Below are 57,533 nucleotides of genomic sequence, written 5' to 3'. Positions count from 1 at the left end.
CACCGGCAACTCGGCCGCCAAAGACCCCAGCTTCACCCAGGCCAACGAGGTCTTTAAGTACTTTGCCAACGCCAACGACCAGATCACCCTGCAGTACGTCAACATGGTGCGCGACCCCAACTTCCAGTCGCAGTTCAGCGACCTGACCTTGCAGCAAAACGACGTGTTGGTGGTCAGCGGCGACCGGAAGATGCAGATCAGCTCGGTGGACCTGTTCAACACCCAGGTGGTGGCCAACAGCTACCTGCGGATCCTCTCCTCCAAGGCGGAGAACGCCCTGGCCTCGGCCATCCTGGTGGTCACCTCCGAAAACACCACCAAGGTCTCGCTGCTCACCGGGCACAACGAGTACGACGCCACCAGCGTCACCGAACTGCTGGGGCAGAACAACTACACGGTGAAGAGCCAGAACATCGGCACCGAGTCCATCGACCCCGAGGCCGACGCGGTCATCATCTACGGCCCCTCCACCGACTACTCGCCGGAGGAGATCGAAAAGCTGGACGCCTTTTTGCAAAACGGCGGGCAGTACGGCAAGACCGCCTTCTACTTTGCCGCCAACGACCAGCCCGAACTGCCCAACCTGGAGGCCTTTTTGGAGGAGTGGGGTATCATCGTCGAGCCGGGCGTGGCCTTTGAAAACGGCAGCAACTTCATCATTCAGGACCAGTTCAATGCCGTCAACGTCCTCAACAGCGACTCGGTCTACACCGAGAACTGCCTCAACAAGGGCAAGGTGCCCTATATCCCCTACTGCCGGCCCCTGACCGCCGCTTTCAAAAACAGCGGCAGCCGCTCCACCACCATGCTGATCCGGATGTCTGCCGACTCGGGGATCATCCCGCCGGACGCGGACAAGAACGCCTCGATCACCGACTTTGTCACCGGCTACGTGCCCATCATGCTGCTGGGCCAGAACAAAGTCGAGGTGGGCGGCGAGCAGAAGACCTCCAACGTGGTGGTCTGCGGCAGCGTCTACTACGGCGCCAGCGAAATCATCCAGAACTCGGCCTTTGCCAACGCCGACTTCCTGGTGGAGTTGACCGGCACCCTCACCGGGCGGGACAGCCAGGTCATCATCGCCCCCAAGGACATGGCGGCCAAATACCTGGACATCGCCTCGGACGGGGCCAGCTTCATGCGCATCCTCTTCATCGGGGTGCTGCCGGTCGGCTGCCTGGCGGTGGGCGCCTTTGTCTTCCTTCGCAGGAGGCACCTGTAAATGAACAAACGCCAAAAGAAAACCCTGCTGATCCTGGGCGGGGTGGTGCTGCTGGCGGCGGTGCTGGTGTGCGCCCTGCTCCTCTGGCCCAAAGAGGGCGACGAGGAGGGGAGCAAGATCACCATCCCCTTGAGCCAGCGCACCGCCGACCAGGTGCAGAAGATCACGGTGGAAAACGAGCTGGGCAGCTACACCTTTGAGCGCACCGGCACCGAGGAGTGGACCGTTCCCCTGCTGCGGGACAGCGGGGTGCCCATCGACCGGACCGACCTGACCAACTGCGCCCGCTATGCGGCCGAGCTCTCGGCCGAGACCCTGGTGGCCGAGGACCTGGAAAAGGCCGCCGAGTTCGGGCTGGACGATCCCACTGCCTTTGCCACCATCGAATACACCGACGGCGGCAAGCTGGAGTTGGAGTTCGGCGATCCCTACACCGGGAACAACGGCTACTACTTCAAACTCAAAGGGGAAAACACCATCTACGGCATCAGCCTGGCGCCGGTCTCCTTTTTGACCGGGTCGGTCCTGGACTTTGCCGACCTCTACCTCTCCCCCTTTGACGACACCTCCAGCGACAACGTCACCAGCTTCCGCTTCACCAACAAAAACGGTGCCTTTGCGGTGGACAACATCGGCGACCAGAACGTCATCGACGGCTACGGCACCTACTACAAGTACCAGATGACCTCGCCGGTCACCGCCTACGTGGACCCGGAGTACTTTCACGAGACCTTTGCCGACTTGATGCGGATCCAGGCCTCTTCGGCCAAAATCCTGAACCCCACCGAAGGGCAGCTGGCCGACGCCGGGCTGGACGTCCCCATCTCCACCATCGAACTGGGGGAGGGCGAGGACTTCACCCGCATCCTCATCGGCAAGAAGGACGGCGACGGCTACTACGCCGTGAAAGAGGGCATCCCGGTGATCTACCGGATAGCCGACTACGTGGTCACCTGGCTGGACTGCACCCCCTATCAGATGTCCACCAAGGCCCTCTGCGCCCCGTCCATGGATCAGGTGTCGGCGGTGGAGGTCGCCTTTGACGGGGAGAACTATCGCTTTGACATTGCCGATGCGGCCCAGAACAAAGCCTCCTATGGGGGAAAAGAGCTGAACGCCGCCTCCTTTAAGGACGCCTATAAGCTCTTTTGCAGCCTGCGCAGCGAGTACACCGCCGACGCGCCCGACCGCATCGGCGAGACAGAGGTGCAGATCACCTTCCACCTGAAAGACGGCAGCACCCGCCGGGTGGAGCTGTGCAGCTATGAAAACCGGCGCCTGGCGGTGCGGGTGGACGGCAGCGCCCAGTACGCGGTCCGCAAGGCCGCCGGCGACGCCATGAAAAACGGGGTCAAGGCCCTGATCGCCGGCGAGGCGGTCACCGCCGCTTACTAGAGACCCCCTTCCGGCGACCCCGCCGGAGTATATTCCCCACAAGCCCTGACAAAGGGGCGGCCGCTGTTCGGCATTCTGCCGCCGGCCGTCCCTTTTTTGCGGGCTGCGGGGCAGAGAGCCAGAGAGAAGGGACGGGAGAAGATGGACATCAACCAGAGATTGGGCGCCGAGCTGTCGGTGGCCCCCAAACAGGTGGAGGCGGCTGTCAAGCTCATCGACGACGGCAACACCATCCCCTTTATCGCCCGCTACCGCAAGGAGCAGACCGGGAACCTGGACGACCAACTGCTGCGCCAGTTGGCCGAGCGGCTGCACTACCTGCGGGGGCTGGAGGAGCGCAAGGGGGAGGTGCTGGCCTCCATCGAAAAGGCGGGGGCCCTCACCGGGGAACTGCGCCGGGCGGTGGAGGGGGCCAACACCCTCACCGAGTTGGAGGACCTCTACCGCCCCTACCGGCCCAAGCGGAGGACCCGCGCGTCGATGGCCAAGGAGCGGGGGCTCGCCCCCCTGGCGGATACCCTGCGCAGCGGGAAGCGGCCAGACGGCCGACCCGGCGGCCCCGCCCTGGACGAGGCGCGGGCCTACTGCACCGGGGAGGAGGGGCTCGCCACCCCCGAAGAGGTCCTGCAGGGGGCCATGGACATCCTGGCAGAGGAGATTTCGGACGACCCGACCATCCGCCGCCGGCTGCGGCAGTTTTTCACCGCGGCGGCCGCCCTCTGCTGCGAGGGGAAGGAGGGCTGCGCCGAGAGCGTCTACAAAAACTACCTGTCCTACCGGGAGCCGGTGCGCGCGGTGGCGGGGCACCGGGTGCTGGCCATCGACCGGGGCGAGAAAGAGGGGTTTTTGAAGGTCTCGCTGGACTTCGACCGGGACAGGGCCCTGGCCATCGCCCAGAGCAAATACCCCGAGGAGCGCCACCCCTACGGCGAGCTTCTCCGCCGGGCCGGGGAGGACGCCTTTGACCGGCTGATCCTGCCCTCCGCCTTTAGGGAGCTGCGGGCCGCCCTCACCGAGACGGCCTGCCAGGGGGCCATCCGGGTCTTTGGGGCCAACCTGAAACAGCTGCTGATGCAGCCCCCGGTGCGGGGCAAAGTGGTGCTGGGGTTGGACCCGGCCTACCGCACCGGCTGCAAGATCGCGGTGGTGGACGCCACCGGCAAGGTGCTGGAGACAGCGGTGGTCTACCCCACCCCGCCCCAGAAAAAGGTGGCCGAGGCGGCCCGCACCCTGCTGGGCCTCATCCGCCGCTACGGGGTGGAGGTCATCTCCATCGGCAACGGCACCGCCTCCAAGGAGTCAGAACTCTTTGTGGCCGACCTGATCCGGGAGAACGGGCTGGATGTCTCCTACGCGGTGGTGAGCGAGGCGGGGGCCTCGGTCTACTCGGCCTCCCCCCTGGCGGCAAAGGAGTTCCCCCAGTTCGACGTCTCCCTGCGCAGCGCTGTCTCCATCGCCCGGCGGCTGCAGGACCCGCTGGCTGAGCTGGTGAAGATCGACCCCGAGTCCATCGGCGTGGGGCAGTACCAGCACGACATGCCCAAAAAGGAGCTGCGCCAGGCCCTGGAAGGGGTGGTGGAGGACTGTGTCAACACCGTGGGGGTGGATCTGAACACCGCCTCCCCCTCCCTGCTGGCACAGGTGTCAGGCATTTCGGCCGCTGTGGCCCAGAACATCGTCGCCCGGCGAGAGGAGCTGGGCCCCTTTGCCGAACGGCGGGACCTGCTGGCGGTGCCCAAACTGGGGCCCAAGGCCTACAAGCAGGCGGCGGGATTTCTGCGCATCCCCGGCGGCAAAAACCCGCTGGACCAGACCGCCGTCCACCCGGAGAGCTACCCCGCCGCCAAGAAGCTGCTGGCCCTCTGCGGCTACAAACCGGCCCACCTGGCAGGCGGCGGTCTGGAGGGTCTGGGGGAAAAGCTGGCTACCTTTTCGGAGGAGGCGCTGGAGGCGGCCACCGGCGCCGGGTCCTACACCCTAAAAGACATTGCCCAGGAGCTGCAAAAGCCGGGGCGGGACCCCCGGGACGAGCTGCCCCAGCCGGTCTTGCACCAAGATCTGATGGACATCAAAGACCTGAAGCCGGGGATGAAACTCACCGGCACGGTGCGCAACATCGTCGATTTTGGCGCCTTTGTGGACATTGGGGTCCACCAGGACGGGCTGGTGCACATCTCCCGCCTCTCCAAGCGGTTTGTCAAACACCCGCTGGACGTGGTGAAGGTGGGGGACGTGGTCACCGTTTGGGTGCTGGAAGTGGACACCGGCCGAGGGCGGATCTCCCTGACCATGTTGGAACCCTGACGGCAGGGGTCGAAAATTCACCCAAAGCGCTTGACAGGCGGCGCAAACTCCCGTTTAATGGGGGTAGAGAGATTTAGGGCAGGCAGAGGCCCCCTCTGTCATCACCTGAAGAGAGTCTATTCTTTTTAGGAGGAACAGCCAATGGAAACCAACAAGAGACTGATGCAGGACCCCGACTGGTGGCGCAGCGCCACCGTCTACCAGATCTATCCCCGCAGCTTCTTCGACTCGGACGGAGACGGCGAGGGCGATCTGGCGGGCATCTCCCAAAAACTCGATTACATCAAGAGCCTGGGGGTGGACGTGGTCTGGTCCTGCCCCTACTTTGTGAGCCCTAAGGCGGACAACGGCTACGACGTGGCCGACTACCGGGCCATCGACCCGGCCTTTGGCACCATGGAGCAGTGGCAGGAGATGGTGGACGGCATCCACGCCCGGGGGATGCGCTTTGTGATGGACTTTGTGGGCAACCACACCAGCGACGAGCACCCCTGGTTCGAGGCGGCCCGCCAGTCCAAGGACAGCCCCTACCACGACTACTACATCTTTAGGGAGGGGAAAAATGGGGCCGAGCCCTCCAACTGGGCCTCGGTCTTCGGCGGCAGCATCTGGGAGTACAACCAGCCCACCGGCGAGTACTACCTGCACACCTTTGCCGTCAAGCAGCCTGACCTCAACTGGGAGAACCCCAAAGTGGTGGACGAGGTGGTGGACATCCTCAAGTTCTGGGTGGACAGAGGGGTGGACGGCTTTCGGCTGGACGCCATCAACTACCTCTACAAGGAGCCGGATTTCCCCGACGTGGAGCCGATGTCCGGCAGCAAGTACGGCTTTGCCAACCAGCACTACGCCAACAAGCCCCGGGTCAACGAGCACTTCCGCGACCTGAACGAGCGGGTGTTCGGCAAGTACGGGATGATGACGGTGGCCGAGGTGGCCTACGTGGACATGGAGACCGCCCGCCAGTACTGCGGACCCGACCGGCGGGAACTGAACATGCTCTACCTCTTCGACCTGCTCAACATCGACCAGGAGGGCTTTGACAAGTTCTCCCCCAAGCCGCTGGACCTGCCCCTCTTTAAAAAGACGGCGCTGGAGTGGCAGCAGGGGCTGCACGGCCAGGGCTGGCAGGCCCTCTTCATGGACAACCACGACCAGCCCCGGGCCGTCTCCCGCTTTGGGGACGACGGGGTCTACTGGAAGGAATCGGCCAAGATGCTGGCCAACTGCTTCTACATGATGCAGGGCACCCCCTACATCTTCCAGGGCGACGAGATCGGGATGACCAACGTCCACTACGACAGCGTGGAGAAGTTCCGGGACGTGGAGGTCTTCAACACCTACGAGGAGCGCAAGGCCGCCGGCGAGAGCGACGAGGCCCTGCTGAAGGTCTTCTGCGACCGGGCGCGGGACAACGGCCGCACCCCCATGCAGTGGGACGACAGCGAGAACGCCGGCTTCACCGCCGGCACCCCCTGGATCGAGGTCAACGACAACTACCGCAAAATCAACGTGGCCAGCCAGGAGGGGGACCCGGACTCGATCCTCAACTTCTACCGGGAGCTGATCGCCAAGCGCAAACAGTGGGACGTGATCGCCTACGGGGACATGGAGCTCTACCACCCCGACTGCGATAAGACCTTCGGCTACATCCGCCGGTTTGAGAACCAGGCCCTCTTCTGCCTCTCCAACTTCACCGGGGAGGAGATCGAGTTTCACCTGCCGGAGGAGTTCTTGAGCGATCGCACCTCGGTGCTGCTGCAAAACTACCCTGGGCTGGTGATCGCCCCGGTCATCACCCTGCGCCCCTATGAGTCCTTTACCCTGGTAAAAGAGGACTAAGCCCCTTTTCCGAACACAAAAAAGCCCTCCTTCCGCCGCGGCGGGAGGGGGGCTTTTTCTCTTTTACATGGGGTGGGCGGGGGGAAGGCCCTCCAGCCCCACCGCCAGGTCGGACTGCCCGGCCTGGATGGCGTTGTAGATGCTGCGCAGCTCCTCCAGTATCTCGGTGTGGGAGAACTCCTTGCGGTGCACCATGTTGATCTTGCGGGCCATGCTGGCGTTCTCGATGGGGACCACCGCCAGCCGGCCGCTGCGCTCCTCCTCGACACAGGCGCTGTGGCCGATGACCGAGACCCCCAGGTTGAGGGCCACCAGCTCTTTGATGGTGGCAACGTTGTCGATTTGGATGATGACGTTGAAGTTTTGGATGCTCTCGAAGTGGCCCTGAAGATAGCTCTCGAAGAGGCGGCGGGTGCCGGCGCTCTGGGAGCGGAGGATGAACTTCTCGCTTTTGAGCTCTTCCAGGCCGACGCTGCTGCGCTGGGCAAACCGGTGCTGGGGGGAGACCACCAGGCAGAGGTAGTCGGTGTCCAGCAGCACCGACACAAAGGAGGGGCCGTAGATGTCCCCCTCGATGATGGCGATGTCGGCGGCAAAGGTGTGCAGCATATTATCAATTGTATTTATGGTGTCGGTAATGATATTAATGTGCATGTTGGGGTGGCGGTTGCAGTAGGTGGCAATGACCTGGGGCAACAGATTCTCCCCCACGGTGGGGGTGATGGCGATAGTCAGGTGTTTGATGTTTTTGCGGCTGTCTTTGAGCGCCTGGTCGGCTGCGGCGGAGACAGCCCAGGCGCGGCGGGCGTATTTCTCCAAAATCAGCCCTTCCGGTGTCAAAACTAGCTTTTTTTTGTTTTTGTAGAAGATTTGAATGCCGTATTTCTGTTCCAACATCTGAATGTGATGGCTGACGGCCGGCTGGGTCAGGGCCAGCTTTTTGGCAGCAGCGGTGTAGCTGCCCTCGTCGATGACCCGCAGCAGGGTGATGATTTTGGTGTCGAGCACGGCGGATGTCCCCCTCTCTCTGGCGATCGAGCGATCTATTATCAATTGTATTTATATGACCTACACAAAATATAATTTGATATTATCACACTTCCGACATATAATCAACGTACAGAGATGAATTGTAAAATTCATGTAAAGTTTTTGTCTTCTGGGGCCCTGTGCTGGGGCCGATGAACAGACCGGGCCGCTGTGCCCGGTCTGCCCTGCTTTATTCGCCGCCTCTCTGGCGCCTTTTATACAACCCCACCTCAACCCTCTTATAAAAGGAGATGTGTCCCATGCTGGAAAACCTGCTGCAAACCAATCCCGCCGCCGCCATCGTGCTGACCTTGGCGGTCATCCTCTTTGCCGGCTTCGCCTTTACCCGGCTCACCAAGCGGTTGCACCTGCCCAACGTCACCGGCTACATTCTGGCCGGCGTGCTGCTGGGCCCCTACGTGCTGGGGGTGGTGCCCGCCGAGATGGTCACCCGGATGGACTTTGTCACCGACGTGGCCCTGTCCTTTATCGCCTTTGACGTGGGGCGCTACTTCAAGCTCGCCGCCCTGAAAAAGAGCGGCGCCCAGGTGCTCATCGTCACCGTCTTTGAATCCCTGATCGCCGGGGTGGTCATCACCCTGACCATGATCTTCCTCTTCCACCTGTCCATCCCCTTCTCCCTGCTGCTGGGGGCCATCGGCTGTGCCACGGCGCCGGCCTCCACCATCATGACCATCAAGCAGTACAAGGCCAAGGGCGAGTTCGTCAACATGATTTTGCAGGTGGTGGCCCTGGACGACGCAGTGGCCCTCATCGCCTTCAGCATCTGCGCGGCCCTGGCCCAGAACATGGAGGGGGGCAGCCTGGACTGGTCGGTGCTGATCCTGCCGGTGATCTTCAACCTGGTGGCCATCGCCATGGGCTCCCTCAGCGGCTTTATCCTCAACATCTTCATCAGCGATCGGCGCTCCAACTACCACCGGCTGGTGCTGGTGACCGGGTTTATCCTGGGGCTCTCCGGCCTCTGCATGCTGCTGGGGGTCTCTCCCCTGCTGACCTGCATGGCCATGGGGATGGTCTACGTCAACGTCAGCCACAGCAAAAAGCTCTTTAAGCAGGTCGGCGGTTTTACCCCGCCCATCCTGCTGATGTTCTTCGTCCTCTCCGGGCTGCGGCTCAACGTGCCCTCCCTGGCCACCGCCGGGGTGATCGGGGTGGTCTACTTCTTTGTCCGCATCTTCGGCAAGTACCTGGGCGCCTGGCTGGGCGCCAAGATCGGCCGCTCTTCCGACGACATCCGCAAATACCTGGGGCTGGCCCTGGTGCCCCAGGCGGGGGTCTCCATCGGCCTGGCCGTCCTCGGTCAGCGGATGCTGCCGCCCGACATGGGCACTATGCTCTCCACCATCATCCTCTCCTCCGGGGTGATGTACGAGATGGTGGGTCCGGCCTGCGCCAAGCTCTCGCTGCACCTGAGCCACTCCATCCCCGAGGGGGAGACCCCGCTGGAAGAGGGAGCGCCTGCGCCCGCCAGTCCCTGGGCCCAGCGCCGGGCCGCCCGGCTGCAAAAGCGGGCCCAGCGGGCAGAGGCCGCCCGGCTGCGGGCGGAGGAAAAGGCCGCCGCCCTGCGGCTGAAGGCCCAGCTCCAGTGGGAGGCCGCCCACCTGGGAGAGGAGCCGCTGCCCCTGGCCAACACGCCCGAAACGCCGCTTGTCCCCCTGCCGCCCGCCGGCAAGGAGAAGGAGAAGAAAAAGGCCAAGGGCAAAACCCCCGCCCACGCCTAAAGGGGCGGGGCTCCCCTCTCGGCATTCCCGCGTTTGCAGCGGTCAGCGCCACAGCCCACCCGCCGCCAAAAACAGACCTCCCCCAAACAGGGGGCCAAAAGTCCCGCCACAAGGCAGACTTTTGGCCCCCTGTTTTTTGTCATTCACCGATAAAGGGGCTCTCCCCTTTAGTGCCTTGTCCTGGCGCTCTCCTCTGCGGCGATCAAAAATGGGACAGCTCCAAAGAGGCCTCCGCGCAGCAGGGCGTTGCGACGGGAAAGCACCGCGGCAGGGCGCACCGTCGCGCCCACAAGCAGCGTTTCACTGCCCCTGCAAGTTTTTTGAATCGGCGCGCAGAGGCGGACTTCCTCTATCGCTCCCGCCGGAGGACCGCAGTGACGGTCGTCCCCCTACCCTCGGCGCTCTGGATGTCCACCCGGCCGCCGTAGAGGGCGCAGATGTGCTTGACGATGGCCAGCCCCAGGCCAGTCCCCCCCACCTTTTTGTTTCGGTCCTTCTCCACCCGGTAAAATCGCTCGAACACCCGGCTCAGGTGGGCGGCGGGGATGCCGACACCGGTGTCCTCCACGGCGATCTGCACCTCTTCGGGCAGGGCGGTGAGCAGCACCCGCACCGAGCCACCGGGGCGGTTGTACTTGACGGCATTGTCGCAGAGGTTGCCGATCAGGTCCTCCATGTCCTTTTTGGAGCCCCAGAGCCGCAGGTCGTCGCCCCGACTGGCCATTTCCAGGGAAATGCCCTGCCGGTCGGCCACCGGCTGCAGCCGCTCCATCACCTCGCCGGCCACCGCCTCCAGGTCCACCAGTTCGTTGCGGGGCACCTCCCCCTCCTCGTAGCGGGAGATTTTGAGGATGTCGCCGATGAGCTCGGCCATCCGCCCGGTCTCCTTTTCGATGTTGTGGAGATAGCGCTGGCGGGTCTCCTCCTCGGTGACCATCCCGCTCTGCAGCAGCTGGGCAAACCCGCCGATGGAGGTGATGGGGGTCTTGAGCTCGTGGGAGGCGTTTTGGAAGAACTCGCTGCGCATCTGCTGGCGGCGGCGCTCCTCGGTCACGTCCCGCAGCACCACAATGGCGCCCTGTCCCCCCTCGATCCAGTCGGCCTGTACCGGGAGGACGCTGCAAAGCAGGGCCTTTTCCCCCTCTCGGTCGTCCAGGTCAAAGGCAGAGCCGAGGGATTCGGGCCCCTCCACCGCCGCCAACACCGCGTCGATGAGGGCCTTGTTGGTGGTCAGGTGGGAGATGGTCTGCCCCGCCACCCGGCCCGGCGGCACCTGCAAAAAGGCGGCCGCCGCCCGGTTGACGGTGATGACCCGGGTGTCTTTGTCCAGGGCCAGCAGCCCCTCCTGCACATTGTCCAGCAAAAAGAGGGTCTTCTGCCGCTCCCCCCGCAGGTCTTTCAGGGTGTGGTCGATGTTCTCCGAAAGGGTGTTGATGCTGACCACCAGGGAGGCCAGCTCGTCGCAGTCGGGCAGGGGGAGGCGGCTGTAATCGCCGTTGTCGATGTTTTGCAGCCCCTCCACGATCTCCTCCACCGGGCGGGCGATCTTCTTGGCCACCACCTTGGCCCCCAGGGCGGAGAAGAGGACGGCGGCGAGGATGCTGATGACCGCCGCCGGGAGGATGCTGACAAAGGCCTGGTTAAGGCTTCTCACCCGCACCGAGGCGCGGTAGATATAGCCGTTGTCCGCCTGGACCGCCACATAGCGCAAACGGCCCTTCAGGGTGTCCGACCAGCGCTCGGAGACGCCGACGCCGCTCTTCTTGGCCTCGGCGATCTCCTCGCGGTCGCCGTGGTTTTCCATGGTGGCCGGGTCCTCGTGGGAGTCCCCCACCACCCGGCCGCTCTGGTCGACAATGGTCAGCCGGGCGCCGTCGTAGTTGCTGGAAAAGGTCCTCGCCGCCCGGTTGAAGTCCTCGGTGGAGGTCTGCCCCTGGGCGTTTTCGGAGAGCGCCCGCAGTCCGCTGACTACCGAGGCCACCTGCTCGTCCTTTCTCTCCCGCTGCAAAATCGCCACCGACACCGCTGAGCAGAGGAGGATGGCCACCGTGCAGAGGAGGAGGGTCTTGCGAAAGATCTCTTTTTTCATCGGCTTTCCTCTCCCTCTCGCCGTCTCTCTCGATTGCAGGTCCTATTCGGCAATGAACTTGTAGCCCACCGAGCGGACCGTCTTGATGTACTTGGGGTTTTCCGCCGTGTCCCCCAGCTTTTGGCGCAGGGAGCGGATGTGCATGTCCAGGGTGCGGGTCTCGCCGATGTAGTCATATCCCCAGACCCGGTTGAGGATCTCCTCCCGGGGGAGGGCGATGCCGGCGTTTTTCATCAGCAGGGCCAGGAGTTTGAACTCCTTGTTGGTGAGTTCCACCTCCCGCTCGCCCTGGCGCACCTCCACCCGGCCGGTGTCCAGCCGCAGGTCCGCCGCGCAGAGCACCTCTGGCCCCTCTTGGGGCCCGCCGCTGCGGCGGAGGACGGCCTTTACCCGGGAGGAGAGCTCGAGGATGCCAAAGGGCTTGGTGATGTAGTCGTCGGCCCCCAGATCCAGCCCCCGCACCTTGTCGATCTCGGCGTCCTTGGCGGTCACCAAAATCACCGGCACCCGGGCGGTGAGGCCGTGCTCCCGCAGCTCCTTCAGGGTCTCCAGCCCGTCTTTGACCGGCATCATGATGTCGAGGATGACCAGGTCGGGGATGGTCCCCTCCCGCTGGATCTGGTTTAAAAGGGCCTCGCCGTCGGGAAACTCAAAGGCGTCAAAGCCAAAGCTCTCCAGGGTGCACCGGATCAGTTCGCGAATGCCGCCGTCGTCCTCCGCAATGTAGATGCGCTGTTTCAAAATCAGGCCTCTCCTTTCCCCTTCGCACCCGTAGCCGGGCGCGCTACCTCTCTTCGTTTAGCTCCTCGGACTGGTGAACGCCGGTGACCAGGTACTCGACCCACTCGCAGACGTTGACCGCGTGGTCACCGATGCGCTCCATATATTTGGCCACCATCAGCACGTCGATGGCCTGGTCGGCCGCCTCGCCGGCGGCGCCGCTGCGCAACAGCTCGATGAGCTCGTCCTTCACCCGGCCGAAGAGGGCGTCCATCTCGTCGTCCCGCCGGATGGTGGCCTGGGCGGCGGCCAGGTCCTGGCGGACAAAGGCGGAGATGCTGCTCTCCACCATCTCCCGGGCCACCCGCTCCATGGCGGGGATGTGCCCCACCATCCCAATCAGCTCCTGACCGGTAAAGCGGTGGCTCAAGTTGGCGATGTCGGCCGCCTGGTCGGCGATCCGCTCCAGGTCGGTGATCATCTTGAGGGCCGCAAAGACGCTGCGAAAGTCCCGCGCCACTGGCTGCTGGCGCATCAGCAGCCGCAGACAGGTCCGCTCGATCTGTTGCTCCATGTCGTCGATGGCCTTGTCGCCGGCCACCACCCGCTCCGCCAGGTCGCCGTCTCGCTCCATGAGGGCGCGGATCCCCTCCTCGATGGCCTTCTGTACCATCCCGCCCATCTGCACCAGATCCAGGTGCAGGGCTTCCAGCTGTCTGTCAAAATTGCTTCGCGTCGTCAATCTGGGCTCTCCTCCTTCTCAGTATACCGAAACGGGCGTTCCACCGCAATCGCTGCGGCCACTTTTTGGGGCGCGGCCATCATCCAAAGCGGCCGGTGATGTACTCCTCGGTTTTTTTGTCCCGCGGCATGGAAAAAATCTGCTCGGTCTCGCCGTACTCCACCATCTCCCCCAGCAGGAAAAAGGCGGTGCGGTCGGAGATGCGGCTGGCCTGCTGCATGTTGTGGGTGACGATCACCACCGTATACCGCTCTTTGAGGCTGCTCATCAGCTCCTCGATCTTCATGGTGGAGATGGGGTCGAGGGCCGAGGTGGGCTCATCCATCAGCAGGATGTCGGGCTGCACCGCCAGGGCGCGGGCGATGCACAGCCGCTGCTGCTGCCCGCCCGAGAGCCCCATGGCCGACTTTTTGACCCGGTCCTTCACCTCGTCCCAGAGGGCCGCCCCCCGCAGGCTCTCCTCCACAATGGCGTCGAGCTGGCGGCGGCCCTTGATCCCGTGGCAGCGGGGGCCGTAGGCGATGTTGTCGTAGATGCTCATGGGAAAGGGGTTGGGTTTTTGAAAGACCATCCCCACCGCCTTGCGCAGCAGGGTCACGTCCACCCGGGGGTCGTAGATGTTCTGCCCGCCGATGCACACTTCGCCGGTGATCTTCACCCCGTCCACCAGGTCGTTCATCCGGTTGAGGGTCTTTAAAAAGGTCGATTTGCCGCAGCCGGAGGGGCCGATAAAGGCGGTGATCTCGTTGGGGTAGATGTCCATATTGACGTTTTTCAGGGCCTGGCTCTCCCCGTAGTAGAGGTTTAGGTCCCTGACCGAAATGCCGCCCAGCTCGCCGGTGCGCGCTGCCTCATTGCTCATACTTTTTCCCGCCTTTCTCGTCTGCCGGATACCCCGGCTGGCCAAACTCCGCTTTGCCCCCCAGCGGGGCCGCTCCCGTCAACTCTTCTTCTCCCTTCTGCCCGCGCCGCCCAAAACCATGGTGAGGGCGTTGATGGCAAGCACCAGCAAAACCAGGATGGAGGCGATGGCAAAGGCCAGGTCAGCGCTCTCCCCCCGCCCCATGGCGTAGGTGTAAAGGGCCACGGTGAGGGTGCCGCCGGAGGAGGCCAGCTGGCTGAAGAGCCCGCCGGTGAGCTTGTCGCCGATGCCGGCGGTGAAGATCAGGGCCGCCGACTCCCCCACGATCCGCCCCACGCTCAAGATGATGGAGCTGATGATGCCGGCCTTGGCCGTGGGCAGCAAAACCGTCTTGATGGTGTGCCACTTGGTGGCCCCCAGGCCGATGGCCCCCTCGCGAAAGCTGTCGGGCACCGCCTTGAGCGCCTCCTGCGTGGTGCGGATGACGGTGGGCAGCAGCATAATCATCAGGGTGAGGGCGCCGGCGATGATGGAGGTCTGCAGTTTGAGCACCGTGACAAAGAACATCAGGCCAAAGAGGCCGTAGATGATGGAGGGGATGCCGGCCAGGGTCTCCACCGTGAACTCGATGAGGCGCACCACCCGGCCGCCCCGGGCGTACTCGTTGAGGTAGATGGCCGCGCCGATGCCCACCGGAACTGAGAAAAGCAGGCTGGTGGCGATCATCAGCAGGGTGTTGACGATGTTGGGGAGGATGCCGATGGTCCCCTTGAGGACGCTGGGAGAGGAGGTGAGAAACTCCCAGCTGATGGAGGGGAGCCCCCGCGCGAAGATATAGCCCACCATTGCCACCACCAGGGCCGCGGTGGAAAAGGCACAGAGGTAGATGACCCCCTGGAGGAGGTGTTCGCCGACGCGGCGCCGGCGCCTGGTCAAGTCTCTCATCGCCGCTCCTCCTTGCTGTCTGATTTGATGATGCGGTTGAGGACAATGTTGATTGCCATAATAAAGACAAACAGCACCAGCCCAATGCCGAAGAGCGCCTCCCGGTGCAGGCCACCGGCATACCCCATCTCCATGGCGATGCCGGTGGTCAGCAGCCGCACGCTCTGAAAGAGAGCGGGCATGTTGACGGCGTTCCCCGCCACCATGATCACCGCCATGGTCTCCCCCACCGCCCGGCCGATGCCCAGGACGATCCCCGCCGCGACCCCCGATTTGGCCGCCGGCAGCACCACCTTAAAGATGGTGCGCACCCGGGTGGTACCCATGGCGAGGGATGCCTCCCGGTACTCCTTGGGGACCGCGCGCAGGGCATTTTCGCTGATGGAGACGATGGTGGGCAGGATCATGACCGCCAGCACCAAAATGGCCGAGAAGAGGGAGGATCCGGAGGGCAGCCCGAACACCTTGGCCACCGCCGGCACCACCGCGATCATCCCCACCAAGCCGTAGACCACCGAGGGGATGCCGGCCAGCAAACTCACCATGGCCCGCAGCACCGAGGCTGTTTTTCCCCGGGCAAATTCCGCCAGGTAGATGGCGGTGAACAGCCCGATGGGCACCCCGATGAGCACCGCCCCCCCGGTCGCCAGCACAGAGGAGAGGATCATGGGGAGGATGCCGAAAGAGGGGTCTTTGGTGGTGGCGGTGGGGAACCACTCGGTGCCAAAGAGGAACTCGCCCACCCCGATTTTGCCGATGCCGGGGGCCCCCAGCGCCACCATGTAGACGGTGATCAGGACCACCGCCACCACCGACAGGCAGCCGCACACTTTAAAGATGCCGCTCATCAGCGACTCGGTCGCCCGCTGTCTGATTGCCCTGCGTCCGGTCAGGGGGGCCGACGCCCCTTCCGGCCGACTGGTCTTTGCGCTCGCCATCGCTCTTTCTCCTTTGCCGTCTCACGTGTCGCCACCCCCTCCCTTTTCAACCGCAAAATACGGACCTCTGTGCCGCGGGCAGTTGCCGGGCGAGTCCGCATTCTGCATTTGGAGGGGCTATGGGATTGTGGCTGTTGAACCTTTTTCGCGGTTTGGGGGACCCTACTTGATGGAGATCAGCTTCAGATGGGTAACGACCTCCTGGCCCTCATCGCTGACGGCCCAGGCCAAAAAGTCTTTGGTGGCCTGCGAGGCGTTGGGGCTGGACACCATCACGAAGGGACGCTTGAGGGAGTAGCTGCCGGACTTGGCATTCTCTTCGGTGGGCTCGGCCCCGTCGATTTTCAGCCCTTTGACGGTGTTGTCCAGGGCGGACATGGACACATAGCCGATGGCGCCGGCGGTGGAGGACACCTTGGTTTTGACCGCGCCGGTCTCGTTGAGCTCCTCGGCGTACTTGCAGGCGTCTTCAATGCCCAGCAGCTCTTCAAAGGCGCCCCGGGTGCCGGAGCCGGCCTCACGGCCCATCACCACGATGGCCGCGTCCTCGCCGCCCACCTCTTTCCAGTTGGTGATCTCGCCGGTGAAGATTTTTTTCAGCTGGTCGGCGCTCAAGTTCTCGACCTTGTTCTGGGCGTTGGCGATGACGGCGATGCCGTCGATGGCCACCACCGTCTCGGTCAGGCCCTTGGCCTTCTCGTCGTCCTTGAGGTCGCGGGAGACATTGCCGATGTCGGAAACGCCCTCCGCCACATTCTTAAAGCCGACGGAGGAACCGCCCACCTCAACGGTGATGGTGGCACCGGTCTTCTCGCCGTAGGCCTCCGAAAAGCCCTTGGCCAATTCCTCCATCGAGGTGGAGCCGGACATCTTGATGGTCTTGGGGGTGCTGTCTGCAGAGCTGCCGCCCTGGTCTCCGGCGTCGCTGCCGCACCCGGCAAAAGCAGTCAGGGCGATGGCGGCCACCGCCAACAGCGCAATGATTTTTTTCATGGTCTCTCTCCTCACTTCTCACGTCATATCTGGTTTCTTTCTATGGCTCTATTGTAAATCGGCGCAGGGGTGGCCAACACCCCGTTTGGGTAAAGGGTTTGTAAAAGCCGGGTAAAGCAGCTATCCTGCACGCCCTCCCGTCACCGCCAGTTTACCCCGCCTTGACAGACGCCATTCCCTTTCCCCTGTCAAGCCCTGCCGAACAGGGAAAAAAGGGGCCGCTTTCCCCCGCGGGTCTCGCCCCCCTTCGCTTTGATAAAGGCGAAAAAATGTGGTAAACTAATACAATATAAAACGGCGTCGCCGCCGCTGGAAAAGAGGTGCCCCGTGAAGAAAACGCCCCCCAAAGAGAGGATCCCCTCGGGCTACGAGCGCCCGTCTCTCTCCTCCCTGCTCATCTACTACATCCGCATCCTGCTGCTGGGCTTTGTCTATATGGTGCTGGTGCACCTCTTCCTCTCCCCCGGCGGTCTGCTCTACCGCATTGCCGTCTGGGTCTGGGCGGTCTCCTTTGCCCTGCTGTGGCTGCTCTATTTTCCCATCAAGTACTGGAAGCACCGCTACAAGTTGGAGGGGGACTCCCTCTATGTGGCCAGCGGGGTGATCTACACCTGCTTTCACCACATCCGCCTCCCCCTCATTCAGCTGGTGTCGGTGACCCGCTCCCCCCTGCAGTACCTCTTCGGGGTGGCCACCCTCTGCGTCTGCACCGCCGGCACCCGCACCTATGTCTGCAACATCCCCTCGGCCAAGGCAGCCATGCTGGCCAGCCTCCTCTCCCCCGCCCCCGGCGAGGGAAGCGGCGGCCTGGCCGGGGGCAAGGGGGGAGCGATTTGAAACACCACACCCACCCCATCACCGTCTTTCAGAACATGGGCAGCTTTCTCTTTCTCCTCATCATTCCCCTGGCCCGCGGCGCCCTCTCCTTTGGCGCCTCCTTCTCCGAGTGGCTGTCGGGCGCCTGGGTGGACATCCTGGCCCTCTGCGCCATCATCGGGATGGCGGTATTGCGCTGGTACTGCATCTACTACTACTTCACCCCGGAGGCCATCCACATCAGCGAGGGGATCTTCGCCAAACACACCGTCTCCCTCCCCTTTTCCCGGCTGACCTCCCTCTACCTGGAGGAGCCCTTTTGGTACAAACCCTTTGGCGCGGTCACCCTGCGGCTGGACACCGACGCCGGTTCCGCCCGCTCCCACGACGCCACCCTCACCCTCAAAAAGCGGGCCGCTGTGGAGCTGTTGGGGGCGACCGGCGTCCGCCAGCGGCTGGAGGACGTGAGCCATCGGCAGATTTTTATGTGCCGCAACTTCTACGTGGTCATCCTCTCCCTCATCACCACCAACTACTTCGCCGGGGTGCTGTTCTGCTCCACCTTCATCTCCAAGCTGGGCGACATCCTCGGCCAGCAGATCGCCGACGTGCTCTACGGCACCCTGGCCCATGTGGCCCAGCTGGTGGCGGTGGGCATCCCCCCGGTGGCCCTCTTCATCGCCACCCTGCTGGCCATCGGCTGGGGAGTCAGCTTCCTGCGAAACCTGACCCGCTACTACAACTTCTGCATCACCCGCTCCCAGCACCGGCTCTTCATCACCGGCGGGGTGCTGGTGGGCAGAGAGTACACGGTCGCCTTTGACAAGATCCACTTCATCGACATCCGCCAGACCCTCTTCACCCGCATTGCCCAATTCTATTCGGTCTACATCAAGTGCGCGGGCTACGGCAAGAGCGACGGGCTGCTGCCGGTGCTCATCCCCTCGGCGCGCAAGAGCACCCTATTCGGCTACCTGGAACGACTGGTGCCCGAATTTGTGGTCACCCCCCGCACCATCAAGCCCAACTTGCTCTCCATCTTCAAATTCATCATCGACCCCCTGGGCTTTTTGGTGGCGGTGCCGGTCTTTTACTTTGTGACCGGCTGGCTGCTGCCCAGTTGGCACGACCTGATCTCCTTTGTCTCTCTCATGTCCCTGGTGCCCATCTTCTGGTTTCTGGGGGTGCGCATCTGCGACTTCTGCACCACCGGCATCTCCGAAAAAAACGGCTATTACACCCTGCGCTACTCCCAGGGGTTCACCCTCCACACCGTGGTGGTCCACCGGGACAAAATTTGCGATGTCTGCTGCCGGCAGAGCATCCTGCAGATGGGGGACGACGCCTGCGACCTCTTCCTCTACACCTACGGCGAGGGGGTCACCCGCCACCACCTGAAGAATCTCCCCCGGCGCGAGGTCTGCGCCCTCTTCGGTCTAAACCCCGAAAAGAGCCACTCCTTCAACCCTTCCCATCTCTTCGCAAAGTATAATTGATTTCCTGTATTCCCCAATGTTTATAACTCTGTGGAATTGTTGAATTTTATATTACCCATAGGACTGCTTTGCAGCTTCACCCAGGAGTGTCCCGCCCTGTGGCGCGACCTCCCCGACCCCTTTTTAAAGGAGGACATGACAATGGATCACCCCCTGCATTTCGCCTTTCTCATCATGGGCTCTGAGTTCGAGTCCGCCCGTCACCGCTCCTATTTTGAGAGCACCGGCAACCTGGTCACCACCATCGGGGTGCCCAGCCTGGAGGCCGCCTGTGAGGAGGCCAGAAAGCTGGCCGCCGAGGGGATCGAGCTGATCGAGGTATGCGGCGCCTTCGGACCTGAGGGGGCGGCAGCCGTCGCCCAAGCCGCCGGCGACAAGGTGGCGGTGGGCTATGTGGTGCACGACCCCAGCCAGGACCAAAAGTTCGCCGCCCTATTCGGCTAAAGGAAAGACCGGGCAGCGAGAAGAGGGGCGCGGAAGGATCTCCGCGCCCCTCTTTTGCAAAGCCGATGGCAGACCCTTTTTCCAGACCCCCGCCGCAAGAGGTGATCACAGAGAGGAGCTTTGCCGTGGATCAATCGCTCATCAGGGTGCTCTCCTTCGCCCTCCTCATCCCCCTGAGCAACTGGGGCAGCCAGTGGCTGTTTGAGAGGGTCTGCCGCTCGGCTGTCACCAGCCCCGACCGGGTGTTGGCGCAGCGAAGGGCGGTACACAGCCATCTGCACCCCCACCGCTGGGTGCTGGGGTGGCTGATCGGCCATTCGCCGGAACCCGGCAAAACCAGACGGTTGCTCTTTCTCTACCAGCTCTGCACCATCTCCCCTGTCCTCTGCCTGAACCTCTCGATTTTTAGCTTCTTCACCTTTGTCCTTGACCGGTTCTTGGGCTACGCCGGTATTGCGGTAGCCGCCGTCACCGCCGTCACGACCGCTGTCAACCTCTTCTTTACCGCGCGCAGCGAAACCCTCCGGGAGGAAGGGGGCCGGAGAAGGGCCATTGCCTCTGAGGTGGGCAAATTCGCCCTGACACTTTCCCTGCTGGGGCTGATGGTCTGGCTCCCCCTGCAGGCGGCCAAGCTGCCCACCCGGCCTGCCAGCAGCGCCCAGGTGCAGGAGGCGCTTCTCGCCCAGGGCTACACCCCTGTGCCGCTGGACAGCAACTACCTGGCAGAGCGCCCACAAATCGAGGATGCAGTCCTCTCGACCGGCAACGGGCTGCGCTTTGAGTTCTATCTCTTTGACGGCAAGGCCCCTGCCGCCGCCTTTTTTGAGCGAGCTCGCACCGCCTTCAGCGACGCGGCAGAGAGCGACAGCCCCCACGAGGAGCAGCGCACGGAGGGCGGATCCTTTGCCCGTTACACCGTGCGCGCCAACGGGGAGTACGCCGTGGCCCTCTACAGCTGGAACACCGCAGTGTACGCCCACTGCGACATCGCGGAGGAGGAGGGTCTCCGCCAGATCCTCCATCAAATCGGCTACCTGTAAAGCCCTGTCGCCGCAAAATAGACCGCCGTCTTGCGCTACCGCCATTGCCCTCTTTCGCTCCTCCAAAGTCCTCCGCAAAAACAGGGGCCGGGTTTTCCACACACAGTTCTGTGACTGTGGAAAACCCGGCCCCTGTTCGTTCCTGTTGCAAGACACGAAAAAACCGCTGCACAAATTTGTGCAGCGGCTGCCCCAATGGTGCATGGTGACCCGAGGGGGAATTGAACCCCCGATACCGCCGTGAAAGGGCGGTGTCTTAACCTCTTGACCATCGGGCCAAATTGGTAGCGGTAATTGGATTCGAACCAATGACACTGCGGGTATGAACCGCATGCTCTAGCCAACTGAGCTATACCGCCACATGTAATCTGGTCAGAACCGCCGAAAGCGGTACCACAAGAGAACGTTATAAATTATACGTCAAACAGGGCTGTTTGTCAACACCTTTTGCCAAACTCTTCCCCCGTTTTCCCTTCGCTGGCGGCTCTCTTATTGTTTCCCCCAAAAGGCCATTTATTCTTATTGATCATTCAATACAATTTGTATTATTCAACTTATAATATACAATATTTTCGTTTTCTTGTCTCCCTTTCTCGACGGATAAGCTGATATGATAGACCATCCGCCCAGCGCTGCCTTCGCTCCCACAACTGCGTCTCTGACACCAGGGAGGGAGAGCAATCAAAACCGCCAGCAAAGTAGGTGGTATGTATCGACCCTAAAAGGGTATCATCCAATCCCAGTCCCTCAAGGAACGTCATCAGTTCCTGTCATCTCTGTCCCAAAAATTGCTCTCTTTTTTGCGCCCTTAGTAGTCTCTCGGGACGCCCTCTGTCAACACGATCCCCCCGATAAAGTTGGAAGTTTTGGGCGCCAAAGCGGCAAAAAAAGCAGCGCCGCAGGAAAAACCCTGCGGCGCTGCCAGTCTCTCTTTTTTACTCGTTGGTGGAGTAGTTGGGGGATTCTTTGGTGATGTAGATGTCGTGGGGGTGGCTCTCCCGCAGGCCGGCGCCGGAGATCTTGATGAACTGGGCGTACTTGCGCAGGTCGTCAATGGTGGCGGCCCCACAGTAGCCCATGCCGGCTTTCAGCCCGCCCAGCATCTGGTAGATGGTGTCGGACACCGAGCCCTTATAGGGGACCCGGCCCTCGACCCCTTCGGGCACCAGTTTCTTGTTGTTCTCCTGGAAGTAGCGGTCCCGGCTGCCCTGGGCGCCGGACATGGCGCCCACGCTGCCCATGCCGCGGTAGACCTTGAACTTTCTGCCCTGGTAGATCTCGCTGTCGCTGGGGGACTCGTCGCACCCGGCCAGCAGCGAACCCATCATCACGGTGTTGGCGCCGGCTGCCAGGGCCTTGACGATGTCGCCCGAGTACTTGATGCCTCCGTCGGCAATGACCGGGATCCCCTTGCGGGCGGCCACCTGAGCCACATCGAAGATGGCGGTGAGCTGGGGTACGCCGATACCTGCCACCACCCGGGTGGTGCAGATGGAGCCGGGGCCGATGCCCACCTTCAGGGCGTCTGCGCCCGCCTCGATCAGGTCTTTGGCGGCGGCGGCGGTGGCGATGTTGCCGGCAATCAGCGGCACGTCGGGGAAGGCGTTTTTCACCTTTTCAATGCAGTTCATGATGCCGCGGGAATGGCCGTGGGCCGAGTCGAGCACCAGCACGTCGACCTCCGCCTCGACCAGGGCGCGGGCCCGCTCGAGGATGTTCTGGGTGACGCCGATGGCCGCACCGCAGAGGAGACGGCTCTTCTTGTCGCGGGCGGAGTTGGGGTACTGAACGGCCTTCTCAATGTCTTTGATGGTGATGAGGCCCTTCAGGTTGTCCTTCTCGTCGACGATAGGGAGTTTTTCAATTTTGTTTTTCCAGAGGATCTCTTTGGCCTGGTCAATGGTGGTCCCTACCGGGGCCACCACCAGCCCCTCTTTGGTCATCACATTGCGGATGGGGACGTTGAAGTTGTCGAGGAACTTCAGGTCGCGGTTGGTGATGATCCCCACCAGCTTCTGCCCCTCGCAGATGGGCACGCCGGAAATCTTGTACTTGCCCATGAGGGCGTCCGCCTCGGCCACCAGGTTGTCGGGGGAGAGATAGAAGGGGTTGACGATGACGCCGTTTTCGCTTCTCTTGACCTTGTCGACCTCTTCGGCCTGGCGCTCAATGGTCATATTCTTGTGGATAAAGCCGATGCCGCCCTCTCTGGCAATGGCGATGGCCATGGCCGATTCGGTGACGGTGTCCATGGCGGCGGTAAGGAAGGGGGTGTTGAGCCGAATGTCCCCCGCCAGAACGGTGGCGGTGCTCACATCGGCCGGAAGGACCTCGCTCTTGGCGGGAACCAGCAGCACGTCGTCGAAGGTCAGGCCCTCTCTCGCAAATTTGTAGCCGTAATCCAACTCGTCAAAAATACCCATATTTTCTCCTCTCCCCTTGTTGTCCTGGGAGCCGGTGCGCCGGCTCCCTCTGGTGGCCTCGTCTGATTTGATACCTATTGTATCATTTTGCCTAGCCTTATGCAATGAAGGCGGGCGGACATTTTGTCCCCTCCTTTTCTCGTTTTTTTGGGCAAACAGAATAGAAATACGCGCTTTTCTCCCCCTTTTACAGCCCCCCTCGCCCCCTCTTCCCCATTGTTTAGAAACCGCTTTCCTAAACAGTTTGGTTCTCTCCTATTCGAGGGCTCCAAAAAGAGGCGGAGAACTTTTCTCCGCCCCTCTCTATCTTTTCAGTGCACAGACAAAGCAGGCACTCTTGCCGTCCGGCACCTCTCGATTGTCCCCAATTTTTCCCACCAACAGCACGCCGTCCTCCTCCTCTGCGGCAAAGAGCTGAAGCCGGTCGCCCAACTTGGCTTGGTGGTTAAAGACAAACTGCGCCCCACTGGGCTGGTGGCCACCGAAGACCTGCCAACAGGCATCCATGGCCAAATCGCCGTAGACGGCGTTGTTGGTGTGGCCGTTGGCGTCGATCATGGTGTAGCGGATCGTCCGCTCCCCCACCCACCGCAGCGCATCGGGGGAAAAACGGAGCCGCCGCTGGGAGGTGACGGGGAAGTCCCGGCCGTCCATCTCATTTTGATAGGGGCACTCGCTGGGTTTGAGCACCGACATACTCTGCCGGTCGAGCAAAAACCAGTTGCTGCAGCTCTGCACCAGAACCTCCCCCTGGGCAGAGCAGATCTCGGTGTCCCGCTCAAAGAAGGCGCCGCTCACCCGGCGCAGAAAGGTGCTGACTGCGATCTCCTCCCCCACCCGCGGGGGGCGGGTGATCTGCAGATGGCAGTTGGCGATGAAAAAGGCCACCTTCCAGCTGCCCTTGTTGTCACAGGGGAGGCCGTTTTGGCTGGCGAAGTGGTTGGTCGCCACCTCCTGCACGTTGCGCATCATATAGCCCAGGCTCATCTCTCCCGACGCGCCCGCCTGGTGTTCGGGTACCAAAAGACGCTGTGTGTACAAAACTCCCTCGCCCCTTCTTTCTCCTCTGGCAGATGAACGCCTAAATTTTTTCGTTGAAGACGCTGGCCAGCCGCATCAAATCGTCTTTGGAAAAATACTCGATCTCCAATTTCCCCTTGGTGCCGTCGGTGGTCACCTTGACCCGGCGGCCCAACACCTCGGTGAGGCTCAACTCCACCTCTTTGAAGATGGGTTCGGGGGGCAGAACTGTCTTTTCCGCCTTGGGAGCTGCGTTGAGGCGCTTGCAGTAGCGCTCGGCCTCCCGCACGGAAAGGCGCTTTTCCACCATCAACTGGGCGGTGGGAAGCACCAGCTCTTCCTCCTTGAGGGAGAGCAGCGCCTTGGCATGCCCCGCCGTGAGACTGCCCGCCCTCAAAAAGGCCAGCACCTCCTCCGGCAGACCCAGCAACCGCACGGCGTTGGCCACGGCCGGCCGGGATTTGGCTACCTTTTTGGCCACCTGTTCCTGGGTCATGCCGAACTGCTCCATCAACTGGTGGTAGCCCAGCGCCTCTTCTACGGGATTCAGGTCTTCCCGCTGCAGGTTTTCCACCAGGGCGGCCTGTCCCACCTCCTGGTCGGTCATCTCTTTGATGACGGCGGGGATCTCCACCAACCCCGCCAACCTCGCGGCCCGCCAACGGCGCTCGCCGGCGACAATCTGGTATCCGCCGGACACCGGGCGCACCAAAATGGGCTGCAGCACCCCGTGCTCGGCGATGGAGGCGGCCAACTCCTCTAGGGCCTCCTGGTCAAACTCCTTGCGGGGCTGGTCCCGGTTGGGCTCCACCTCGGCAATGGGCAGGGTGTTGACCCGGCTCTCGCTCTCCACCGCGTTGTCTACAAACAGGGCGTCCAGGCCTTTGCCCAGCCCTCTCTTTTTGGTCGCCATCCCTAAATCACCGCCTTGTCGCCATTTCGGCGGAGAAGCTCCTCCGCCAGTTCCAGATAGCTCTTGGCCCCCCGGGAACCCCTGTCGTAGTAGAGGGCGGGCTGGCCAAAACTCGGCGCCTCAGAGAGGCGCACATTGCGGGGCACCGCTGTGGCATACACCTTGGCTCCAAAGTAGCGCTTGACCTCCTCCACCACCTGCACCGTCAGGTTGAGGCGGCTGTCGTACATGGTCAGCACCACTCCTTCCACCTCGAGGAGGGGATTGTAGAGTCGCTTGACCTGACGCACCGTGTTCATCAGCTGGGAGAGCCCCTCCAGTGCATAGTACTCGCACTGGATGGGGATCAGGACGGTATCGGCCGCCACCAACCCGTTGAGGGTGATGAGCCCCAGGGAGGGGGGGCTGTCGATGAGCAGGTAGTCATATCGCTCTTTGCCCTCGGCAATGGTCTTTTTGAGGCGGTTTTGGCGGTCTGCCATCTCCACCAGTTCAATTTCCGCCCCGGCCAGTTGGATGCTGGAGGGCAACAGGTCGACATTTTTAAAGGCGCTGTGCGCTGCGACCTGGTCAAAGGCGGCGTCACCGGTCATCAGCTCATAAGTGGTCTGCTCGCTGGCGCGCTTGTTGACCCCCAGGCCACTGGTGGCGTTTCCCTGGGGATCAATGTCCACCAGAAGCACCCGTTTTCCCAGCTCGCCCAGGCTGGCCGCCAAATTGACGGCAGTGGTGGTCTTCCCCACCCCGCCCTTTTGGTTGGCAATGGCAATGGTTTTTCCCAAGGACACTCCGCCTCCTCGTGCTCTCATTTCAACAAAGTCTGTGACCATTATAGCACAGCTCCCCCATCAAAAAAACCCTCCTCTCCTTTTTCCTTATTTTGAGATGTTTCCCGTGGAACAAACAGCCCATTGGTGTTTCACGTGAAACATCCTCTCTACCCAAACAAAAAAAGAAAGGCCTGTTTGGCCTTTCTTTCTCCTTCTCGCGCCCGAAGGCACTCTATCAAAAGGAGCACGTCGGTCTCATTGTTTGCGCTGGCGGGCTGTCCTTCCCAAAACAGCCTGTTGCCAGCAAAGACCTAGGCGCTCTCCTTTTTTCGTTTTTTCAGGGGGATGCGGATGTTGTACTCGATGTACTCCTCCCCCTTCACGGTACTCGCCTGGGCATCCACCCCGGCCTGCTTCATCAAGTCAATGGCCTTGTCCACCGTGTTGAGAAAGATGCGGACATCCTTGACAATAAAGCGGTTTCTCTGTCTGGCAGCCGTGGCGGCGTCCTCTGCCGCCATCCGGGCGATGTAGTCCTCCGTCTGTACCACACTGTAGTGGCGCTGCGCCACCAACTGGGCCACCGAAAGGCGCTTCTCTTTTCCCACCTGCAGCAGGGCGCGGGCATGGCGCTCACTCAACTTTTGGGAGACGATGCAGTCCTGCACCTCCCTGTCCAGTCCCAGCAGCCGCAGTTTATTGGCCAGGGTGGACTGGGCGATCCCCAGGCGGCGGGCCGTCTCCTCCTGGGTGACGTGCCAGCACTCCATCAGCTTTTTGATCCCCCGCGCCTGTTCAAAGCAGTTCAGGTCCTGCCGCTGAATGTTTTCCAACAGGGCAAATACCGCCGACTGCTCCTCACTGGATTCCACAACGATGGCGTGAATGGTGGAAAACCGAGCCAGCTTGGAGGCGCGCAGCCGCCTCTCCCCCGAGATGAGCTCGTACCCGCCCTCCTCCAGCTTGCGCACCGTGATGGGCTGCAACAGCCCGTTCTGGCGGATGCTCTCCGAAAGGCCGATGAGCTCATAGGCGTCAAACTCCATGCGGGGCTGAGCGGGGTTGGCCTGAATCTCCTCGATGGGCAGATCGACCACCTTTCCCACAACCTTGTTTTTTGAAAAAAGAGCTGCCATTGTTGTCTCCTCCCACTTCACCGCTTTTTTCAAAAAAGGCGGTATCCTGTAAAAATACAGCTTGTCCTGCTTCTTTTTCAGTATAGCACGCGGGAAATGAGTTTTCCAGACATTTCCATCTTCCAAAATCGACACGCCCTTCCTGGGGGCAACAAAAAAATCCGCCCTCAAAGCGGATTTTTTTTGATTTTCCCGGCGTTCCGGGGATATTTTGTCGGAGTTTGCGATATCTTTTTGACCTCTACTATGTTTCGGCTGCTGCCGTCGGGCAGGGTCTGGGGGTGAACGCCCACCACCTCGCTCCCCAACAGGGCGATGGCCGAGGCAGCCCGCTCCAACTCCTCTTCACAGGCAGGCCCTTTCAGGGCAAAGAAGCGGCCGCCCAGCCGCACAAAGGGCAGGCAGTATTCCGCCAGCACCGCCAGGTCGGCCACCGCCCGGGCAGTGGCCACGTCGAATTGCTCCCGCAGTGCAGGATCGCGGCCGCTCTCCTCCGCCCGGCCGTGCAGGCAGGTCACCCCGCCAAAGCCCAGATGAGCAGAGAGTTCCTCTAAAAAAGTCACCCGTTTCTGCAAGCTGTCCAGCAGGGTGAGGCGAAGGCCGGGCAGGGCGACCTTGGCCACTACTCCGGGAAAGCCCGCCCCGGTCCCCACATCAATCAGGCTCTTGCAGCCCTCCGGCAGCAGGGGCACCAACAGCAAACTGTCTAAAAAGTGCTTCTCCTCGATCCCCTGCCGGTCGACAATGGCCGTCAGGTTCATCTTTTGGTTGGCCTCCACCAGCGTGTCGGCATAGCGGTCCAGCTGTTCCAACTGCAGGTCGCTCAAGGCGACCCCCTGGGCAGCCGCCAGCGCTCTCATTCTCTCTCTGTCGATCATCGTTCTCCCTTTTCTCCCTCGTCCTTCTCCTCTTTGCCCCCCTGTTGGCTCAGCCAGATGAGCAGCACCGAGATGTCCGCCGGAGAGACCCCCGATATGCGGGAAGCCTGTCCCAAATTTTGGGGGCGGACCTTTGCCAACTTCTCCCGCGCCTCCAGCCGCAATCCACCGATAGAGGCGTAATCTATCTCCGCGGGCAACCGCCTGCGCTCGAGTTTCTGCATCTGCTCCACCTGTTCCAGCTGCCGGCGGATGTACCCCTCGTACTTCAGGGAGATCTCCACCTGCTCGGTCACCGGGCGGGGCAGCGGCAGCCGCTGGCTGTCCACCCCGGCCAGGGCGTCATATCCCACTTGAGGGCGGCGCAACAGGTCGGCGAGTTTTGCCCCGCTGCGCAGCGGGGCGGTGCCCAGTTCCTGCAGCAGGGTGTTGAGCTCCTCCGTCGGGGAGACGGTCGTCCCCTCCAGCCGGGCCAGCTCGGCGTCAACGGCCTGTTTCTTCTCCACCAGGGCGTCATAGCGCGCCTGGGAGCAGAGTCCCAACCGGTAGCCGATGGGGGTCAGCCGCTGGTCAGCGTTGTCCTGGCGCAGGATCAGCCGGTACTCGCTGCGGGAGGTCATCATCCGGTAGGGGTCGGTGACCCCCTTGATGACCAGGTCGTCAATGAGGGTGCCGATGTAGGAGGTGGAGCGGTCGAGCACCAGCGGCTCTTTCCCCCGCACCCCCTGGGCGGCGTTGATCCCGGCCACCAGCCCCTGGGCGGCGGCCTCCTCATAGCCGGAAGTGCCGTTGAACTGCCCCGCCCCAAAGAGGCCGGGGACCCCCTTGAACTCCAGTGTGGGGGCCAGCTGGGTGGGGTCGATGCAGTCGTACTCGATGGCGTAGGCATTGCGCATGATCTCCAGCTTTTCAAACCCCTCGATGGTGTGGTAGAGGGCCAGCTGCACGTCCACCGGCAGGGAGGAACTCATCCCCTGCAGGTAGTACTCCTCGGTGTTCTCCCCACAGGGCTCCACAAAGATCTGGTGGCGGGGCTTGTCGGGGAAGCGCATCACCTTGTCCTCGATGCTGGGGCAGTAGCGGGGGCCGATCCCCTCGATCTTTCCCCCGTAGAGGGGGGAGCGGTAGATGTTGTCCCGAATGACCTGGTGGGTCCTCTCGTTGGTGTAGGCCACGTAGCACAGCGCCCGGTTTTGCAGCTCTCCCCTGGTCTCGAAGGAGAAGGGGACGATCTCCTCATCCCCCTCCTGGGGCTCCAGCTTGGAGAAATCGATGCTCCGCCGGTTGACCCGGGCCGGGGTGCCGGTCTTGAACCGGCGCAGGCCGATGCCCAGCCGCCGCAGCGAATCGGAGAGGAGGTCGGCCCCCCTCGTCTCGTCCGGGCCCGAGCGGTAGGAGGCATCCCCCACATAGACCACTGCGTTCAAAAAGGTGCCGCTGGCGATGACGGCGGCCCGGCAGCCGTATTCGGCCCCCAACTTGGTCACCACCCCCGAGACCCGACCCCCGTCGGTGAGGATCTCCACGATTTCGGCCTGTTTGACATCCAGGTTCTCCTGCCGCTCCACCACCTGTTTCATGTAGGCGTGGTAGGCGGCCCGGTCCGACTGTACCCGCAGGCTGTGCACCGCCGGTCCCTTCCCCCGGTTGAGCATCCGACTCTGCAAAAAGGTGGCGTCGGCAGCCCGACCCATCTCCCCGCCCAGGGCGTCGATCTCCCGCACCAGGTGCCCCTTGGCCGTCCCCCCGATGGAGGGGTTGCAGGGCATGTTGGCGATAAAATCCAGGGTGATGGTGAAGAGGGCGGTCCTACACCCCAGCCGGGCGGCAGCCAGCGCCGCCTCCACCCCGGCGTGGCCGGCGCCAATGACCACCACGTCGTACTCGCCCAAACGAAGCCGTTCCATCTCTCGTCTCATCCCTCTTCCGTCGGCGGTCCCTGTTTTCCACATCTTTTAAAAAGCGGTGGAATTCGGCCCGCTCTACTTTCCCACACAAAAATTTGCAAACACCGCATCGATGACCTGTTCCCCGGCGCTCTCGCCGGTGAGTTCCGACAGGGCTGTTATGGCCTCGTCGATCTCCACCGCCACCGCGTCGTAGGTCATCCCCGCCCGCAGGGCGTCCAGCCCGTCCACGACCCGGGCCGCCGCCCGACTGGTGGCCTGCCGCTGCCGCTCGTTGATGAGCAGCCCGTTCTGCAGGTCGATTTTCTCCAGCCGCAGCTTCCGCAAAATGGCCTGTTCCAGCTCCTCCACGCCCCGCTCCTCGCGGGCGCTCATGGTCACCAGGTCGGGGATCTGGGCCCGCACCGCCTCGACGTCCAGCCGCTGGGCCTTGTCCTGCTTGTTGATGACGGCGATGCAGGGCTTGTCCCCTATCTGCGAGAGGAGCTGCCGGTCCTCCTCGTCCAGAGGGACCGAGCCGTCAAAGAGGGCGAGCACCAGTTGGGCCCGCTCCAACTTCTCCCGGGAGCGCTGCACCCCCAACTGCTCCACCAGGTCGTCGGTCTCCCGAATGCCGGCCGTGTCGGCCAGGTTGAGGGTCACCTCCCCCAGCTGCACCCGGTCCTCCACCACGTCGCGGGTGGTGCCCGGCACCTGGGTGACGATGCTGCGCTGGTACCCGGCCAACAGGTTCATCAGGGTGGACTTGCCCACATTGGGCTTGCCCACAATGGCGGTGTCAATGCCATTGCGTATCATCGAGCCTGTGTCGAAACTCTGCAGGAGGGCGGACAGTTGATCGGCAACCTGCTGCAGTCGGTCAGTCAAAACACCCTCCTCCAACTGGGGGATGTCCTCGTCCGGGTAGTCCACATAGGCCGCCAGATGGGCCGCCAAATCCACCAAATCGGCGCGGATGGCGGCGGCATGCCGGTAGAGGCGGCCGTCCATGGCCGAAAGGGCGGCGGCAGCGCCTTGCCTGGTCTGGGCGTTGATCAGGTCCATGACCCCCTCCGCCTGGGTGAGGGTCATCTTCCCCGCCAAGACCGCCCGCTTGGAAAACTCGCCCGGTCCCGCCAACTCCGCACCAGCGTCCAGCAGCGCCCGCAGGGTCTCCTGCAGCACCGCCACCCCGCCGTGACAGGAGAGCTCCACCGCGTCCTCCCCGGTGTAGCTTTTGGGGGCCCGAAAGAAGAGGGCCACTGCCTGGTCGAGCATCTCCCGCCCGCCGTCGGGCAGGGTGCGCTCCACCCGGCCCAAGAGGGCGGTGTACCCCTTTTGACGGCGGATGTCCCTGCCGCTGACGGGGACAAAGACCCGCGCCACAATTTCATAGGCCCGGGGCCCCGACAGGCGCACCACCCCCAGCCCCCCTGTTCCCAGGGGGGTGGCGATGGCGGCAATGGTGGTCTGCATAAAACTTCCTCCTCCCTAAAGGACAATGGATTTTCCACCAACGGTCGACCGGCGGTGGAAAACCAAACCTGCAACGGCTCTCCCCCAGGGGCCGCCGGCAAAAGCGCATCTTTGCCCGCAACCCCGGCATCTCCAGCATGTCGCCGACGCCCGAAAACGGGCCGTTCTGCCGCGCCGGTTTTACCCCTGCTTCATCCCAAAGGCCAGCCAGCGGCCGTCGATGTCCTCCAGTACAAACTCCCGGTTGTTGTAGTCGGTCAGCTGCAGGGGGCGGACGATCTTCGCCCCCTTTTCCCGAAACTCCGCCTCCAGGGCCTCCTGGTCGCGGACCACCAGATAGGCGTCTTCCCCGTACCCGTACAGCTCCCGGTGGGGGAAGATCCGCCCCCGGTTGGCCCCGGTCAACACGATCTCCACCTGGTCCCGGTAAAGGCAGATGTGCGGCTCCTGCACGGTCAGATAGGGCACTGCCCGAAACCCCAAAACGTCACAGTAATATCGCGCCGTCCTCTCCATGTCTGGAACGGGGAAAACGGCCAGCACCGAACAGATATTTGTTTCCATCCTCGTCTTCCCTCCTCCCGTCGCCGGGCCGTTCGCCCTGCCGCAGGGTATCCAAGTCGTCTTCCCATCACTTCGCGCAGAGGGGGACAGACAAGGAGTTTCTTGCAATCCATTTTTTATTGTACGGATTGTGCCGGCAAATTACAAGAGCCGTCCACCGCCCTTTTCTCTTTTTTTCAAAGGGCGGGAAAGAGATGACGCCCATCGACTCAAAAAGCGCTCATCAAATATACTATTTGTATTATATTAATTTTATTATACAAAATACTTCGGTTTGTTTTCCTATCTCCCACAAAAAAGGCCCCTGTTTTCCACACCTTGCAAAGGGATGTGGAAAACCTCGCCGCTTCCCTTTGTCAAAAAAGCGGGAGAAGCCTGCGCTTCTCCCGTTCACTCTTACAGCTCGATTTTCCCGTACAGGGGCAGCTCCGCCGCCTCGTCCTTCGGCTTTTCCGCCGGTTTCTGCGGGGGGCGAGGGCTCTGGCTCCGCTCTCTGGAGCGGTTCTCTCCCCCGTCTCTCCGCCCGCCGCTGCGGCGGCTGCGATCGTAGGGGGGCCGGCTGCGCTTCACCGGGTTCTTTGAACTGATGACCACCTTGCGATAGGGGTCCTCCCCCACCGATTTGGAGGTGGCCCCCTCCACCGTCTGCACAGCGGAGTGGATGATCCGCCGCTCGTAGGGGTTCATGGGCTCCAGCGCGGTGGAGCGGCCGCTCTTGACCACCTGCCCGGCGATCTTTTTGGCCAGGGCTTCCAGGGTCTCCTTGCGCTTCTCCCGGTAGTCGCCGCTGTCGATCGACACCTTCAGGTAGTCGCCGCCGCCCCGGTTGCAGCAGAGGCTGGTCAGGTACTGAATGGCGTCCAGGGTCTCGCCGCGGCGGCCGATCAGCCCGCCGACCTTGCTGCCGCTGAGGTTGAAGATCACCCCGTCTTTGCCAAAGCGGCGCTCGACGGTGATCCCCTCCATCCCCATCTTCTGCAGGATGCCGCGCAGGTAGCTCTCGGCCACGGCGGCCTTGGCCTCCTCCGCCTCGCTCACCTCCCGCGCCTTGGGGGCGGCAGGCTCTTCCTCGGCCTTTTTCTCAGGGGCTGGGGCGGGCTTGTCCGCCTGTTTGACAGGCTGCGGCGCCCGTTTTTCAGGGGGGGCGACAGGGGCGGGTCTGGCCGCCTCGGCGGCCTGTTTCTTCTCCCACTCCGGTTCCTCCACCTGTACCCGCACTTTGGCGGGGGTGGTGCCCAGCAGCCCGAACAGCCGCTTGGAGGGCAGTTCCAGCACCTCCACATTGGCCTCTTCCGGGCTCACTCCCAACTCCTCGCAGGCCAGCGCAATGGCGCGGTCCACATCGGGCGCGGTTTTGATACACTCTCTCATAGCGATATACCCCCTACTTGCCTTCGGCGGCTATTTTGATTCGCTGTCTTGCGGCTTGGGCCCTTCGCCGCCATAGCGGGCCTCGTCCAACTCGCGGGCCTTGGCCAGGCGCAGGCGGTTGAGCTCCTTTTCGGTGAGGACCTTCTCCACCGTCTTCTTGTGGCCCTCTTGATCCTTGACTTCCACCTTGACCTTCTTCTTTTTGGCCTCGCGGATGGCCGCCACCTTCGCCTCGTACTCAACTGCCAACTTTTTGGGGTTGTAGATCTTGTTGAGGATATAGGACTGCAGGATCAGCAGCACATTGGAGAAGATCCAGTAGAGGCCGACGCCGGCGGGCACCTGAAAGGCAAAGACCACCGAGAAGAGGGACATGCCGTAGAGCATGAACTTGCTCATCCCCCCGGCGGGGTTCCCCTGCATGGCCTGTCCCGAGCCGGAGAACTTCATGGAGGCCCAGGAGGAGAGGATCATGGTCAGCCCGGCCAGGATGGGGACCACCACCAGGGGCTCCAGCGCAAAGTGGGGGGTGGCGGACATGTCGATGCCGAAGAAGTTGAAGTTGATGTTGGTGATCTTGTGGATCTGCTCGGCGTTGAACATCTCAAAGCTGCCCGGGTCGGCCTTCACCGCGTTGATGAGGGAGACCTGGGGGTTGACCTTGCTCAACTCCAGATTCAGCGTCTCACCGGCAAAGGTGAGGGCCTTTTGAATGACGTCGCTGGGGATGCGGACGATGTGGGTCAGGGGCTTGTATACCACGTCGATGAGGCCGAAGAGGATGGGGAACTGAATGAGCATCGGCAGGCAGCCGCCGGTGGGGTTGTAGCCGTACTCCTCGTACAGCTTCATCATCTCTTCTTGCTGGCGCCGCTTGTCGGTGGCGAACTTCTTGTTGATCTCGGTGATCTTGGGCTGGAATACCGCCATCTGGGCGGTGGATTTCTGCTGCTTGACAGCCAGCGGGAACAGCAGGATCTTGGTGACCAGAGTAAACAGGAACAGCGCCACGGCGTAGTTTTGAACCAGGAAGTAGCACCCCTGCATCAAGAACCCCAAGGGGTACCCGAAAATTTCGCTGATGAAATTCATAGTTGTCTTTTTCCTCCGTACTGTGCGAGAATATCTACCTCGATTTTTGGCGCTTGGGCGGGACGGGGTCAAATCCGCCCTTGCCAAACGGGTTGCAGCGCAGCACCCGCCAAATGCTCAGCACACTCCCCCAGAGGGCGCCGTGTACCGCCAACGCCTCCTCTGCATACTGCGAGCAGGTGGGGTAGAACCGGCAGGTGGGGGGGTGGTGAAAATGGCGCTGATAGAAGTGGATACAGCCGATGAGAAACCGCCGTATCATGGCAGCACGCCCGCCTTTTTCAGCTGGCTGCGAAGGGCGCGCTCCACCATCTGTTCCTTGGAGAAGGTGGCCTTGGTCCGCGCCACCACCACAATGTCGTAGCCCGGCGCGATCTCCGGGAGGAGATTGCGGTAGGCCGTCTTGATCAGCCGGCGGGCCCGGTTCCGCTGGACCGCCTTGCCGATTTTTTTGCTGGTGGTGATCCCCAGCCGGGTGTAGCCCAGCCGGTTTTTAAGCGCGTATGTCACAATAAGGGGATGCACTTGAGAGCGCCCCCTTTTGTAGACCTTGAGATATTCGCGATTTTCTTTGATGGGCGCCACCTTCCCCGGGGGGGGAGCTGGCGGCCGGTGCGGATGTCGCTTCATTTCGTCCCTTTTTTCCGTGCAGAAAAAGAAAAGCCACAATGCGGATTGTGGCCTTCACATTAGTAGCTCAGATGTTTTCTGCCCTTGGCTCTTCTGCGGGACAAGACACGGCGGCCATTTCTGGTGCTCATCCGCTTGCGGAAACCGTGCTCCTTTTTCCGGTGGATCTTCTTGGGCTGGTAGGTTCTCTTCACTCTAAACCCCTCCTTTCGAGGCAAAACCTTGCATTTAATTAGTATACGGATTTCTCCCCGAACTGTCAACTGGTTTTTTAAAAAAAGGGGACGGCTACGCCCTTTTTCGGCCCTTCTCCCCCTGCTCCCCCCGTTTGTTTTTTCCCCCGTCCCGCCCCCTTTGGCGGCATCCGTTTTCCCTTCCCCCAGAAATTTGCCCTGCAATGGCTCTTTTTGTCCCCTCCCATACCCCCGCAAAATATCCCTACTTCCCCGCAAAACGAAAATTTGCGCCATTTCCTTTTATAAATGCTTCCAGATGGGTGTTTTTCAGTTGAAAACCAGGCCTATTTTGTGCTAAAATAGTGTGATGAAATAGCATCCAAAAATATTTTTATTTTCGATAGGGGAGGTACTCGCCGTTATGGATTCCTTCAGCGATGTGTGGGAACTGGTCGCCCACCACTGCAAAACCCAACTGTCCGACATGGTGTACGACCTGTGGATCAAATGCATCGAACCCGTCAAACTGGAAAACGACACCGCCCTGCTCTACGTCCGCAGCAAATTTCAGCAGGATCTGATCAACGAGAAGTACCTGGAGATCATCAAGCAGGGCTTTGAGAGCGTGTTGGGCTTCCCCGTCGCCGTGCAGATTACCTGCGACGCCATGGTCAAGGGTGATGGCGCCGCCGCCAAAGAGGAGAACAAGCAGCCGGAAGAGGCCCTCAACCAGGTGGGCATCGGCGGGGACTACGACTACACCTTCGCCTCCTTCATCGTCGGCTCCTCCAACAACTTCGCCCATGCGGCGGCCATGGCCGTGGCGGCCAACCCCTCCAACGTGTACAACCCTCTCTTCATCTACGGCGACTCGGGGCTGGGCAAGACCCACCTCCTCTTCGCCATCTGCAACGAGGTCAAGAAAAACAACCCCCAGGCCAACATCGTCTACGTCAAGGGCGAGGAGTTCACAAACGAGATGATTTCGGCCATCGGCTCGGGCACCACCATGGAGTTTCGCAACAAGTACCGGGTGGCCGACGTCCTCCTCATCGACGACATCCAGTTCATCGGCGGCAAGATCTCCACCCAAGAGGAGTTCTTCCACACCTTCGAGACCCTCTTTCAGTCCCACAAGCAGATCGTCCTCTCCTCCGACCGGCCGCCCAAAGAGATCAAAACCCTGGAGGACAGGCTTCGCTCCCGCTTTGAATCGGGACTGCTGGCCGACATCCAGCCCCCCGACTTTGAGACCCGGATCGCCATCATCCGCCGCAAGGCGGAGCTTTTGGGCCTCGATCTCCCCTCCGATGTGACCGAGTTCATCGCCAACCGGATCAAAAACAACATCCGCCAGCTGGAGGGGGCGGTGAAAAAGATCAACGCCTACAAGATGCTCGAGGGCATCTCCCCCACGGTGGCGGTGGCCCACGCGGCCATCAAGGACATCCTCAACGACAACCAGCCCATCCCGGTGACGGTGGAGCGCATCATCAGCGAGGTGTCCCGCACCTTCAACGTCTCCCCCCAGGACATCAAGAGCAAAAAGAAATCGGCCGACGTCTCCCAGGCCCGCCAGGTGGCCATCTACGTCATCCGCGAGGTGACCCAGATGCCCATGAAAAACATCGGCGAAGAGCTGGGCGGCCGGGACCACTCCACCATCGTCTACAGCCTCAACGAGATGAAGAGCAAGCTCAAAAAAAACCAGCGCCTGCAGGAGACCATCAACGACATCATCAAAAACATCAAGAAATAGAGCCTTCTCCAAAATTCCACACCCTCTCCCCCGGCCGTGGAAAAATCGGCTGGGCGGGAAAATCCCCTCTCTTTTCCTTCCTATATAATTATAGGCGAAAAAAAGAGGGGCGCGTGACGCAAATTCCCCGAAACGCCCCACATTTTCCCCACATAAAAGCCCTGTCTTTTCACAGCGATGTGGAGAAATCCGCCCACCCCCACAAACTCCACAACTTTTTCACACCGCTCCCCACCGCCGAAAAAAGGCCGCCAGGCCGCACACAGACAGGCTCCATCCCCTTTTTCCACCGTTTTCACACCCCCTACTACTACGACTATCTTTATCTTTTCTATCTTCCAAACAGAAAGGAAATTGCCATGAAATTCATCTGCGACCGCCAATCCCTCAGCGAGGCAATGTTGAATATCCAAAAGGCAGTGCCCGGCAAGTCCAACATCCCCGCCCTGGAAGGGGTCCTCATCCAAACCGGGGAGGACAGCATCACCCTCTCAGGCTACGACCTGGAATTTGGCATCACCACCCAGATCCCCGCTGAAATCGAGGAGACCGGCACCATCGTCCTGCCCGCCCGCCTCTTTTCCGACATCATCCGCAAACTCTCCGACGATTCGGTCAGCGTGACGGTGGACGCAAACCTCCTCACCACCGTCACCACCAAACAGACCGAGTTCACCATCATCGGCATCGACGCGGCCGAATTTCCCGCCATCCCCCAAATCGACGGGGAAAAGACCCTCTCCATCGACCAGGCCTCTCTCAAGAGCATGATTGAACAGACCCTCTACGCTGTGGCCCAGAACGATCAGAAGCCGGTCCACACCGGCATCAAGTTCGAGGCAGAGGAGGGTATTTTGACCCTGGTGGCTGTCGACGGCTACCGGCTGGCCCTGCGGCGGGAGCCCGCTCAGATCCTCACCCCCTGCGACTTCATCGTCCCCGGCCGCACCGCCAGCGAGATCGCCAAGCTGATCAAAGAGGAGGAAAACCAGGCCGACGTCTACCTCTCCCCCAAACACATCCTCTTTCAGGTCTCGGGGTACTCGGTCTTCTCCCGGCTGCTGGAGGGCAACTTCCTGGACTACAAAAACTCCATTCCCAAATCCTCCAACACGGTGGTCACCGTCGCCACCCGCACCTTTATCGACAGTGTGGAGAGGGCGTCCATCATCATCAACGACCGCTTCAAAAACCCCCTCAAGATCTCCTTTGAGAACGCGACAGTCAGTGTCCTCTGCAAAACCCCTCTGGGCAAGGTGCAGGACGAATTCGTCGCCAACAAGCAGGGGGACGACATCGAGATCGGCTTCAACAACAAATATCTCCTCGACGCCCTCAAATACGCCCACTGCGACGAGGTGAAGCTCTCCTTTACCAGCTCCCTTACCCCCATGACCGTCACCCCGCCGGAGGGGGATTCCTTCCTCTTCCTGGTGCTGCCCGTGAGGTTGAAAAATGAAGGCTGAGCCCATCTCCATCCGCCCCCCCTTCATCAAACTCGACCAGCTGCTGAAATTTGCCGGGCTCATCGGCACCGGGGGAGAGGCCAAAGAGCTGGTGGCCGAGGGTCTGGTCAAAGTCAACGGGGAGGTCGTCACCCAGCGGGGCAAAAAGGTCTACCCCGGCGACATCCTCTCCTTTGGCGGGCGGGAGTACGAGGTCACCCTGTGAAGGTCCTCTCCCTCTCGGCCGAGGGGTACCGCAACCTCGCCTCCGTCTCCCTCTGCCCCGACGAGGGGGTCAACGTCATCTGCGGCGACAACGCCCAGGGCAAGACCAACCTGATTGAAGCGATTTGGAACTTTACCGGCGCCAAGAGCTTTCGTCCCTCCAAGGAGCGGGACTTTGTCAAGAAGGGGGAACGGGTCGCCACCCTCTCCCTGTCCTTCTCGGCGCAGGGGCGGGAGCAGAGCGCCAAGCTCCGCTACGGCGAGCGGCGGGAGATCCTCCTCAACGGGGTGGGCAAGACCTCCCCGGCTGAACTGGCCGGCAGCTTTTGCTGCGTGGTCTTCTCCCCCGCCCACCTCTCCATCGTCAAAGAGGGCCCGTCGGTCCGCCGCCGCTTTTTGGACGGGGCCATCTGTCAGGTGCGGCCCCGCTACATCCATGTGCTCTACCAGTACAAAAAGGCCCTCTCGCAGAAAAACGCCGTCCTCAAAGAACTCTACAAAAACGGGTCCGCCTACGACCTGCTGGACGTCTTTGACGACTCCATCGCCACCTGGGGGGCGCAGGTATGGCGCACCAGGGTGCGCTATCTGAACAAGTTGGGGCAGAATGCCTGCTCCATCTACGGAGGCCTCTCCTCCAGCCGGGAGGAGTTGACGGTCGGCTATAAGAGCTTTCTCTCCCTCTCCCCCGACACCCCCCTTCCCCAGGTACAGGTCGCCTACCGAGAGGCGCTGCGCGCCGCCCGCACCGATGACACCGGCGCCGGCTTTTCGACCCTGGGGGTCCACCGGGACGACTTCTCTCTGCAGATCGACGGCCTCGACGCCAAGGTCTACGGCTCCCAGGGCCAGCAGAGGAGTGCGGCCCTGGCCCTCAAGCTGGCCGAGGGGTACCTGCTCAAAGAGGTTTCGGGGGAGACGCCGGTGATGCTTTTAGACGACGTGATGAGCGAACTGGACCAGGGCCGGCAGAGCTATGTCCTCAACCACCTGGAGGGGGCGCAGGTCTTCATCACCTGCTGTGACGCCGCCCACTTTGAAGGCCTTCTGTCTGGCAGGGTCTTTCGGATGGAGCGGGGCGCCCTGTCCCCCGCCTAAACGCCACTAGGAAAGAGAGAGCGATCTATGTACATCCACCTCGGCCAGGACACGGTGGTCTCCACCGACTCGATCATCGGCATCTTCGACATCGAAAACACCTCGGTATCCCGGGACACCAAGGCCTTTTTCAGGGGCTGTGAGGCGGCGGGCGGGGTCATCAACGTCTGTTCCCAGCAGGACCCCCTGCAAGTGGAACTGCCCAAGTCCTTTATCATCTGCGGCGAGCGGGGGAAGACCCGCATCTACATCTCGCAGATCTCGTCGGCCACCCTGCGCAAGCGGGCCGGCCGCTACAACCGCAAAACCCAGCCGCAGGGTCAATAGGGCCCTGCAGCGCCATCCAATGGGAGGAATCATCTGTGGAAGAAAATAAACCCTTGAGCGAACAAGAGTACGGCGGAGACCAGATTCAGGTCCTGGAGGGACTGGAAGCGGTGCGCAAGCGCCCGGGCATGTACATCGGCTCCACCGGGCCCCGGGGACTTCACCACCTGGTCTACGAGATCGTGGACAACGCCATCGACGAGACCATGGCGGGCTTTTGCACCGACATCTCGGTGGACATCCTCCCCGGCAATGTCATCCGGGTGGAGGACAACGGCCGCGGCATCCCGGTGGGGATCCAGCACAAGACCGGCCTGCCGGCGGTGACGGTGGTCTTCACCATCCTCCACGCCGGCGGCAAGTTCGGCGGCGGCGGGTACAAGGTCTCCGGCGGTCTCCACGGCGTGGGCGCCTCGGTGGTCAACGCCCTCTCCACCGAGTTGGAGGTCTGGGTCAAGCACGACGGCAAGCTGCACTACCAGAAATTTCACCGCGGCGTGCCCGAGGAGGACTTGAAGGTGGTGGGCCCCTGCGAGGGGACCGGCACCATCGTCCAGTTCAAGGCCGACGAGGAGATTTTTGAAGAGGTCGAGTACGACTACGACACCCTCCTCTCCCGTCTGCGGGAGCAGGCCTTCCTCAACGCCGGAGTGCGGGTCCGCGTGTCCGATCAGCGCGATGGGGAGAACCCCCTCTCCGAGACCCTCCACTACGAGGGCGGCATCCGCAGCTTTGTGGAGTACCTGCACAGGAAAAAGGGGCTCGACTGCATCCACCCCGACATCATCTACCTGTCGGGGCAGAAGGGCGACACCACCGCTGAGATCGCCATGCAGTACAACGACAGCTACAACGAGGTCATCCTCTCCTTTGCCAACGACATCCACACCACCGACGGCGGCACCCACGAGATGGGCTTCAAATCGGCCCTCACCCGGGTGTTCAACGAGTACGGCAAAAAGGCCGGCATCCTCAAAGACGGGGACAAAAACCTCTCCGGCGAGGACGTGCGGGAGGGGCTGACGGTGGTCATCAGCGTCAAGCTGACCGAGGCCCAGTTTGAGGGCCAGACCAAGGCCCGCCTGGGCAACACCGAGGTGCGCTCCCTGGTGGAGTCGATGGTCTACGACAAGCTGATGGTCTACTTTGAGGAAAACCCCGCCGTGGTCAAAGCGGTCTTTGACAAGGCCCTCACCGCCTCTCGCGCCAGGGAGGCCGCCCGCAAGGCCAGAGAGCTGACCCGGCGCAAGACTGCGCTGGAATCGGCCTCTCTCCCCGGCAAGTTGGCCGACTGCGCCGACACCGACAACGTCCGCACCGAACTCTACATCGTGGAGGGCGATTCCGCCGGCGGCTCCGCCAAGATGGGGCGGGATTCCAGCTTCCAGGCCATCCTCCCCCTCTGGGGCAAGATGCTCAACGTGGAGAAGGCCCGGGTGGACCGGGTCTACGGCAACGACAAGCTGATGCCCATCGTCCTGGCCCTGGGCTGCGGCATCGGCGAGGACTTTGACATCGAGAAGGTCCGCTACGGCAAGATCATCATCATGGCCGATGCCGATGTGGACGGCTCCCACATCCGCACCCTGCTGCTGACCTTCTTCTTCCGCTACATGCGCCCCCTCATCGAGGACGGCCGGGTCTACCTGGCCCAGCCCCCCCTCTACAAGATTTTCAAGGGCAAAAAGGTCTACTACGCCTACAGCGACAAAGAGCGCGACCAGTACATGGCCACCCTGGAGGGCAAGTGGGAGATCTCCCGCTACAAAGGCCTCGGCGAGATGAACCCCAAGCAGCTGTGGGAGACCACCATGAATCCGGAGAACCGCACCGTGCTCAAGGTGGAGATGGACGACGCCGCCCGCGCCGACGAGATCTTCACCATCCTCATGGGCGACAAGGTGGCTCCCCGCCGCGAGTTCATCGAGAAAAACGCCCGGTACGTCAAGAATCTGGACATCTGACCGGCCGCATGGCAACAGGAGAGAACCTATGAACGAATACCCCCAAGTCACCTATATCAACAACCAGGACGACTGGTATGAATTTCTCCTCTTTGAACAGTACTGGTCCTGTTTGGACGACCGCAAAAACGCCGCCAACGTGCTGATGAAGTGCCTGATCGCCGATTTGTTGTTCACCATCTTCTTCGTCTTTGCCCCCTTTATCGACAAGGCCTACATCTGGCTGACACTGGCCTTTGCGGCGGTCTTTGTGCTGCGCTTTTTCTACGAGTATTACAGCGGCTACATCGCCGACTACCGCAACATGACAAACCTCTACCTCAACTTGAAAAAGAGCAACATCGTCAACATCTACGACGACAAGATTTTCCTCTCCTTTGGGGAGAGCGAGGTCAACCTCGCCGCAGACAACTACCGGCGCTTCTTCGAGTACGAGGACATCGCCTACATCCAGGAGACGTCGAACCTGATCATCATCCGCATCAAGGAGAACACCAACAAGCCCAACCTGCGGCAGTTTCAGCGCGTCATCATCTCCAAGCGCTACATCTTCCCCGACAAAGTCGAAAAGCTGCGCGCTTTTTTAGGCGAAAAGATCGAGGAGTACCACATCCCCAAACTCCTCACTGAGGAGGAGATGGAGGGCCTTCACCTGGCCACCGAGGACCGTTCGGCCCGCTAAAAAAGGAGTGTTTTCCATGAGCAAGGAATCCCCTATCCTCAAAGTCACCTTTCAAATGGATTTTAATGACTTTTACAACTTCAACATGCACGTCTCCAAGGAGATGATCGACAAGAGCAAGAAGAAGGTCACCATCTTTGGCGCGGTGGAAATCGTGTTGGCCGTGGTCTTTTTGGTGCTCAACTTCACCAGCCAGGCCAACTCCTCCCTCAACCTGGTGCTGGCGGTGGCCCTGCTGTGCATGGGGCTGTTCTCGGTCCTCTTCTACCCCGCCTTTTTTGAGCGGCAGCTCTCCAAAGCGGTGAAGAAGACCTTTGATCAAAACGAGTACTTCCACAACGACGTCACCCTGGAGTTTTTGGAGGACAAGATCTTCGAGACCTCCTGCGTGGGTACCGGCAGCGTCTCCTACAAGGACCTGCAAAAGGTCTATCGCCTGGGGGACTGCCTGATTTTGCGGATGAGCAAAGAGGGCGGCTACGTGCTGCCCCTGAAGGCCATCGGCGAGGAGAAGATCGACCAGATCGAGGAGCTGGTGCGCCGGAAGATGGACGAGGCCGAGCTGGAAGAGGCGGAGGAGCTGGACCGCGAGGCCGACGAGCTGACCGCCCGAGAGGAAGAGGAGCCCAGCGATCCCCTCTCTGAAAGGAACGGCGAGCAATGAAATTTCCCCTGCAACTGCAGTACGAACTCACCCTAGATGACACCCGCAAGGTGTTCGACCTGGTCTACGGCAAGAAGGAGAAGCGGGGTAACATCGTCCGCACCATCTTCTTTTCGGTGATGGCCCTCATCTTCTGTTGCAGCATGATCTACGCTTTGGGTCAGTCGGCGGTGGCGGTGCACACCCTGGAAAACGGCACCCTCTCCCCCTATATCGACTACTCCCACCTGGACTTTTCCAAGGTCAACTGGCAGATGGTGGGGATGTCCGCCCTGTTGATGGTCATCTGCATCCTGATGGCGATCTTTTACAACATCTACACCCGCCGCCGGCTGGAGAGCATTGTCAGGGACCGGCACGAGGCCATGCACGGGGGGATCGTCGTCCTGGGGCGGGAGAGCTTTCTCTTTCGCAGCGACGACGGCAGGATCGAGGTCAACAAGGAGTACAAAAACCTCTACGAGGCCTATGAGAACGCCGAATTCTTCGCCCTCATCACCGGCGATCAGACCTGCGTCCCCATTCCCAAATCCAAGATGGAGACCGAGCAATTTGCCGAGCTCTCGAAGATCCTCTCCATCGACCTGAAGGAGTACTTCTTCAAAAACGGATACATGAACACCGAGGTGGAGATGAAGACCATCTTCGGCGACTTTACGAGGCGGAAACTCAAGTAGCGAGCTCTCGAGTTCCCCCGCCCACACCTGAAAACCCCAATGAGGAGGCAAGAAACCATTATGAGTACAGGAGAATCCGTGACGCCAGCGGCTGACAACACCAAAGTCATCGTCGTCGACCTGGAAAAAGAGATGAAAAAGTCCTATCTGGACTACTCGATGGCGGTCATTGTCGGCCGCGCCCTGCCGGACGTGCGGGACGGCCTCAAGCCGGTGCACCGCCGCATTTTGTACACCATGTTCGAGCGCGGCCTCACCGCGTCCAAGGCATTTCGCAAGTGCGCCGACACCGTCGGTTCGGTGCTGGGCAGCTACCACCCCCACGGCGACGCGGCGGTCTACGACGCCATGGTCCGCCTGGCGCAGGACTTCTCCCTGCGCTACCCCCTGGTGCAGGGGCAGGGCAACTTCGGCTCCATCGACGGCGACCCCCCGGCCGCCTACCGGTACACCGAGTCGAAGATGAGCCGGATCTCTGAGTACATGTTGCAGGACATCGAGAAGGAGACGGTGGACTTTGTCCCCAACTACGACGACCGGCTGCAGGAGCCGTCGGTCCTGCCCTCCCGTTTTCCCAACCTGCTGGTCAACGGCTCCACCGGCATCGCCGTGGGAATGGCGACCAACATCCCCCCCCACAACATGAGAGAGGTCATCGAGGGGATGAACTTCCTCATCGACAACCCCGACGCCTCTGTCGCCGAGCTGATGGACCACATCAAAGGCCCCGACTTCCCCACCGGGGGAATCATCATGGGCTACTCGGGCATCCGCGCCGCCTACGCCACCGGCCGCGGCAAGATCACCCTGCGTGGCCGGGCGGAGATCGTCGAGGGGAAAAACGGCCGCAACCAGATCATCATCACCGAGATCCCCTACATGGTCAACAAGTCGCGCCTGGTCTCCAGCATTGCCGATTTGGTCAAAGAAAAGCGGGTGGACGGCATCTCCTCCCTCAAGGACCAGTCCAACATGCAGGGCATCCACATCGTGGTGGAGCTGAAAAAGGACGCCATCCCCCAGGTCATCCTCAACCAGCTCTACTCCTACACCCAGCTGCAGGAGACGGTTGGGGTCATCATGCTGGCCATGTCCGGCGGCGAGCCCAAGGTCTTGAGCCTCAAGGAGATGCTCCAGCAGTACATCGACTTCCAGAAATCGGTCATCACCCGCCGCACCCAGTTTGACCTGAAAAAGGCCAGGGAGCGGGCCCACATTTTAGAAGGTCTCAAGATCGCCCTGGACTTCATCGACGAGGTCATTGCCATTTTGCGGGAGAGCAAGACCATCCCCGAGGGCAAAGAGCGGTTGATGGAGCGCTTTGGCTTTGACGACGTGCAGGCCTCGGCCATTGTCGCCATGCGCCTGGGCCAGCTCACCGGCCTGGAGCGCAGCAAGATCGAGGAGGAGTTGGCCGCCCTGATGGTGCAGATCGGCGAATTGGAGGCCATCCTCGCCGACGAGGGCAAGCTCCTCTCCATCATCAAAGAAGAGGCAAACGAAATCAAAGAGAAGTACGGCGACGACCGCCGCACCGAGATCGCCGCCGTCAGCGGCGAGGTGGACATCGAGGACCTCATCCCCCAGGAGGAGTGCGTCCTCACCCTCACCCACTACGGCTACATCAAGCGCCAGCCGGTCTCCACCTACAAGACCCAGCGCCGTGGCGGCCGCGGCCTGTCGGGGATGACCCGGCGGGGGGAGGACTTTGCCGAGGAGCTGTTCGTCTGCTCCAGCCACGACTACGTCCTCTTCATGACCAACCGTGGCCGTCTCTACCGGCAGAAGTGCTACCAGGTGCCCGAGGGATCCCGCGGTTCCCGCGGCATCAACATCGTCAACCTGCTGCCGCTGGAGGAGAACGAAAAGGTCACCTCGATGATCAAGGTCACCGAGTTCACCGACGACCAGTACCTGATCATGGTCACCCGCCAGGGGGTCATCAAGCGCACCGCCCTCTCGGCCTTCTACACCAACCGCAAGGGCGGGCTCATCTGCATCACCCTCGACGAGGGGGACGAACTGGCTTGGTGCCGCCTCACCGGCGGCCAGAACCAGCTGATTGTCGCCACCCGGATGGGCAAGGCCATCCGCTTTGACGAAAACGACGTCCGCCCCCTGGGCCGCAGCGCCCGGGGCGTGAAGGCCATCGCCCTGGAGGAGGGGGACCAGGTCATCGGTATGGCCCGCGTCCGCGAGGGGGCCACCCTGGTCACCGTCACCGAGAAGGGGTTGGGCCGCCGCACCGACCTGTCCGAATACCGGCTGCAGGCCCGGGGCGGCAAGGGCATCACCAACTACAAGCAGGTGGAGCAAAACGGCCAGGTCTGCAACATCAAGGTGGTGGACGAGGAGGACGACCTGATCCTCATCGCCTCCAACGGGGTTATCATCCGCATCTCGGTGGCGGACATCAGCGTCCAGTCCCGCTACGCCCAGGGCGTGCGGGTGATGCGGGTCCCCGAGGGGGAGCGGGTGGTCACCATGGCCCGCACCGCCAGAGAAGAAGAGGAGCCCGGCGAAGACGACCAGGAAGAGCCGCCTGCCGACACCTCCAATCCCGCTTCCGAAGCCCCTAGCGAGGAACCGGAAGAATAGCAGTTTCAAAAAAGAGAGAGGGAGCAGCCCGCGGGCTGCTCCCTCTCTTTTCAATTAAAGGACACGTCGGCTCGATGTGCGGACCGGCGTGTGGAACTAGAGCAATCGTCTCTTTTCAAACTCCGCCAGGGCATTTTGCAGCAGCAGGTCCAGCATCTGGGGATAGCTGTACCCCGCCCACTCAAAGCAGAGGGCGGTGCTGCCGTCGGCGCCCATGTAGCAGTCAGGCGAGAGCTCGATCAGCTTGAACCCGTCGGGGCCGATACGGCCGTCCACCCGCATCACGTCCACCTTCCCCAGGGCCTTAAAGAGGCGGGCAAAGCGCTCTTTCATCTGCTCGGTGAGCAGGTGGGTGCCCCTCACCATCTCCACCTTCCCCTGCTCCCCCTTTTTTGGTTCGCAGCTGTAGATGTCGTGGGACTGGTAGTCCTTGCCGTTTAAAATCAGCAAGTCGGCCTCCAGCACATCGATGTGCTCCGGAGTGCCGGCAATGCTGGCGCAGACCTCTTTCCCCTCGATGTACTCCTCCACCAGGATGGGCTGGTGAAAGTGCTCCAGCAGCTCCGTGGCCAGTTGTTTGGCGCCGTCGTGGCTGTCCACCAAACTTCGCTTGGTGATGCCGTTTGACCCCCCCTCGGCGTTGGGCTTGACCACCAGCGGGCAGCGCAGGTCGTCAATTTGGGGCAGTTGGTCGGGCCCTTCCACCAACACCTCGCGGGCGCTGTCAATGCCGTATTTCCGGCAGAGGTGTTTGGTCAGGCTCTTGTCCTCTGTCAGCAGCTGCACGTAGGGGTCGGCCCCCACGTAGGGGATGCCGTAGGCCTCGCAGATGGAGCCCACGTACCCCCGCCGGTTGCGGGAGCGCCGCCCCGACCAGACGGTGAAGACGATGTCGTCCCGGTGCTCGCGGATGTGCTCCATCAGTTGGGCCGGGTGGCTGTAGTGGACCACCGCGGGCGCCACCTCTTGCAACCCGCCGTAGAGGGACTCAAAATACCCCTCGCTCACACACTCCAAATTGTCGCTGAACTGGTTTACCTCCCCGTAAGACTGCACCCGGTCCGCCAGCAATACCACTCTCCTGTTCAATGGCATGTCTCCCCCTTTCATCTACTTTTGCAGTAGATTTTTTCACTTTACATTTACAATTTATATATATTGTAAACCAATTTATCTGGTAAACTAATAACAGAATGTGAATAGCCGGTGAATCCGGGCTGCCCAGTTCTCCTGAAGGGCGCCCCAAAACACCCTGATACGGGGTGTTTTGTTTTTTATGAGCAGAGCCAAGAAACCCGATCGAAAGCCGAGAGAGGAAGCGAAGAGATGAAAATTTTGGGAGTTGCAGGCGGACTCGGTCCCCTGGCCACCGCCTGTTTTATGCGCCGCTGTGTGGAGATGACCGACGCCAAAAGTGACCAGGAGCACCTGGAGATCGCCCTTCTCAACCGCCCCTCCACCCCCGACCGCACCGCCTATATCCTCGACCGCAGCCAGCCCGACCCCCTGCCCGCCCTCATCGGCACGATCCGGGCGCTGGAGGGCCTGGGGGCGGGGTGTATCGCCATCCCCTGTGTCACCGCCCACTATTTTTTTGCCCCCCTGCAACAGGCGACAGGGGTGCCCATCCTCAACGCCCTGGAGGAGACCTCTCTCTGTCTGCAGAGAGAGGGGGTAAAAAAGGTGGGCCTCCTCGCCACCGAGGGGACCATCCGCACCGGCATCCTGCAAAAGGCCTTCTCTCGCAGGGGGATTGCAGCGGAAACGCCCGACTGGGCCAACCAGTGCAGGGTGACGGACATCATCTATCAAAATATCAAGGCCGGTCGCCCGGCCGACGCCAACGCCTTTGCCCAAGCCAGCGCCAGCCTATTGAAAAAGGGCTGCCAGTGCATTCTTTTGGGCTGCACCGAACTCTCTGTGGCCCGGGATGAACTCCGCTTGGGAGAGGGGTATCTGGACGTGCTGGACGTGTTGGCCCGGGCCTCTGTTCTGGCCTGCGGCGCCCGTCTCAAACCCGCCTACAAGACCCTTGTCAGCGGCCGGAGAGAAGAGACGTTGCGCTCGGTCTGACCAATTTTTGAAAAAAGCCATTTTTCTCTGGATTTTTTGCTGAAAAAGAGGTATACTCAGATAGTAGTTGCGACTGTGTTGCAACTACTATTCTTTTGAAGTAGGCCGCGGCGAAGATTGCTGGCCGGCCGGGAGGTCCTCTTTTGTCTGCATTTATGGAAACTCTTTTCGATATTCTCCTCGACACCGCCATCGACGGCGTCAAGATGCTGCCCTTTCTCTTCGGGGCCTATCTCCTCATCGAGTACATGGAGCACCGGGCCAAAAACCTGCACCGGGCCCTGGGGGGGCCTTTTGGCGCAGTGGGGGGCGCGCTGCTGGGGCTGGTCCCCCAGTGCGGGTTTTCCGCCGCCGCCGCCAACCTCTACGCCCGGGGACTGATCACCACCGGCACCCTGTTGGCGGTCTTTATCTCCACCTCCGACGAGGCCATCCCCGTGCTGTTGGCAAACCCCGGCAGTTTGGGATTGATGGGGCAGCTGCTCCTCACCAAGGCGCTGCTGGCTGTGGCAGTGGGGCTGGTGGCCGATTTGATTTTTCGCCGGGTCCGGCGGGGGAAAACACAGGCCGAGCGGGGTCCTCGCGGGGAGGATCACCACCACCATCACCACAGCTGCAGCAGCTGTGATGCCTACCGGGGCCGCCATCCCCTGCTGCGGGCCGCCGCGGTGCACACTTTGCAGATTTTTGCCTTTGTCGTGGCCATCATGCTGGCCCTCAACCTGGCCATCGCCCTCATCGGCACCGAAAATCTCTCCCGACTGCTGCTGCAAAACAGCCTCTGGCAGCCGGTGCTGGCGGCGCTTATCGGCGCCATCCCCAACTGCGCCTCCTCGGTCTTGCTCACTGAACTCTATCTCTCCGGCAGCCTCACCTTCGGCTCGGTGGTGGCGGGGCTGACCACCGGCGCAGGGCTGGGGCTGGTGGTTCTCTTTAAACAAAACCGCGACAAGCGCCAAAATGCCCTTATCTTTGCAATTTTATTGGCCGTCGGCATCGGGGCGGGCATTGCCCTGCAGCTGCTGGGCTTTTAGAGGAAACAGTCGGCTGTTTTTCAACCAAAGGGGTGTGGAATTGTGGAAAACCAGATGAGAGAAGAGGCAGACGCCCTCCTGCGGCAGGGGGGGATGCGGGTCACCCGCCAGCGGCAGCTGGTGCTGTCCGCCCTCCTGCAGGCGGGCGGGCCCCTGGCAGCCGAGGCGGTGGCCGAGTGCATCGGCGACCCGGCCGGCTGCAACCGCTCCACCGTCTACCGCACCCTCGCCGCACTGGAGGAGCGGGGGCTGGTCTACCGCCGCCTGGGGGCCGACGGCAGCGCCCTCTACGCCCTGCGGCGGGAACACCACGCCCACGTCCTGCGCTGTCTGGTCTGTCAGCGAAGTTTTTCCCTCAGCCAGTGCCCGCTGGAAGGACTGGAGCGGGAAATTTATGAGACTACCGGTTTTTTGGTGCAGGGCCACAGCTTGGAGTTTACCGGCGTCTGCGCCGAGTGCCGAGAGAAGGCAAAAGACAGGAAGGTTTGACAGCAAAAAGGGGCCCCGACTACTTCTTCAGTCGGGGCCCCTTTTTTGCTGTTTTCTGAGGGGTCGACAGGTATCGCACGCCCTCTGTCGACCAGCGGTTTTGAAGCGGGAGAGGTCACTCCACCGTCAGCTCTCCCGAGGAGAGGTTCCCCAGCTGGTCGCGGGCGGTGAGGGTGTAGTGGCCCAAGGGCAGAGAGAGGGCCAGGCAATCTCCATCCCTGTCCACCGGGTCGTAGGTGGCGCCGTCCTCCCCGGTGGCGGTGATCGACACCCCGCCGGCGAGGTCGTCTTGCAGGGTGGCCCAGACCCGCCCGGAGCAGGTCTCTATCGTGAGGAGCCGGGGTCCGGCGGTGTCGATGCAGTCGATCGTCACCTTCTGGCTGTCCCGCTGCCCATTGTTTCCCACGGCGGTGAGGAGGTAGTGCTCATTGCGGGGGATGTCGGCCGTGTAGCCGCTGCCGGCGGGAGAGAGGGGGATCCGCTGTCCATCCCCTTCCAAGTGGACTTCCCGCAGGGGAAAGGCGCTCTTTACCTGGGTGGTGAGGACAACCGGCCTGCTGGTGGGGGATGGATTTGAGCGCATCTCCCCCAGTTTAATCGGCGAGAGGGCGCAGAGGGAGACAGAGGCAGCCACCACCCCGCAGCAGCAGAGGGGAACTGGTCCCCCTATTGGACTGGGGCTTTTTCACTCTGTTGGCTCTGGCCCTCTTGGCCCTGATCGCCTTCCGCCGCTGTCCGCTGGACCTGGCGTCTATCGCCATGGCAGCGGTGGTGGCCGCCTTTGAACTGGGCCGCCTGCTGGGCGACCCCCGCAGGGAAGAAAAACGCCCCCGCCGCTGGAACACTTGAGTGCGCAAATCAAAACAAAAAAGAGGCTTCGGCCCGGCACCTGCTGATCGGTGCTGGCCGAAACCTCTCTTTTTGTCTCCCCTTCCCCGAGACGGGGAAAAGAGCGCTAGACAGTGGCTATCCAAAGGTGGGCAGCGCGTTCTCAATCCCGATGTCGCGAGGGCGCTGCAAAGGTGGGTAGGGCAATTCTCAGCTGGCGTGAGGGCTTTTATCAGATGGCAAATGCCCGGGCGAGCGGCGATCCCTTTGACAGAGTTTTCCCCCTGGCCCCCATTCCTTCAACGCTTCTCAGCGCGGCTGGTGCCAACGGCCTGAATACAGGGGCTGCGGAGGTCTGACGGCTGTCCAATACAGGCCGCCCCTTTGCAGGGAAGGATGACAATGACAGGTGAGAGGGGGACATGATCGCCTAAGACAGAAAAGGGAAAGAGCGCGCTTTCTGCCCAAAAGTACCCGCTCTTTTTACAGCCCGTTGACCACGTTTTGGGGCTCTCCAGCCAAAAAGGCGTGCAGATTTTGCCCCAGCACCTCCATCAACCGGCTGCGGGCGGCCTTGGTCGCCCAGGCGATGTGGGGGGTGATAAAGCAGTTGGGTGCGGTCAGCAGGGGGTTGTCGGCGGCAATCGGCTCCACTGAGGCCACGTCAAATCCCGCCCCAGCCAGCCGGCCTGCGCGCAGGGCGTCGGCCACCGCCCCCTCGTCGCAGAGGGCGCCCCGGGCAGTGTTGAGGAGGATGGCCCCCTCCTTCATCCGGCGCAGGGCGTCGGCGTCGATGAGATCCCGCGTCTCATCCGTCAGCGGGCAGTGGAGGCTGATTACATCGCTTGTGCGCAGCAGCTCGTCCAGGGTGCAAAAGGCCATTCCCTCTCCCAGCAGTTCGGGCCGCTGGGTGCGGGTGTAGACGCGCACCTCCATCCCAAAGGCGCGGGCGATGGCGGCCGCCGCCCGCCCGGTGCTGCCAAAGCCGACCACCCCGAAGGTTTTGCCGCAGAGCTCGACTTGGGGCTTTTTCCAGTAGGAGAAGGTCTTGCAGCCGGTCCACTCCCCCGCCTTGACCGACTCGTCGTGCAGGCCCACCCCGTTGACGATTTCCAGCAGCAGGGCAAAGGTCATCTGCGCCACCGAGGGGGTGGAGTAGCTGGGCACATTGCAGACATAGATGCCCCGCCGCGCCGCCTCCGCAATGTCCACGATGTTGTAGCCGGTGGCCAACAGGCCCACCATCTTCACAGAGGGGCAGGCTTCCATCACCTCGCGGGTGATCTCCACCTTGTTGGTGAAGACGATTTCGCAGTCACCGATCCGCTGGGCGGCCAGTTCTTGGGGGGTGCCGTCGTAGAGGGTGAACTCCTCCACCTGGGAGGAGACCCCCTCCCAGCTCAAGTCCCCCGGGTTGAGGGTGTATCCGTCCAAAACCACTGCTTTCACTGGGTCACCTCCTCGCTGGCCTCGTCGCCCCGCAGCAAAAACTGCTTGAGGGCCGGCAGGTTGTCCCGGGCGTCCTTCTGCCCCAACTGGTAGAGGGCCTCCACCTGCTCGGGTTTGGCTCGCACCCGCCCCATCTGAATGCTCTCGCTGGGGCGCAGCACAAAGGCCTTCCCCTGCCCCTCCAACTGGGTCAGGGCCGCCGTCTGGCCGTTGTAGACCTGGGGCCGCTCCTTCACCGCGGCGACAAACTGGGGAAATTCCTTGTACACGCTCTTGATGGCGTGAAAGCTGTCCGGCTTTTTCTTCACATAGCCCTGGGGGCGGGTCAGCACCGCCACCACCCGGTCGTTCCCGTCCTCCAGCGCCCGCTGAAAGGGGATGGGGTCGGTGAGTCCGCCGTCCAGATAGGCGGCCTTTTTCCAGACCACCATCGGCGTCATCAGCGGCAGGGAGGAGGAGGCCCGCACCGGGGTGAGGAAGCGGTCCATCCCCTCCTTCTCAAAGTATTCGGTCATGCCGGTGTAGCAGTTGGTGGCGGTGGCGTAAAAGGTGGTGTGGTTTTGGTCGAAGGCGTCGAAGTCAAAGGGGACAAGCTCGGTGGGCAGGGTGTGAAAGAGGTAGTCCATGTTCATGAAACTGCCGTTTTTCATCAGCTGCCAGAAGCCGGCGTACCGCTTGTCCAGGTACTTGGTGTTGATGGTGTACTGCCGCCCCTTCTGCCCCGAGAGGTAGGAGCAGGCGTTGCAGGCCCCTGCCGAGGAGCCGATGACATAGGGGAAGGCGATCCCCTCCTCCAAAAAGACGTCCAGCACCCCTGCGGTGTAGGTCCCGCGAATGCCGCCGCCCTCCAATACCAGCGCTGTTTTCAATGGTTTCCCTCCTTGTTCTGTTTCCGCCGTTTCCCCCTGGAAAGGGCTGTCCGGCGCGCCGTTCATGTTTCTGGTTGCAGTCAGTCCGCAGCCTCTTTCCGGGCGAATTGCAGACGGGTCTCGTCCATCTCCCGGCGGATCTTCCCAAACTGGGTCAAAAAGACGGTGATGGTGGTCACGGCCGCCAAAAAGTCGGCCACCGGCTCGGCGGTGAAGATGCCGTCGGTGCCGAAGAAGTGGGGCAGGATGTAGATGAGGGGGATGAGCAGGATCACCTTGCGCAGCAGCGCCAAAAAGATGGACACCTTCGCCTTCCCCAGGGCGATAAAGGCGTTTTGAAAGGCGCACTGGGCGCCCATGATAAACATCGAGAAGAAAAAGATGTTCATCGCCCCCACCGCCGTCTCGGTCAGGGCCGGGTCGCTGGTGAAGATGCCGGTGAAGACGGTGGGCGCCAGGCGGATGGCCAGCCACATGGCCACGGCGTAGACCATGCACAGCCCCACCGAGTAGCCCACCGCCTTTTTCACCCGGTGGGCATTGCCCGCCCCGTAGTTGTAGCCGATGATGGGCTGGGCCCCCTGGGTAAAGCCCATCAGGGGCATCAGCAGCACCTGCATCACCGAGGAGAGGATGGTCATGGCCCCCACGTAGAGGTCGTTGCCGTAGAGCTGCAGGTTGGAGTTGAAGGCGATCTGCACCAAGCTCTCGGTGGACTGCATGATGAAGGGGGCCATCCCCAGGGCCAACACCTGCCCCGAGTGGGGGGTCCAGAGCTTTAGGTTAGGCCGTCTGATTTTGAGGATGGTCTTTTTCGAGCAGAGGAAGGCGATGACCCAGACCGCCGATACCGCCTGGGAGAGGATGGTGGCCAAAGCCGCCCCCTGCACCCCCATCCCCAGCCCGAAGATGAAGATGGGGTCGAGGATGATGTTGAGCACCGCGCCGATGAGGACGGTCACCATCCCGGTGCCGGCAAACCCCTGGGAGTTGATGAAGGCGTTCATCCCCAAGCTGGTCTGCACAAAGAGGGTGCCCAGCAGGTAGATGGTCAGGTAGCTGTCGGCGTAGGGCAGGGTGTTCTCGCTGGCGCCGAAGGCCAGCAGCATCGGCCGCTTGAAGAGGAGGAAGACCGCCGTCAGCACCAGCCCCACCGCCACCAGTAGGGCCATGCAGTTGCCGAGGATGGACTCGGCCTCCTCCCTCTTCCCCGCCCCCAGGCGGATGCTGGTGAGGGGGGCGCCCCCCATCCCGATGAGGGCGGCAAAGGCCGAAATGATCATGATGATGGGCATCGACACCCCGACCCCGGTGAGGGCGGCGGCCCCCACCCCCTCCATCCGGCCGATGTACATCCGGTCGACGATGTTGTACAGGGCGTTGATGAGCTGGGCCGTGATGGCGGGGATGGACAGTTTCAGCACCAGTTTAAAGATGTTTCCGGTGGCAAATTGATTCTGCTTTTCTTCGTGTGCTTCCAAATTGGTCTCTCCTTTCAGGGGTCTCCCCCGGTCATTTTCTACCACTCAATATAGTAGCACAACCAAAGCGTTTTCGCCAACCAAAACGCCCCTCTTTTGTCGAGCTGCGGACAAAATCCGGCGGCGCGCGGCAGCCTTTCTCCTGCGGGAAAAAACGGGAAATGGGCGCAAAAAAGGAGGGCAGGTGGGAAAACCTGCCCTCCTTTAATACAAACAGTAATATAGAATTATAATTATACTAAAATTGCGAAGCCAAAAGCCTACCGGTAGGCCCCCGGGTCCCCCACCAACACGGCGGTAAACTTTTCGTCTCGGTACCAGGAAAAGGCCATCTTGTGCAGCGAGTAGGAGGAGGTGTCCGCCCCCTGGTCGTTTTTCTTGATGGAGGACTCGTCGGTCAGGTTGTACCAGACCGAGTCCAGGTCGCTGGCGGCCAGCTCCACATCGGCGCAGAGGAACATGGCGTCCACCCAGGGGCGCATCTCCTCGTCGCGCACAGAGCCGGTGTCCCACTGAAACTGGGCGGCCTTCAGGTAGCCCTTGTCGTTTTGCTCCACCCGCATCGTCAGCTGCCCCTCGCCGGCGGCAAACTTGGCGTTCCAGGTGTTTTCAGAGAAGGTCATGGCCTCCCAGTCGGCCGCCAGCCCCGCCTCCTGACAGGCGGCTTGGTAGCGCTCCATCAGCTCGGCGGCATCGATTTTTTTGCTGTGGCCCCGGCCGTTGAGAAAGTAGTTGACCACCCCCACCAACAGCACCGCCGCACAGCAGAGCAGCACGATGTTAAACAGCTTGCGTTTGGGACTTTGCTCGCCCATCTTCTCCCTCCTTTTTTCCCGGCCGGCCGCCGGCTGAATGCGGCCGCGTTGCCGTCGGCTCGAAGCGTGCAGCGGTATGGGTCGCGAGGCGGAGGAAAAACGAAATTTATCCATCCGCCGGGCCGTTCCGGTGCAATCGCATTGCGGCTATTATACCACGGTTTTCAGGTGAGAAAAAGGCCCCCTTCCCTCCCCCTATTTTATTTGCGGGCAAAAAAGAGGGCGGCCAGCCAAACCGGCCGCCGCCCCCTTGTGGATGCAGAGGAGTCTTTATTTGGCCCGCAGCTCGGTGCAGGTCTTTTCCGCCAGGGCCAGGGCGTCGGCGGTCACCTCGGGGGTGAAGTGGGGGTAGGGGCCGTACTGCAGCAGGTTGTACCCCGCGGCGATGTTGGCCATCACCGCCACCATCAGGTTGTCATACCCCTCGAAATAGGCGTACATGGCCGCCGCGGTGGAGCAGTTTCCACAGCCGGTCTGGTCTACGAACTCGCCGATGTCGATGCTGGGGGCAAAGGCGTACTTCCCCCCCGACACCATGTACGAGCCCTTGGAGCCCACCCGGTAGAAGCAGGGTTTGCCGTACTCCAACAGTTTTTCGAGCACCGCCTCTTCGCTGTCCACCCCGAAAAAGGCAAAGGATTCAGGCCGGTTCATGGTGTACATATCCACCTTGTCGATGATTTTCCAGGTCTTTTCCCGCACCTCTGGGTCCACCAGACACTTGGTGGGGGGCTCCCACAGGATTTGACAGCCGGTCGCCCGCACCTCGTCCACCCGCTGCCAGAAGGGCTCCTTCTCGTGGCTGTCGATGTACATGGCCTTGGCCCCCTGGCAGACGGCCAGCACCTGGTCCGCGTTGATCCAGGTGGCCTCGCGGTTGCGGGCCTCAAACTCCGGCCCGTAGATGGAGTACTCGTAATAGGTGCCGTCCGGGTGGTACTTGACGATGTTGTAGTGGGTGTGTTCGAGCACCTTGCTCATCCCGTCCAACTTCATGTTGTTGCGGGCCATCCACTCGCCGTAGTACTCCTCAAAATCGTCCCCCACGTTGGAGACGTAGAGCACGTCGTCGGTGTAGGTGCGCACCCCCTCCAGCGAGAAGATGGCGCCCCCCAGGTGGCAATCGCTCTTGGTGCCGTCGGCAAAGACCACGTCGTTGGTGATGGTCATTCCCGCCACAATGTATTTCACAGCTGCTCCTCCTTTGCAACAGGTTTTCGTACACCCCCACTATACCAGCAGGGCCGCGGCCTTTTCAAGAGCCGCGGCCCACATTGTAGGGTTGCTGGAAATGAACCCCTATCTCTGGGTGTTTTGCACAAAGGGAAAGAAACTATTCAGAGAGGGCGTCGGTGTCCTCTCCCCCCATCTGACGGGCCGCCCAGAGGGAGCAGACACTCACCACCGCCACGGCCAGCAGGATGGCGGGCATGTCCCACCGGCACTGGCGAAAGAGGGCCAGCGCACAGCAGGCGAGGGAGGCCAGCGGGTAGAGCAGCCAATCCAGCCAGGCGGGGGTCCGGCCCGCAAATCGCTTGATGAGGGTATATCCCAGGGATGCCAAAGCGATGAAGAGGGCCAGCATGTGCACCCCACAGCGCCCAGTCCCGGTAAAGGGCAGGGTGCCGGCAGAGCCGCCGCCTCCCTGTCCGCCATTCTGGCCGGCTCCCCCGCCGCCTTCTCCGTCGGGGCCGTCCATCTCAGCGTCAGCGGTGCGCTCCTTGAGGGTGTAGTCCAACTGCACCGTGGTGGTGTTGCCCACCGAGTCGGTGGCGGTGAAAAAGACGGTGTAACCGCCCGGCCGCGACCGGTCGATCCCCTCTGCGGGGCGGCCGTTCTGGTCAAAGAGCAACAGGCTGTAAACCAGTTCGCCATTGCTCTGTTGGGACTGCATGGGGTAGCGCCCCTTCATCCAGTCCAGCACCGCCGCCTTGTCCAGCTGTTCCTCCCGCACCCACTCGGTCAGGCTGTCCTTGATGTTCCAGTGTTTCTTCTGGCTGCCGGGCACTGGGTCGGGCAGGGGGATGGGGTCGGGCAGGGGGTGGTCCGGGTCGCTGGGCACCACCACTGGGGGCGTTTTGCTGATGAGGTGGTACTTC

Annotated in this window: 53 protein-coding genes and 2 tRNA genes (1 of these 55 running past the window's edge); 23 read left to right on the top strand and 32 right to left on the bottom strand. The window is 61.7% G+C overall.

Annotated elements, in window-relative coordinates:
- The 4 genes from ACTNAU_RS10375 to ACTNAU_RS10360 form a co-directional block, all read left to right on the top strand.
- A protein-coding gene (locus ACTNAU_RS10375) for a Gldg family protein (protein ID WP_441098383.1) crosses the window boundary here: on the top strand, positions 1–1,222 show its 3' portion. Its footprint begins 245 nt before the window's first position; the window shows 1,222 of its 1,467 coding nt (coding positions 246–1,467); its start codon lies off the left edge, out of view; it ends in the stop codon at positions 1,220–1,222.
- Entirely contained in the window at positions 1,223–2,617 is a 1,395-nt protein-coding gene (locus ACTNAU_RS10370; protein WP_441098382.1) for a DUF4340 domain-containing protein, read from the top strand.
- A gap of 141 nt (positions 2,618–2,758) precedes the next feature.
- Complete coding sequence (locus ACTNAU_RS10365) at positions 2,759–4,921, top strand: Tex family protein (protein ID WP_441098381.1); 2,163 nt, start codon at positions 2,759–2,761, stop codon at positions 4,919–4,921.
- 141 nt (positions 4,922–5,062) lie between these two features.
- Entirely contained in the window at positions 5,063–6,763 is a 1,701-nt protein-coding gene (locus ACTNAU_RS10360) for a glycoside hydrolase family 13 protein (RefSeq protein WP_243164556.1), read from the top strand.
- Between the two features lie 63 nt (positions 6,764–6,826).
- Here ACTNAU_RS10360 and ACTNAU_RS10355 read toward each other — a convergent pair whose 3' ends face one another.
- Positions 6,827–7,771 carry a LysR substrate-binding domain-containing protein gene (locus tag ACTNAU_RS10355; protein ID WP_185916781.1) on the bottom strand — a complete coding sequence of 315 codons (945 nt, stop codon included), beginning with the start codon at positions 7,769–7,771 and terminating at the stop codon, positions 6,827–6,829.
- A 281-nt stretch (positions 7,772–8,052) separates the two neighbouring features.
- Here ACTNAU_RS10355 and ACTNAU_RS10350 point away from each other — a divergent pair, with 281 nt between their 5' ends.
- A complete protein-coding gene (locus ACTNAU_RS10350) occupies positions 8,053–9,537 on the top strand; it encodes a cation:proton antiporter domain-containing protein (protein ID WP_185916782.1) in 1,485 nt (494 codons plus the stop codon).
- Positions 9,538–9,886: 349 nt separating this feature from the next.
- Here ACTNAU_RS10350 and ACTNAU_RS10345 read toward each other — a convergent pair whose 3' ends face one another.
- The 7 genes from ACTNAU_RS10345 to ACTNAU_RS10315 form a co-directional block, all read right to left on the bottom strand.
- Positions 9,887–11,626 carry a HAMP domain-containing sensor histidine kinase gene (locus ACTNAU_RS10345; protein ID WP_185916783.1) on the bottom strand — a complete coding sequence of 580 codons (1,740 nt, stop codon included), beginning with the start codon at positions 11,624–11,626 and terminating at the stop codon, positions 9,887–9,889.
- Positions 11,627–11,668: 42 nt separating this feature from the next.
- Entirely contained in the window at positions 11,669–12,367 is a 699-nt protein-coding gene (locus ACTNAU_RS10340; RefSeq protein ID WP_185916784.1) for a response regulator transcription factor, read from the bottom strand.
- Between the two features lie 43 nt (positions 12,368–12,410).
- The gene (gene phoU, locus ACTNAU_RS10335; protein WP_021660039.1) at positions 12,411–13,088 is read right to left on the bottom strand and encodes a phosphate signaling complex protein PhoU; all 678 of its coding nucleotides are present in this window, start codon (positions 13,086–13,088) and stop codon (positions 12,411–12,413) included.
- A gap of 79 nt (positions 13,089–13,167) precedes the next feature.
- On the bottom strand, positions 13,168–13,950 hold the full coding sequence (gene pstB / locus ACTNAU_RS10330; protein WP_185916785.1) for a phosphate ABC transporter ATP-binding protein PstB: 783 nt from the start codon (positions 13,948–13,950) through the stop codon (positions 13,168–13,170).
- 78 nt (positions 13,951–14,028) lie between these two features.
- Positions 14,029–14,895, bottom strand: a complete 867-nt coding sequence (pstA, locus tag ACTNAU_RS10325; RefSeq protein WP_185916786.1) for a phosphate ABC transporter permease PstA — start codon at positions 14,893–14,895, stop codon at positions 14,029–14,031.
- A complete protein-coding gene (gene pstC, locus ACTNAU_RS10320) occupies positions 14,892–15,833 on the bottom strand; it encodes a phosphate ABC transporter permease subunit PstC (RefSeq protein WP_185916787.1) in 942 nt (313 codons plus the stop codon). The genes pstA and pstC overlap by 4 nt, the downstream gene beginning before the upstream one ends.
- Positions 15,834–15,995: 162 nt before the next feature.
- Positions 15,996–16,826 carry a phosphate ABC transporter substrate-binding protein gene (locus tag ACTNAU_RS10315; protein WP_185916788.1) on the bottom strand — a complete coding sequence of 277 codons (831 nt, stop codon included), beginning with the start codon at positions 16,824–16,826 and terminating at the stop codon, positions 15,996–15,998.
- A gap of 327 nt (positions 16,827–17,153) precedes the next feature.
- Here ACTNAU_RS10315 and ACTNAU_RS10310 point away from each other — a divergent pair, with 327 nt between their 5' ends.
- The 4 genes from ACTNAU_RS10310 to ACTNAU_RS10295 all read left to right on the top strand — a co-directional run bounded on the left by ACTNAU_RS10310 (position 17,154) and on the right by ACTNAU_RS10295 (position 20,622).
- A complete protein-coding gene (locus ACTNAU_RS10310; protein WP_441098380.1) occupies positions 17,154–17,663 on the top strand; it encodes a PH domain-containing protein in 510 nt (169 codons plus the stop codon).
- Entirely contained in the window at positions 17,660–19,138 is a 1,479-nt protein-coding gene (locus tag ACTNAU_RS10305; RefSeq protein WP_216402350.1) for a PH domain-containing protein, read from the top strand. The genes ACTNAU_RS10310 and ACTNAU_RS10305 overlap by 4 nt, the downstream gene beginning before the upstream one ends.
- Before the next feature lie 141 nt (positions 19,139–19,279).
- Positions 19,280–19,582: a DUF6506 family protein gene (locus ACTNAU_RS10300; protein ID WP_243164557.1), complete on the top strand. Its 303-nt coding sequence runs from the start codon at positions 19,280–19,282 to the stop codon at positions 19,580–19,582.
- A 101-nt stretch (positions 19,583–19,683) separates the two neighbouring features.
- A complete protein-coding gene (locus ACTNAU_RS10295; RefSeq protein WP_441098379.1) occupies positions 19,684–20,622 on the top strand; it encodes a hypothetical protein in 939 nt (312 codons plus the stop codon).
- Between the two features lie 203 nt (positions 20,623–20,825).
- Here the strand turns inward: ACTNAU_RS10295 and ACTNAU_RS10290 are convergent.
- From ACTNAU_RS10290 to rpmH, 16 genes are all read right to left on the bottom strand, one after another.
- Positions 20,826–20,900, bottom strand: a tRNA-Glu gene (locus ACTNAU_RS10290).
- A gap of 4 nt (positions 20,901–20,904) precedes the next feature.
- Positions 20,905–20,981 (bottom strand) — tRNA-Met (locus ACTNAU_RS10285).
- 576 nt (positions 20,982–21,557) lie between these two features.
- Positions 21,558–23,045 (bottom strand): IMP dehydrogenase, encoded by a 1,488-nt coding sequence (gene guaB / locus ACTNAU_RS10280; RefSeq protein ID WP_441098378.1) that lies wholly within the window; start codon positions 23,043–23,045, stop codon positions 21,558–21,560.
- A gap of 303 nt (positions 23,046–23,348) precedes the next feature.
- Entirely contained in the window at positions 23,349–24,086 is a 738-nt protein-coding gene (locus tag ACTNAU_RS10275; protein ID WP_441098377.1) for an acyl-[acyl-carrier-protein] thioesterase, read from the bottom strand.
- Positions 24,087–24,126: 40 nt separating this feature from the next.
- Complete coding sequence (locus ACTNAU_RS10270; RefSeq protein ID WP_441098376.1) at positions 24,127–24,978, bottom strand: ParB/RepB/Spo0J family partition protein; 852 nt, start codon at positions 24,976–24,978, stop codon at positions 24,127–24,129.
- Positions 24,979–24,980: 2 nt separating this feature from the next.
- Positions 24,981–25,760: a ParA family protein gene (locus ACTNAU_RS10265; protein ID WP_441098375.1), complete on the bottom strand. Its 780-nt coding sequence runs from the start codon at positions 25,758–25,760 to the stop codon at positions 24,981–24,983.
- A gap of 299 nt (positions 25,761–26,059) precedes the next feature.
- Positions 26,060–26,854 (bottom strand): ParB/RepB/Spo0J family partition protein, encoded by a 795-nt coding sequence (locus tag ACTNAU_RS10260; RefSeq protein WP_441098374.1) that lies wholly within the window; start codon positions 26,852–26,854, stop codon positions 26,060–26,062.
- 197 nt (positions 26,855–27,051) lie between these two features.
- The gene (rsmG, locus tag ACTNAU_RS10255) at positions 27,052–27,762 is read right to left on the bottom strand and encodes a 16S rRNA (guanine(527)-N(7))-methyltransferase RsmG (protein ID WP_441098373.1); all 711 of its coding nucleotides are present in this window, start codon (positions 27,760–27,762) and stop codon (positions 27,052–27,054) included.
- Entirely contained in the window at positions 27,759–29,669 is a 1,911-nt protein-coding gene (gene mnmG, locus ACTNAU_RS10250) for a tRNA uridine-5-carboxymethylaminomethyl(34) synthesis enzyme MnmG (RefSeq protein ID WP_441098372.1), read from the bottom strand. Before mnmG ends, rsmG begins: the two co-directional genes overlap by 4 nt.
- Positions 29,670–29,744: 75 nt before the next feature.
- Positions 29,745–31,124 carry a tRNA uridine-5-carboxymethylaminomethyl(34) synthesis GTPase MnmE gene (mnmE, locus tag ACTNAU_RS10245; RefSeq protein ID WP_441098371.1) on the bottom strand — a complete coding sequence of 460 codons (1,380 nt, stop codon included), beginning with the start codon at positions 31,122–31,124 and terminating at the stop codon, positions 29,745–29,747.
- A 180-nt stretch (positions 31,125–31,304) separates the two neighbouring features.
- Entirely contained in the window at positions 31,305–31,688 is a 384-nt protein-coding gene (locus ACTNAU_RS10240; protein WP_059002972.1) for a VOC family protein, read from the bottom strand.
- Between the two features lie 396 nt (positions 31,689–32,084).
- Entirely contained in the window at positions 32,085–33,059 is a 975-nt protein-coding gene (jag, locus tag ACTNAU_RS10235) for an RNA-binding cell elongation regulator Jag/EloR (protein WP_441098370.1), read from the bottom strand.
- 30 nt (positions 33,060–33,089) lie between these two features.
- Positions 33,090–34,151, bottom strand: a complete 1,062-nt coding sequence (locus ACTNAU_RS10230) for a YidC/Oxa1 family membrane protein insertase (protein ID WP_185916800.1) — start codon at positions 34,149–34,151, stop codon at positions 33,090–33,092.
- A gap of 34 nt (positions 34,152–34,185) precedes the next feature.
- Positions 34,186–34,413, bottom strand: a complete 228-nt coding sequence (gene yidD, locus ACTNAU_RS10225; protein WP_021660067.1) for a membrane protein insertion efficiency factor YidD — start codon at positions 34,411–34,413, stop codon at positions 34,186–34,188.
- Positions 34,410–34,781, bottom strand: a complete 372-nt coding sequence (gene rnpA / locus ACTNAU_RS10220) for a ribonuclease P protein component (RefSeq protein WP_185916801.1) — start codon at positions 34,779–34,781, stop codon at positions 34,410–34,412. Before rnpA ends, yidD begins: the two co-directional genes overlap by 4 nt.
- Positions 34,782–34,840: 59 nt before the next feature.
- The gene (rpmH, locus tag ACTNAU_RS10215) at positions 34,841–34,975 is read right to left on the bottom strand and encodes a 50S ribosomal protein L34 (RefSeq protein WP_021660069.1); all 135 of its coding nucleotides are present in this window, start codon (positions 34,973–34,975) and stop codon (positions 34,841–34,843) included.
- Between the two features lie 403 nt (positions 34,976–35,378).
- Here rpmH and dnaA point away from each other — a divergent pair, with 403 nt between their 5' ends.
- The 10 genes from dnaA to gyrA all read left to right on the top strand — a co-directional run bounded on the left by dnaA (position 35,379) and on the right by gyrA (position 46,396).
- Positions 35,379–36,716: a chromosomal replication initiator protein DnaA gene (gene dnaA, locus ACTNAU_RS10210; protein ID WP_021660071.1), complete on the top strand. Its 1,338-nt coding sequence runs from the start codon at positions 35,379–35,381 to the stop codon at positions 36,714–36,716.
- Positions 36,717–37,075: 359 nt separating this feature from the next.
- Positions 37,076–38,182: a DNA polymerase III subunit beta gene (gene dnaN, locus ACTNAU_RS10205; protein ID WP_185916802.1), complete on the top strand. Its 1,107-nt coding sequence runs from the start codon at positions 37,076–37,078 to the stop codon at positions 38,180–38,182.
- Complete coding sequence (locus tag ACTNAU_RS10200) at positions 38,172–38,387, top strand: RNA-binding S4 domain-containing protein (protein WP_216402362.1); 216 nt, start codon at positions 38,172–38,174, stop codon at positions 38,385–38,387. The genes dnaN and ACTNAU_RS10200 overlap by 11 nt, the downstream gene beginning before the upstream one ends.
- Positions 38,384–39,484 (top strand): DNA replication/repair protein RecF, encoded by a 1,101-nt coding sequence (gene recF / locus ACTNAU_RS10195; RefSeq protein WP_441098369.1) that lies wholly within the window; start codon positions 38,384–38,386, stop codon positions 39,482–39,484. The genes ACTNAU_RS10200 and recF overlap by 4 nt, the downstream gene beginning before the upstream one ends.
- Before the next feature lie 27 nt (positions 39,485–39,511).
- Positions 39,512–39,811, top strand: coding sequence for an extracellular matrix regulator RemB (remB, locus tag ACTNAU_RS10190; protein ID WP_059002981.1), 300 nt, complete (start codon positions 39,512–39,514; stop codon positions 39,809–39,811).
- 35 nt (positions 39,812–39,846) lie between these two features.
- Positions 39,847–41,775 carry a DNA topoisomerase (ATP-hydrolyzing) subunit B gene (gene gyrB / locus ACTNAU_RS10185; protein WP_185916805.1) on the top strand — a complete coding sequence of 643 codons (1,929 nt, stop codon included), beginning with the start codon at positions 39,847–39,849 and terminating at the stop codon, positions 41,773–41,775.
- Between the two features lie 28 nt (positions 41,776–41,803).
- Positions 41,804–42,457: a hypothetical protein gene (locus ACTNAU_RS10180; protein WP_441098368.1), complete on the top strand. Its 654-nt coding sequence runs from the start codon at positions 41,804–41,806 to the stop codon at positions 42,455–42,457.
- 16 nt (positions 42,458–42,473) lie between these two features.
- Positions 42,474–43,121 carry a YcxB family protein gene (locus ACTNAU_RS10175; protein ID WP_441098367.1) on the top strand — a complete coding sequence of 216 codons (648 nt, stop codon included), beginning with the start codon at positions 42,474–42,476 and terminating at the stop codon, positions 43,119–43,121.
- Positions 43,118–43,798: a YcxB family protein gene (locus tag ACTNAU_RS10170; protein WP_256135473.1), complete on the top strand. Its 681-nt coding sequence runs from the start codon at positions 43,118–43,120 to the stop codon at positions 43,796–43,798. The genes ACTNAU_RS10175 and ACTNAU_RS10170 overlap by 4 nt, the downstream gene beginning before the upstream one ends.
- Before the next feature lie 60 nt (positions 43,799–43,858).
- Positions 43,859–46,396, top strand: coding sequence for a DNA gyrase subunit A (gene gyrA / locus ACTNAU_RS10165; RefSeq protein ID WP_441098366.1), 2,538 nt, complete (start codon positions 43,859–43,861; stop codon positions 46,394–46,396).
- A gap of 96 nt (positions 46,397–46,492) precedes the next feature.
- On the opposite strand, the gene ACTNAU_RS10160 is transcribed toward gyrA, so the two are convergent.
- Complete coding sequence (locus tag ACTNAU_RS10160; RefSeq protein ID WP_441098365.1) at positions 46,493–47,485, bottom strand: hypothetical protein; 993 nt, start codon at positions 47,483–47,485, stop codon at positions 46,493–46,495.
- A 237-nt stretch (positions 47,486–47,722) separates the two neighbouring features.
- On the opposite strand from ACTNAU_RS10160, the gene ACTNAU_RS10155 reads away from it, so the two are divergent.
- The 3 genes from ACTNAU_RS10155 to ACTNAU_RS10145 all read left to right on the top strand — a co-directional run bounded on the left by ACTNAU_RS10155 (position 47,723) and on the right by ACTNAU_RS10145 (position 49,992).
- The gene (locus ACTNAU_RS10155) at positions 47,723–48,469 is read left to right on the top strand and encodes an aspartate/glutamate racemase family protein (RefSeq protein ID WP_441098364.1); all 747 of its coding nucleotides are present in this window, start codon (positions 47,723–47,725) and stop codon (positions 48,467–48,469) included.
- Between the two features lie 155 nt (positions 48,470–48,624).
- Positions 48,625–49,503: a putative manganese transporter gene (locus ACTNAU_RS10150; RefSeq protein ID WP_441098363.1), complete on the top strand. Its 879-nt coding sequence runs from the start codon at positions 48,625–48,627 to the stop codon at positions 49,501–49,503.
- A 42-nt stretch (positions 49,504–49,545) separates the two neighbouring features.
- Complete coding sequence (locus ACTNAU_RS10145; RefSeq protein ID WP_441098362.1) at positions 49,546–49,992, top strand: Fur family transcriptional regulator; 447 nt, start codon at positions 49,546–49,548, stop codon at positions 49,990–49,992.
- A gap of 115 nt (positions 49,993–50,107) precedes the next feature.
- Here the strand turns inward: ACTNAU_RS10145 and ACTNAU_RS10140 are convergent, their stop codons facing one another.
- Positions 50,108–50,629 carry a hypothetical protein gene (locus ACTNAU_RS10140; protein WP_441098361.1) on the bottom strand — a complete coding sequence of 174 codons (522 nt, stop codon included), beginning with the start codon at positions 50,627–50,629 and terminating at the stop codon, positions 50,108–50,110.
- 56 nt (positions 50,630–50,685) lie between these two features.
- Between ACTNAU_RS10140 and ACTNAU_RS10135 the strand changes: the two genes are divergently transcribed.
- A complete protein-coding gene (locus ACTNAU_RS10135; protein ID WP_441098360.1) occupies positions 50,686–50,841 on the top strand; it encodes a hypothetical protein in 156 nt (51 codons plus the stop codon).
- Between the two features lie 462 nt (positions 50,842–51,303).
- Here ACTNAU_RS10135 and ACTNAU_RS10130 read toward each other — a convergent pair whose 3' ends face one another.
- The 6 genes from ACTNAU_RS10130 to ACTNAU_RS10105 form a co-directional block, all read right to left on the bottom strand.
- A complete protein-coding gene (locus ACTNAU_RS10130) occupies positions 51,304–52,269 on the bottom strand; it encodes a D-2-hydroxyacid dehydrogenase (protein ID WP_441098359.1) in 966 nt (321 codons plus the stop codon).
- Positions 52,266–53,138 carry a patatin-like phospholipase family protein gene (locus ACTNAU_RS10125; protein WP_185916816.1) on the bottom strand — a complete coding sequence of 291 codons (873 nt, stop codon included), beginning with the start codon at positions 53,136–53,138 and terminating at the stop codon, positions 52,266–52,268. Before ACTNAU_RS10125 ends, ACTNAU_RS10130 begins: the two co-directional genes overlap by 4 nt.
- An 80-nt stretch (positions 53,139–53,218) precedes the next feature.
- A complete protein-coding gene (locus ACTNAU_RS10120) occupies positions 53,219–54,619 on the bottom strand; it encodes an MATE family efflux transporter (RefSeq protein WP_256135464.1) in 1,401 nt (466 codons plus the stop codon).
- A gap of 260 nt (positions 54,620–54,879) precedes the next feature.
- Complete coding sequence (locus ACTNAU_RS10115) at positions 54,880–55,434, bottom strand: hypothetical protein (RefSeq protein ID WP_216402376.1); 555 nt, start codon at positions 55,432–55,434, stop codon at positions 54,880–54,882.
- Between the two features lie 270 nt (positions 55,435–55,704).
- A complete protein-coding gene (locus ACTNAU_RS10110; RefSeq protein ID WP_216402377.1) occupies positions 55,705–56,625 on the bottom strand; it encodes a carbohydrate kinase family protein in 921 nt (306 codons plus the stop codon).
- Positions 56,626–56,767: 142 nt separating this feature from the next.
- On the bottom strand, positions 56,768–57,533 hold a 766-nt coding region (locus ACTNAU_RS10105), incomplete at its 5' end, for a hypothetical protein (RefSeq protein WP_441098358.1).

The organism is Bittarella sp. HCP28S3_D9 (assembly GCF_052065655.1).
GTDB classification, from domain to species: domain Bacteria; phylum Bacillota; class Clostridia; order Oscillospirales; family Ruminococcaceae; genus Bittarella; species Bittarella massiliensis.
This window is presented reverse-complemented; position numbering and strand designations above follow the sequence as displayed.

Coding starts and splice junctions, on each gene's coding strand:
- ACTNAU_RS10370 (WP_441098382.1), top strand. CDS start 1,223: ATGAACAAACGCCAAAAGAAAACCCTGCTGATCCTGGGCGGGGTGGTG.
- ACTNAU_RS10365 (WP_441098381.1), top strand. CDS start 2,759: ATGGACATCAACCAGAGATTGGGCGCCGAGCTGTCGGTGGCCCCCAAA.
- ACTNAU_RS10360 (WP_243164556.1), top strand. CDS start 5,063: ATGGAAACCAACAAGAGACTGATGCAGGACCCCGACTGGTGGCGCAGC.
- ACTNAU_RS10350 (WP_185916782.1), top strand. CDS start 8,053: ATGCTGGAAAACCTGCTGCAAACCAATCCCGCCGCCGCCATCGTGCTG.
- ACTNAU_RS10345 (WP_185916783.1), bottom strand. CDS start 11,626: ATGAAAAAAGAGATCTTTCGCAAGACCCTCCTCCTCTGCACGGTGGCC.
- pstB (WP_185916785.1), bottom strand. CDS start 13,950: ATGAGCAATGAGGCAGCGCGCACCGGCGAGCTGGGCGGCATTTCGGTC.
- pstA (WP_185916786.1), bottom strand. CDS start 14,895: ATGAGAGACTTGACCAGGCGCCGGCGCCGCGTCGGCGAACACCTCCTC.
- pstC (WP_185916787.1), bottom strand. CDS start 15,833: ATGGCGAGCGCAAAGACCAGTCGGCCGGAAGGGGCGTCGGCCCCCCTG.
- ACTNAU_RS10315 (WP_185916788.1), bottom strand. CDS start 16,826: ATGAAAAAAATCATTGCGCTGTTGGCGGTGGCCGCCATCGCCCTGACT.
- ACTNAU_RS10300 (WP_243164557.1), top strand. CDS start 19,280: ATGGATCACCCCCTGCATTTCGCCTTTCTCATCATGGGCTCTGAGTTC.
- guaB (WP_441098378.1), bottom strand. CDS start 23,045: ATGGGTATTTTTGACGAGTTGGATTACGGCTACAAATTTGCGAGAGAG.
- ACTNAU_RS10270 (WP_441098376.1), bottom strand. CDS start 24,978: ATGGCGACCAAAAAGAGAGGGCTGGGCAAAGGCCTGGACGCCCTGTTT.
- rsmG (WP_441098373.1), bottom strand. CDS start 27,762: ATGATCGACAGAGAGAGAATGAGAGCGCTGGCGGCTGCCCAGGGGGTC.
- mnmG (WP_441098372.1), bottom strand. CDS start 29,669: ATGGAACGGCTTCGTTTGGGCGAGTACGACGTGGTGGTCATTGGCGCC.
- mnmE (WP_441098371.1), bottom strand. CDS start 31,124: ATGCAGACCACCATTGCCGCCATCGCCACCCCCCTGGGAACAGGGGGG.
- ACTNAU_RS10240 (WP_059002972.1), bottom strand. CDS start 31,688: ATGGAAACAAATATCTGTTCGGTGCTGGCCGTTTTCCCCGTTCCAGAC.
- jag (WP_441098370.1), bottom strand. CDS start 33,059: ATGAGAGAGTGTATCAAAACCGCGCCCGATGTGGACCGCGCCATTGCG.
- ACTNAU_RS10230 (WP_185916800.1), bottom strand. CDS start 34,151: ATGAATTTCATCAGCGAAATTTTCGGGTACCCCTTGGGGTTCTTGATG.
- yidD (WP_021660067.1), bottom strand. CDS start 34,413: ATGATACGGCGGTTTCTCATCGGCTGTATCCACTTCTATCAGCGCCAT.
- rnpA (WP_185916801.1), bottom strand. CDS start 34,781: ATGAAGCGACATCCGCACCGGCCGCCAGCTCCCCCCCCGGGGAAGGTG.
- dnaA (WP_021660071.1), top strand. CDS start 35,379: ATGGATTCCTTCAGCGATGTGTGGGAACTGGTCGCCCACCACTGCAAA.
- dnaN (WP_185916802.1), top strand. CDS start 37,076: ATGAAATTCATCTGCGACCGCCAATCCCTCAGCGAGGCAATGTTGAAT.
- ACTNAU_RS10200 (WP_216402362.1), top strand. CDS start 38,172: ATGAAGGCTGAGCCCATCTCCATCCGCCCCCCCTTCATCAAACTCGAC.
- remB (WP_059002981.1), top strand. CDS start 39,512: ATGTACATCCACCTCGGCCAGGACACGGTGGTCTCCACCGACTCGATC.
- ACTNAU_RS10180 (WP_441098368.1), top strand. CDS start 41,804: ATGAACGAATACCCCCAAGTCACCTATATCAACAACCAGGACGACTGG.
- ACTNAU_RS10175 (WP_441098367.1), top strand. CDS start 42,474: ATGAGCAAGGAATCCCCTATCCTCAAAGTCACCTTTCAAATGGATTTT.
- ACTNAU_RS10170 (WP_256135473.1), top strand. CDS start 43,118: ATGAAATTTCCCCTGCAACTGCAGTACGAACTCACCCTAGATGACACC.
- gyrA (WP_441098366.1), top strand. CDS start 43,859: ATGAGTACAGGAGAATCCGTGACGCCAGCGGCTGACAACACCAAAGTC.
- ACTNAU_RS10155 (WP_441098364.1), top strand. CDS start 47,723: ATGAAAATTTTGGGAGTTGCAGGCGGACTCGGTCCCCTGGCCACCGCC.
- ACTNAU_RS10150 (WP_441098363.1), top strand. CDS start 48,625: ATGGAAACTCTTTTCGATATTCTCCTCGACACCGCCATCGACGGCGTC.
- ACTNAU_RS10115 (WP_216402376.1), bottom strand. CDS start 55,434: ATGGGCGAGCAAAGTCCCAAACGCAAGCTGTTTAACATCGTGCTGCTC.